Raw genomic sequence first — 55,740 nt, 5'->3', positions numbered from 1 at the left:
TGCCCGCGTAGTACACCTGCGCGGTCGTGCCGTGGGCGGAGGCGGCGCGGTCGAAAGCGTCGCGGAAGGCCCTGGCGCGGCGGCGCACCTCGTCTTCGTCGAGCACGAGGAGCGGCGTGCCGTAGGCCCGGACCAGCTCCGGCGCCGTCACACCCGCCAGCACGAGGGCTCCGTCCTCGTCGCGCTCCGTGGAGGACGGCCAGACCCCGACCGCGAGATCGTTCGGGTCGTCGGGGACGACGAGCCAATCCGGAGCGAGCGTGGCGGCAGAGTCGAGCACGGAACACCAATCGTGGGACGGATCTCGGGCGGAGGCGCACATCGAGTTGCCCCGATTCTAGGGCACCCCCTGTCCCCGCCTGGTCATGGTGACACGCCGCGTCAACCCCCTGGGGAGGGGTGCCGAGCGGCTCATAGGGTGGGGGCGTGGCAGACACCGACACGCGAGACTCCGAGAACCGTTCCGCAGCCCCGGCCCGACCGGGACTCGTCGCCCGCATCACGGGACCGGTGATCGCTTGGGCCCTGGCCCGGCGCCCGGTCAGGGCGGTGCTGCTGTACTCCGAGCGCCGCGGTCCGATGCTCGCCGACAGCGTGACCTACCGGGCCCTGTTCAGCGTCTTCGCCGGCGTGCTCCTCGGCTTCTCCCTCGCGGCCCTCTGGCTCTCCGGAAACCCGGAGGCCTGGCGCGCGATCATCGACGCCGTGCAGTCCGCGGTCCCCGGGCTCATCGGCGAGGGCGGTGTCATCAATACGAAGGACCTCCGGACTCCGGCGTCGTTCTCGATCGCCGGCATCATCTCCCTCGTCGCGCTGGTCGGTGCCGCGCTCGGCGCCATCGGCTCGCTCCGCACGGCCATCCGGACCATCGCCGGCACGATCCAGGCGGACATCCTGTGGATCTGGGTCATCGTCCGCAACCTGCTTCTCGGCATCGGCATCGGCCTCGCGTTCGTGCTCGCCGCCGGGATCACCTTCATCGGACAGCTCGGGGTGACCTGGATCGGCGACCTGCTCGGGGTGCCGTCGGATTCGCCTCTGCTCGCCTGGACGGTCCGGATCCTGTCGCTCCTCGTGGTGTTCATCCTCGACGCGGCTCTGATCGTGGGGGCCTTCCTCCTGCTGTCCGGCGTCCGACCCGCTGCGCGGTCGTTGTGGAGCGGCGCCTTCCTCGGCGCCTTCGGTCTGATCGTGCTGCAGCAGCTCTCCGGGCTCTTCGTCGGCGGTGCGACGAGCAACCCCCTGCTCGCCTCGTTCGCCTCGCTCCTGGCGCTGCTGATCTGGCTCCAGCTGTCCACCCAGGTCATCCTCGTCTCGTGCGCCTACATCGTCACGGCCGAGGAGGAGCGCGGCGACCGCCTGCACGAGCGGTTCGGCGCACGGACGTTCGTCCAACGGCGGATGCAGCGCGCCGAGGTGGACGTCAAGATCGCCACAGCCGAGCTGCGTGACGCCCAGCGTGCGGCGGCCGAGGAGAACGGCACCGCCGAGAAGGCGACCGAGAAAGACTGACCATCCTCGTTGTGACCGCCGTCGATATGGTGGTCACAACGAGAGGGGACGCATGTCCGCACCACGACGGCACACGGTCACCGTTCCCGGCGCGCGGGTGTCGGTCGCGGAATGGTGCCCCGCGGCGGAGACGCAGCCGCCCGCGCTCCTTCTGCACGGCGGCGGCGCCGACAGTGCAGAACTCTCCTGGGGCGAGGTCGGACCGGCGTTGGCGGCCGCCGGACACCGCGTCGTGGCACCGGACCACCCCGGGTTCGGGCGCAGTCCGCGCCTCGAAGCGCCGCTGACGCAGGAGCGCCTGGTGCAGTACGTCGGCGACCTCGTCGATGCCCTCGACCTGCAGGCCTACGTCGTCGGCGGACTCTCCCTGGGTGCCGGGTTGGCGTTGGGCCACCTCCTCGACCGCCCGGACGCTGCGCTCTCCGCCGCCCTCCTCGGCAGCTACGGGCTGATGCCACGGCTGACGGACGGACGCCTCGGTGCCCTCTCGCACCTGTCGACATTCCTGCTCCTGCGTTCGGGGCTGCTCGGCGCCATGACACGCGCCTACGCGCGCGACCGTAAGGCGATGATGCGCGGCCTCCAGGATCTCGTGCGCTCCCCGGACGCCCGCAACCCGGCTCTCGTCGATGCGGTGCTCGCCGAGGCAGCGACCGGATCGGGTCTCACGACGTTCGGCGACTGGCAGCGGGATCAGGTGCGACCGCTGCGACTCCGCACCGACTACCGCGACCGGCTCGCCGAGATCCGGGTCCCCGTCCTGCTCGTGCACGGCGACCGGGATTCCGGCGTGCCTCTTCGGAGGATCGAGGAGGCGGCGGACGCGCTGCCGGCCGGCCGGCTCCTGGTGGCACCGGGAGCCGGACACTGGGTGCAACGCGACCGCCCCGACCTCGTGATCCCCGCCCTCCGGGACTGGTTCGCCCGAGGCTCCGATGCCTAGGCCGCTCGTGCCCGACCGGCGCGCTCGCATCCTCGATGCCGCGGAGCGGATGGTGCTGACCGACGGGTTCGATGCCATGAGCGTCGCCGCGATCGCACGCGCGGCCGGCATCGGCAAGGGCGCGGTCTACCTGGAGTTCGCGGCGAAGCGCGACATCCTTGACGCGCTGCTCCAGCGCGGCACGTCTCGGATCGCCGATGCGGTCGCCCGTACCGCAGGACCGCAGCCCTCGCTCAGTGCCCTCTACCGCGCCACAGCTGCTGCCCTGCTCGGCGACGAGCTCATGACGGCCGCGTTCCTCGACGACGCGGGAATGCTCGGTGCGCACGTCGCCGCGCAGCCACCCGCCCGGTACCGGAGGCGTCACGAACAGGTCGTCGCCGGGATCCGTGAGCTGCAGGAGCAGGGCCGGATCGTGCCGGACGTGGAGCCCGAGGCCCTGGCTCTCGCGTTGTCCAGTGCCACGCTCGGCCTGCTCTCCGCGGCCCGCACCCTGGGGCCCCTCGATCGCGCGACGCTGGAGAGCGCCATCGACACGGTCGGCCGCATGGCCGCGAGCTTCGAGACGGAGTGACATGCATCACGAGACGACAGGCTCCGCAGGAACCCCTCCCCTCCTCCTGCTGCACGGGGGCGGGGTCGCCGGCTGGATGTGGGAGCCGCTGCGCAGTCACCTCGACCCCGCACGGCGGGTCATCCTCCCGGATCTTCCGGGACACGGTGGCAGCGCGACAGCGGACTACGTGTCGCACGAGGAGACGGTCGCGGCGCTCGTCCCGCTGCTGGAGCAGGAGACGCAACCGGCGACCGTCGTCGGGTTCTCCCTCGGCGCCCAGCTCGCCGTCCTGCTCGCGGCACGACGACCGGACCTCGTCGCCGACGCCGTGGTCATCAGCGCTCAGGCGGAACCGCTGCGCGCCGTCGGCCCGACCCTCGCGCTGCTCCGCCTCACGGCAGGGCTCGCCAGGAACGAGCGCTTCGCCCGCCTTCAGGCCCGCGAGCTGTTCATTCCCGACGCGCTGCTCCCCCGCTATCTGGAGACCTCCGCGGCCATCTCGCGCACGACCCTGCTGCGCGCGGTAGAGGAGAACCTCCGTTTCACGCCTCCGCCCGCGTGGCGCGCGCATCCCGGCACCGCCCTGATCCTGGTCGGTGCGGAGGAGAAGCCGATGATGCGCCGCTCCGCCGCGCTGCTGGACCGGGTGCATCCCCGCAGCACCCTCGAGGTCGCCGAGGGGTGCGGACACGGCATCCCCCTGCAACGGCCGGCGGAGCTCGCCGCGCGTCTGGAGGAGCGCCTGGCCACCTGACCGGTGCGTGACCGCTCAGCGGTCGCAGGTCCCCTTCTCCTGGAGCGTCTCGTCCGTGACGATCGCCCCGTCCACGTCGATGTCGATCACGGCCTGGTCCTCGACGATCTCGATTCCCGTCAGGGTGAGGCCGGCCGGCAGCTGGTCCGCGATGCAGACGCGCCGCGGTTCGGTGATCCCCTCGCCGAGGGATCCGAGGGACGAGCCCACACGATCGAGATCGATGTCGACGCCGCCGATGCTCGCCGCCACCGGAGTGAGTTCGAGGTCGCCCTCGACAGCCCCGGGGGTCAGGGTCACGGATACCGGCACCGCGGTGCCGAGCACGTCGAACGAGCCGCCGAGGGTCGCGTTCGGCGCCACGAACTCCACGGTGTCGACAGGGAGTTCCGAGTCGGCGAGCAGAGCGGTGAACTGCTCCTGGTCGATGCGGATGGTGCCGTCCGCGCCGTCGAGGTCGCCGCCCCGCAGCGGAACGCCCGTCGCCGTGACGTCGGCGGCACCGGTGATGCCCTGCAGCGTGACGGCCTCCGTCGACAGGCGCAGGGTGTCGAGACGACCGGCGAGGAGCTGTGGGAGGAGGATCCCCTCGGTCTCGACGTCCAGCTGCTGGTCGGCAGGGAGGTCGAGCTGCTCGATGACGATCGATCGGACGACACCGGGCAGCACCGCACGGGCGACGAACTCGGCCGCGACCACGAGGGCGGCGAGCACGACCACGACGATGAGCACGACCCACGGCCACCGCCGGCGACGACGTGCGGCGCCGCCCCGACCGTCCGCCGCGTCCGGGACCACGAGCGTCGGGTGCTCGTCCGAGGGCTTCGGATACGGGAGGGTGTGGTTGTCGTCGCTCATGGCGCTCCTACATGCGCTCGGGCGCGGACACGCCGAGCAGGTCGAGTCCGTTGCGGAAGACCTGGCCGGCGGCATCGTTCAGCCACAGGCGCGTGCGGTGCACGTCCTCCACCGGGGCCTCGCTCAGCGGGATCACCCGGCAGTTGTCGTACCAGCGGTGGTACAGGCCGGCGAGCTCCTCCAGATAGCGCGCGACGCGGTGCGGCTCCCGCACCTCGGCCGCGAACGCCACGATGCGGGGGAACTCCTGGAGCGCGCCCAGCAGCGCCGCCTCGGTCTCGTGCGTGAGCGTCTCCGGGGCGAAGACGGAGCGGTCGACGCCGGAGTCGGCGGCATTGCGCGCGACGTTGTGGGTACGGGCGTGTGCGTACTGCACGTAGAACACCGGGTTGTCGTTCGTGCGCTTCTGCAGCAGCTCCGGGTCGAGGTCGAGCGGCGAGTCGGCGGGCGAGCGCTCCAGCGAGTAGCGCAGCGCGTCCGTGCCGAGCCAGTCGAGCAGGTCGTCCATCTCGATGATGTTGCCGGCACGCTTGCTGAGGCGGGCGCCGTTGATCGAGACCATCTGGCCGATCAGCACCTGGATGTTCTTCGCGGGGTCGTCCCCCGCCGCCCCCGCGACCGCCTTGAGACGGTGCACGTAGCCGTGGTGGTCGGCGCCCAGAAGGTAGATCTTGTCGCGGAAGCCGCGGTCGCCCTTGTTCAGGTAGTAGGCGGCGTCGGCGGCGAAGTACGTGTACTCGCCGTTCGAGCGGCGGATCACACGGTCCTTGTCATCGCCGAAGTCCGTCGTGCGCACCCAGACGGCGCCGTCCTCGTCGAACACGTGCCCCTGCTCGCGCAGACGGTCGACGGCCTGGTCGATCAGGCTCGACCCCGAGGCGTCCTTCGCGTGGAGGGTGCGCTCGGAGAACCACACGTCGAACGGCACGTTGAAGCGCTCGAGCGAGTTCTTGATCTCCGCGAGCTGGTACTCGTAGCCGAGCTCGCGGGCGACCGTGAGCTGCTCCTCCTCCGGGAGATCGAGCAGGTCGGGACGCGCGTCGAGCACGCGACCGGCGAGCGTCGCGATGTACTGCCCCGGGTAGCCGCCCTCCGGCGTGGGCTCCCCCTTGGCCGCGGCCAGCACGGACGCGGCGAAGCGGTCCATCTGCACGCCCGCGTCGTTGATGTAGTACTCACGCACCGCGCGGGCACCGCTCGCGAGGAGCAGGCGCACGATCGCGTCGCCGAGGGCGGCCCAGCGCGTGTGCGCGATGTGGAGAGGACCGGTGGGGTTGGCCGAGACGAACTCGACGTTCACGCTGACGCCCTCCTGCGAGGAGTTCGTCCCGTAGGCGGGACCGGCGTCGACGATGACCTTCGCGAGCGCACCGGCGGCGGCGGCGTCGAGACGGATGTTGAGGAAGCCCGGACCGGCGACCTCCACGCTCGCGATGCCGTCCACATCGACCAGTCCGTCGGCGATCTGCTGGGCGAGCTCACGCGGGTTCGTGCCGAAGGGCTTGGCCAGGCGCATGGCGATGTTCGAGGCCCAGTCGCCGTGGTCGCGGTTGCGCGGGCGCTCCAGCACGATGTCGGCGGCGGAGAGGTCGAACGGCTCGCCCGGACGTCGTTCCTCGGCGATGGGGGCGAGGACGGCGAGGAGGGCGTGGGCGAGCGTTTCAGGATTCATAGACTCCCCAGTTTACGGGGGCGCGCCACCCCTCTCCGCCGCCCCTCGTCGCGAAGAGTTTGCGTTCCGCGTTCCGTGATCTACTCTCGTGCCATGAACGCCCCCGCCGCCTCTCGTCGACTGCGCATCGCGGGCGTCGCCACCGCTCTTCTCGTCGCCGTCGCCGCGGGGGTCCTCGGAGTCTGGCGCCCCTGGGTTCCGGCGCCGTCGTCCCTCCCCGTCGGCGCGGCAGCCGGAGACGAATCCATCGCGGTGATCGCTCCCGCGCCGCTCGCGCTCCCGGAGGAGCCGACCGTCCTCGTCTTCGGTGATTCCTGGACCTACGGCTCGGCCGCCTCCGACCCCACCCTGGGGTATGCGTACGTGCTCGCCGACCTCCTGCGCGGCACGACCATCGTGGACGGCGTCCGGGGCAGCGGCTACCTCAAGCCCGGCATCGACGGCCCCACCTTCGGCGAGCGCATCGCGGCACTGGACCCGGCCCTCGACCCGGATCTCGTCATCATCCAGGGCTCCATCAACGACCGGGCGCAGGGCGAGGCCGGCTATCGCGACGCCGTGACCGCCGCATGGGACGCGCTGACGGCGCGCTACCCGGAGGCGGCGATCGTCGTGCTCGGGCCCGCGCCGCACGAGCTCCCGGTCGGGGCGCAGACGGCACGGATCGATCGGGACCTCGCGGCTCTCGCCTCGGCCCGCGGCTGGTGGTACATCTCCCCGATCGAGCGGGACTGGATCACCGACGAGAACTATCTCGCCGTCATCGACGTGGAGGTCGGGCGCAAGCATCCGTCCACCGATGGCCACCGCTACCTCGCGGAGAAGCTGGCCGCAGCGCTCGACGAACTGCGCGCCGCGCCGGTCACGGAGGCCGGTGGGTCGGAGACCACCCCCGACGAGTGATATTGTCGATCGGTACGCCTCCGTAGCTCAGTGGATAGAGCGCCGGTTTCCGGTACCGTAGGTCGCAGGTTCGACTCCTGTCGGGGGCACTAGAAAACACTGGGAGAGCTGGGGAAACCCCGGCTCGCAGTAGCCAAAACTGTGGCCACCTCGATTTTCGAGGTGGCTACGTTTTTATCGGCTTTTCGCGCTCAGGCGGCACGTTTCAGCCGTCCGCGGAACCGTTTTGCCGATCCGCTCTTTCACCATCCGCGCCGTCACCGGGCCAGCTTCGATTCCTTGAATGGATCGCCCGGCGGTGGAGGAGCGTCCAGTAGCGGACTTCACTGATGTGGCGTTGGGCCGCGGATGGGATGGGTGTCGGTTGGGGCGCTTCGGGTCTCGGTTTCGACTGCGAGTACCGGGCGTCACGGTTCCGATGATCGCTGTGGCGTCAGGCATCCGCTTCTCTAGATGACACGCAATTGAGCGGCATCTACGATGCGAGCATGGGGATCAACTACGCCGCCGCGACCACTGAGCAGCTAAGGGCCGAGATCGCGGGAGCCGGGCGCAGTATCCGAAACATCGCTGCGGAACTTGGCGTCGACTACACCACTCTGTTCAGGGCGGTCACTGGCGGGAGGCCGATTCGAGTGCAGACTGTCTTTAATCTGCTCGAGGTTCTCGGGGTGACTCCAGGCGTATTCTTCGCGCGCGTTCAAGAGAGGGCTGAGCGGGTGGCCGAAGAAACCGCAGCCACCCATCGCCTGTCTAGGCTCCCTTGATGCCACTGTCTACCCTGGGTAGACTATACTCATGGTCAGCGAGCAACCCACCCGGAAGATGGTCAAGGCACTACGGGCCGCCGGGTTCACCGCGGTCCGAACGGTTGGGTCGCACACCGTCTGGGCAAAGGAAAACACCAGCATCAGCGTCCCGGACGGGCACAAGACGATCTCTCCCGGCGTTGTTCGCCAGATCAACAAGGCAATTGAGGAGGCCACCAAGTGAAGAGCTATGAGGTCATCGTCAGCCGTGAGGGAAAATGGTGGATGGTCGCCATCCCCGAGATCGATGGGCTCACGCAAGCCCGCACGATCAAGGAAGCGCATCAAATGGCAAAAGAGTACATCGCCGTCACCCTAGATATTCCACTCGATTCATTCGGAATTCACGTCAAAGCTGAGCGCATCGGGACTGTAGAGCACGTCACGCAGATCCTCGAAGACATCAAGATCGAACGCGCGGAGGCCGAGAGGAAAGAGCGCGAAGCGAATGAGCGAGCTCGAGCGTTGGCCAAACAGCTAGCCGCTCAAGAGATCACTCTTCGGGACATAGGCGACTTGTTCGAAGTTTCTCACCAACGCGCGCATCAGCTCGTCAAATCGTAATTTCACCTTGAATGCGGTTCGCTCGCGCAGCAGGTACCCGTCTGATGCGATGCCCGTGTTAGATGAGCTGAAGGCGACCGCGGGTAATCGAACCAACCGATCTGCTTGCTGAGGCCTGGGCAATTGGATCGGATACTTCACTTGAGACAAGAGGGATCGTCCAGACGGACGGTCCCTCTTCTCGTGCGCCCAGGGTCCCGTCAGCAGCCCCGACGCACGGACCGGTAGCCTGGATCCGTGCCCTCCCTCCTCATCGCCGGTTCGACGCGCGCTCCGCGCCGTCTGTCGTCCGCGACGCCGATGACGGAATGGATGCGCGTGGTGCTGCACCCCGGCACGAACGGGTGGACGAGCGTCTGGGGCACCCTCTCGCACGGCGAGATCGCCGGCTGCCCGCCGCCACAGGGATAAGCCGCACCCGGACGGGTGCGCTACATCGCGTCACCCATCCATCTGCCGTGAGGTATCCCTGTGTCTTCTTCGTCGTCCCCTGCCCGTTTCCGTCTCGCGCCGCATGAGCTCTGGCGCGGCATCCGCTCCACCGCCCGCAGCGACGTGCTCGGCGGCGGTCTGCTGCTGACCGCCACGCTCGCCGCCCTGATCCTCGCCAACTCCCCCGCCGCCCCGTGGTACGAGGCGATCAGGGACTTCCGCTTCGGTATCCCGGAGTGGCACCTCGAGCTCAGTGTCGGTGCCTGGGCCGCCGACGGCCTCCTCGCGGTGTTCTTCTTCGTCGTCGGTCTGGAACTGAAGGAGGAGTTCGTGGCCGGGCGCCTGCGCGATCCGCGCCGTGCCGCGCTTCCGATCGCCGCCGCGGTCGGCGGCGTGGTCGTCCCTGCCCTGCTGTTCGTCGCGATCAACGCGGCCTCGGGCGCCGACGTGCTGCGCGGGTGGGCGATCCCCACGGCCACGGACATCGCGTTCGCGATCGCCGTGCTCGCCGTGGTCGGCCGCTTCCTCCCGCCGGCCCTGCGGGTGTTCCTGCTGACCCTCGCGATCATCGACGACCTGATCGCCATCACGATCATCGCCACCTTCTACACCGAGACCATCAGCTTCCCCTGGCTGATCCTCGCGCTCCTCCCCCTCGCAGGCTTCGCGCTCGCCGTGCAGAACGGCATCCGATCCTGGTGGATCCTGCTCCCCCTCGCTCTCGCCGTGTGGGCATTCGTGCACGCCTCGGGGGTGCACGCGACGGTCGCCGGCGTGCTGCTCGGCTTCATGGTGCCGGTGCGCCCGACGGACCGCGCGCGGGTGCGCACCGGAACGGACGGCGACGGTGCCCCGGTGTACGACGGGCTCGCCGCGCACTTCGCCGACCGCTGGGGCATCGTCGCGACCCTCGTCGCCGTGCCGGTGTTCGCGTTCTTCGCGGCCGGGGTCGAGATCGGCGGCATGGACGGCCTCGTCTCGGCGCTGACCGATCCGATCACGATCGGGATCATCGTGGGGCTCGTGCTCGGGAAGCCCATCGGCATCCTGCTCACGACCTTCCTGTTGAGCCGCGTGCCGGCCCTGCGCCTCGATGAGTCGCTGCGCTGGCCGGATCTCGCGGGCATGTCCCTGCTCGCGGGCATCGGGTTCACGGTCTCGCTGCTGGTGGGAGAACTCGCGTACGGCAGCAGCAGCGTCGCGGACGATCACGTGAAGATCGGCGTCCTCGTCGGCTCGCTCCTCGCCGCGGTCCTCGGTGGCCTGGTGCTCGCGGCCCGCAGCCGTCGTGCGCGTGCGGAGACCGGGGCCCTCTCCGAGAGGTGAGCACCCGCTCTACGCTCTCCTGCGCCGTTCGTCAACGCCCTGAGTGATCCTCGAGGCGGTGCTTAGCGTCGGTCACCCCGACGCAGCGAAGGAGCACCCGATGAAGGCGATGACCTACCGCGGACCGTACAAGATCCGGGTCGAGGAGAAACCCGATCCGACGATCCAGCATCCGAACGACGCCATCGTGCGGGTCACGAGGGCTGCCGTCTGCGGATCGGATCTCCACCTCTTCCACGGCATGATGCCCGACACCCGCATCGGGCACACCTTCGGTCACGAGATCGTCGGGGTGGTGGAGGAGGTGGGCTCCTCGGTGGAGACGCTGCGCCCTGGCGACCGGGTGATGGTGCCCTTCAACATCTACTGCGGGTCGTGCTACTTCTGCCGTCGCGGCCTCTTCTCGAACTGCCACAACGTGAACCCGAACGCGACCGCCGTCGGCGGGATCTACGGCTACTCGCACACGACTGGCGGGTACGACGGCGGGCAGGCCGAGCGCGTCCGTGTGCCGTTCGCCGATGTCGGCCCGTCGGTGATCCCGGAATGGCTCGCCTCGGAGGATGCGCTGCTGCTCACAGACGCGTTCTCCACGGGCTACTTCGGTGCTCAGCAGGGTGACATCGCCGAAGGGGACACGGTGGTCGTGTTCGGCGCCGGTCCCGTCGGCCTCGCCGCCGCGCGCTCGGCCTGGTTCCTCGGCGCGGGGCGCGTCATCGTCGTCGACCACCTGGACTACCGGCTCGAGAAGGCCAGGCAGTTCGCCTTCGCCGAGACGATGCACCTCCATGAGGTCGGTGACATCGTCCTCGCCCTGAAGAAGGCGACCGGCTACCTCGGCGCCGACGTGGTGATCGACGCGGTCGGCGCGGAGGCGGACGGCAGCGTCGTCCAGCACGTGACCGGCGCGAAACTGAAGCTGCAGGGCGGCTCCCCCGTCGCCCTGAACTGGGCCATCGACAGCGCGCGCAAGGGAGGGACGGTCTCGATCCTCGGGGCTTACGGGCCGCTGGTCACCTCCGTCCGTCTCGGGGACATCATCAACAAAGGCCTCACGGTGCGTGGCAACCAGGCACCCGTGAAGAGGCAGTGGCCGCGACTGCTCGAACACATCCAGGCGGGGCACATCCGGCCGTCCGAGCTGCTCACCCATCGCTTCCCGCTGGAGCATATCGCCGAGGCCTACCATGTGTTCTCGTCCAAGCTCGACGACTGCATCAAGCCGCTCATCGTCGTCGGAGAGGAATGACCATGCCGTACGAAGGATCTCGCCCCCTCCCCGCGCCGACCCCCGACGAGCTGCGCGCCCGGATCCCGGGCTGGGGCGCCGACCTCGCCCCCGAGCACCGCCGCACCTGGCAGCAGCTGGACGATGTCGGCGACACGGGCGCCCATTGGGACCTCCCGGAGCGTCAGGGCCCCGACCGCGGCCGCGAGCGCTCGATCGAACACGGCATGCTGCCCCCGGTCTGGGGCACCGCGCAGCCGTTGCACGGCGTGTCCGGAGCCATCCGGCGCGTGGCCTACGATCGGTTCAGCGAGACGAAGAACACCCGCTGGCTGCTGCTCGTCCTGGGAGACCGTGTGGACGCCGTGACGGCGCACGCCCGCTCCCTGGTGACCCGGCGACCGGACGATCCGATCACCCAGACCGGCGTTCTCGCGGAACCCCGTCACCGTCCGCTCGCATCACGGTTCGGACGAGGCCGCATCGATCTCCGGCACACGTGGCTCGACCCGATCATCGTCGTCGGGCCCTGGGCGCTGACGGCGGTCCTGGGCGTCCGCGCTCTCCGCCGCCTCGGCCGCCGGCACTGAGCCGGGACCGAGCCGGCGGCGTGTGAGGCTCAGCGCTGCCGGATCTCTGCGGTGACGACCTCAGGACGGAGGTCGAGCCGCCGCAGCAGCTGCGCGTTGAGGGCCACCACGATCGTCGACAGCGACATCAGCACCGCACCCACGGACATCGGCAGCACGAAGCCGATCGGCGCGAGCACCCCCGCGGCGAGCGGCACGGAGAGCAGGTTGTACCCCGCCGCCCACCAGAGGTTCTGCTTCATCTTCCGGTAGGAGGCACGGGACAGCTCGATGACCGACAGCACGGCGCGGGGGTCGTCGCCCGCGAGGATGACCCCCGCGGAAGCGATCGCCACGTCGGTCCCTGCGCCGATCGCGAGACCCACGTCGGCCTGGGCGAGCGCGGGCGCATCGTTCACGCCGTCTCCCACCATCGCGACCTTGCGGCCCTCGCGCTGCAACTCCTGCACCTTCGCCGCCTTGTCCTCCGGCCGGACGCCGGCGAACACGCGGTCGATGCCGAGGTCCGTCGCGACGGTGTGCGCGACGGCCTCCGCGTCACCGGTGATCATCACGACCTGGACGCCGAGCGCATGCAACGCATCGACCGCGTCCCGCGACTCCGGACGCACCTCGTCCGCGAGCTTGAGCGCCCCGACGACCTGGCCGTCACGCAGCACGTGCAGGATGATCGCACCGTCTGCACGCCAGCCCTCCGCGACGGGGAGCTCCTGGGCGTCCTCCTCCGTGAGCAGATGCGGGCCGCCGACCCGGATCACGGCTCCGTCCACCGTCGCGGTCACACCGACCGCAGGAGAAGACGAGAAGTCGCGGCTGGCCGGCACCGGGAGCTCCTTGTCGCGCGCAGCGCGCACGATGGCCTTCGCCAGCGGATGCTCGCTGTCGGCCTCGGCGGCCGCGGCGAGCGCCAGCACCTCGTCCGCGGTCTCCGCGCCGGCCACCGACACCTCGGACACGACGGGCTCGCCCTTGGTCAGGGTGCCGGTCTTGTCGAACAGCACGGTGTCGACGGTGCGCATGCTCTCCAGGGCGAGCCGGTCCTTCACGAGGACGCCGCCGCGCGCCGCACGCTCGGTCGCGATCGACACGACGAGCGGGATGGCCAGTCCCAGTGCGTGCGGGCAGGCGATCACGAGGACGGTGATCGTGCGGATCACGGCGTCATCCGGCAGACCGACGGCGCTCCACACGACGGCGGTGATCACGGCGGCACCCAACGCGAACCAGAACAGCCAACCCGCGGCCGTGTCGGCGAGGCGCTGCGCGCGAGACGAGGAGTTCTGCGCTTCCGTGACGAGCCGCTGGATCCCCGCGAGCGTCGTGTCGTCGCCGGTCGCGGTGATCTCCACGCGCAGCCCGGAGTCGGTGGCGACGGTGCCCGCGGTCACGGGGTCGCCGGTCGCACGGGTGACCGTACGGGACTCCCCCGTCACCATGGACTCGTCCATCGAGGCGCGGCCGTCGACGATGCGACCGTCCGCGGGGATGCTGCCGCCGGGGCGCACCACCACGACGTCTCCCACGCGGAGGTCCGAGGGAGAGACGCGCACGACCTGATCGCCCTCGACGCGCTCCGCCTCGTCCGGCAGGAGGGCGGCCAGCGAGTCGAGGGCGGAGGTGGTCTGTGCGAGCGACCGCATCTCGATCCAGTGCCCCAGCAGCATGATGACGATCAGCAGGGCGAGCTCCCACCAGAAGTCGAGCTCGTGGTGCAGGAGGCCGAGGCTCGCTCCCCACGAGGCGACGAACGCCACGGTGATCGCGAGACCGATGAGCAGCATCATCCCGGGCTTGCGCGCACGGATCTCGCTGACGGCGCCGGTGAGGAACGGCTTCCCTCCCCACACGTACATGACGGTGCCGAGGACCGGCGACACCCATGCCAGGCCCGGGATGTCGGGGAGCGGGTAGCCGAGGACCATCGCGAACATGCCCGAGAGCAGCACGGTGGGGACCGCGAGGACGAGCATGATCCAGAACAGCCGCCGGAACTGGGCGACGTGGTCGCCATGACCGCCATGGCCCCCGTGACCTCCGTGTCCCTCGTGATCCCCGTGCCCGGTGTGCCCGGTGTGTCCTGCGTGGTCCGTGTGGTCTCCGTGCGCGGTGTGGTCCGCGTGTTCGGAGTGGCTCGTCTGCGTCCCGGTCCCGGCTGCCGCGGGGTGGCCGTGCGCGGAATGGTCGTGGTGCGAGGTGCTCATGTCTTCCCTCCAACGTCGATGATGCCGTGCGGGGCCGATTCTGTCGCGGCCCCGCACGGATGGGGGCTCAGGCCGCCCTGGTGTACTTCGCGGGATCGGCGTCGAACGCCGGCCCGCAGCCCGCGCAGCAGAAGTAGTAGCGCGTGCCCTCGTGGTCGCGGTACAGGCCCGCGGCCTCGGCGGTCGCGATCACCACGGGTGTTCCGGCCATCACCGGGCATTCGGCCATGCTCTCGGCCGGCACGGCGAGCAGGTCGGTGCGCCCGTCGGCGGAGACGCCGCTCTGGCGCGGGACGCTGCAGCAGGATCCTGCGGGGGAATCGGACATGTCGGTGCTCCTCTGTCGTTCGTTCACGGGGTGTCCACCGCCCTGCTGCGGAAGGACCGCAGGCGGAGGCTGTTGCCGACGACGAAGACGCTGGAGAACGCCATCGCCGCACCGGCGAGCATGGGGTTGAGCAGGCCGAGCGCCGCGAGCGGGATCGCCGCGACGTTGTAGGCGAAGGCCCAGAACAGGTTGCCCTTGATCGTGCCGAGCGTGCGGCGGGACAGGCGGATCGCGTCGGCGGCACTGCGGAGGTCGCCGCGGACGAGGGTGATGTCGCTCGCCTCGATCGCCGCGTCGGTTCCGGTCCCCATCGCCATCCCGAGGTCCGCCTGCGCGAGGGCCGCCGCGTCGTTCACGCCGTCCCCGACCATCGCGACGACCTTGCCCTCGTCCTGAAGCCGGCGCACGACGTCGACCTTGCCCTGGGGCAGCACCTCGGCGATCACCTCGGTGATCCCGACCTCGCGTGCGATCTGCTCCGCCACCGCGCGGTTGTCACCGGTGAGCAGGACGGGGGTCAGCCCCAGTGCGCGGAGCTGCGCCACCGCCTCCGCACTCGTGGCCTTGACCGTATCGGCGACGACGAGCACTCCGCGGGCCCGGCCATCCCAGCCCACCGCGATCGCGGTCGTGCCCTGAGCCTCCGCCTCGGTCGTGGCCGCTCTCAGCCCTGCGGACAGGTGCTGCGACCAGTCGGCGAGCAGCGAGGTGCGTCCCACGACGACGGCGTGACCGTCCACGATGCCCTGGACACCCTTGCCCTCGATGTTCCCGAACTCCTCGACGGCCGGCAGGGCGCCGAGTTCGCGGGTGGCCGCGGCCGCCACAGCCTGAGCGATCGGGTGCTCGGAGGCGTCTTCGAGGGCGCCGGCCAGCCGCAGCAGCTCCTCGCGCTCCACCCCGTCGTCGGTGTGCACCGCGGTCAGCGTCATGCGACCGGAGGTGACCGTCCCCGTCTTGTCGAGCACGATCGTGTCGACCTTCCTGGTCGACTCCAGCACCTCGGGGCCCTTGATGAGGATGCCCATCTGGGCGCCGCGACCGGTGCCGACGAGCAGGGCGGTCGGCGTGGCCAGACCCAGCGCGCAGGGGCAGGCGATGATGAGCACCGCGACCGCGGCGGTGAACGCGGCGGACGCAGGGAATCCGGCCGCCAACCAGGCCACCAGCGTGCCGAGGGCGATGACGATCACGATCGGCACGAAGATCCCGGAGACCTTGTCCGCGAGCCTCTGGACCTCGGCCTTCCCGGTCTGCGCGTCCTCCACCAGCCGCGCCATCTGCGCGAGCTGGGTGTCGGCGCCGACCCGGGTCGCACGGACCACCAGCCGTCCGCCGGCGTTCACGGTGGCTCCGGTGACGGCATCGCCCGCGCCGACCTCCACGGGCACCGACTCACCGGTGAGCATGGAGGCGTCGACCGCGGACGTGCCGCCGACCACGACACCGTCGGTGGCGATCTTCTCCCCTGGACGCACGACGAACTGGTCCCCGACCCGCAGCTCGCTCGTCGGGATCCGCGTCTCGACGCCGTCGCGGAGCACGGCGACCTCCTTCGCGCCGAGTTCCAGCAGCGCGCGGAGCGCCGCACCGGCCTGCCGCTTCGAGCGCTTCTCGAAGTAGCGCCCGGCGAGGATGAACGTGGTCACCCCGGCTCCGACCTCGAGGTAGATGTTGGCAGCACCGTCGCTGGGCGCCACGGTCAGCTCGAACGGGTGCGTCATACCTGGCATCCCGGCGGTGCCGAAGAAGAGCGCGTACAGCGACCACAGCAGCGCGGCGAGCGTGCCCATCGAGATGAGCGTGTCCATCGTGGCCGCTCCGTGCCGGAGGTTGATCCAGGCCGCCTTGTGGAACGGCCAGGCCGCCCACACGATCACAGGTCCCGCGAGCGCGAGCGACAGCCACTGCCAGTACGTGAACTGGAGCGCCGGGATCATCGCCATCGCGATGACCGGGACGGTGAGCACGACGGCGGCGATCAGCCGCTGCCGCAGCGCGGTGAGCTCCGGATCCGGCTGCTCTCCGTCGGGCTGCGCACCCTCCGGCGCGGGAGGCGCAGGGACGACGGCGGTGTAGCCGGTCTTCTCGACCTCGGCGATGAGCAGGGCGGTGTCGACGCCCGCCGGCACCGTGACGCTCGCCTTCTCGGTCGCGTAGTTCACGGTGGCGGTGACGCCGTCGAGACGATTGAGCTTCTTCTCGATCCGCATCGCGCACGACGCGCAGGTCATGCCGCCGATCTCCAGCTCCACACTGGTCGCGGATGGGGTGTCCATCAGGACCGTACCGCCTGGTAGCCCGCCTCGTCCACGGCGGCCAGCACGGCCGTGTCGTCGACGGGGGCGGAGCTGCGCACCACGAGTCTCCCGCTCTGCGCGCTGACATCGATACCCTCGACACCGGGGATGCGCGACACCTCGTCGCGGATCGCCATCTCGCAGTGGCCGCACGTCATTCCGGTGACCTGGTACTCGCTCGTGCTCACCATGCTTTCCTTTCCTCGGGATACCCCCCTGGGGTACTCCTTCGGCACAACCTTATACCCTCCGCGGGTATTCCCGCACGCCCGGGCGGCAACGGGACTCGTCCGCTCCGGGTGAGGGACGCTCGGCATCCGACGCCGCGCCTGGGAGGATCGCGGTCATGGACTCCACTCCCCTGTCATCCTGGCGGGACACCACCACGCGCCGCGCCATCGAGGCGTTCGTCGCCGCCGCGACCACCGGCCCGGAGGCCGTCCCCGTCGAAGAACGGATCGCCGTGTTCGACAACGACGGCACACTGTGGTCGGAGAAGCCCATGCCCACCCAGCTGCACTACGTGGTCGAGCGCTGGCGCGAGGCGGCCACCCGCGACCCGTCCCTCGCCGAGAACCAGCCGTACCGCGCGGCGGTGACCGGTGACCTCGCCTGGCTCGGCACCGCGATCGACAAGCACTACGCCGGCGACGACTCCGACCTCGGTGTCATCATCCAGGCGCTCCTGGGGCTGACCGACGGTGTCAGCGTGGAGGACTACGCCCGTTCGGTCACGGAGTTCTACCGCTCCGCGCAGCACCCGATCCTCGGTCGCCCGTACGCGGATTCCGTGTACACGCCGATGGTGGAGCTGCTGCGCTACCTCGAAGCCCATGGCTTCACCTGCTACATCGTCTCCGGCGGCGAGCGCGACTTCATGCGGCCGATGACCCAGGCGAACTACGGCGTCCCTCCTGAGCGCGTGATCGGCTCGGCGCTCGGGCTCACCTACGACGAGAAGGATGCCAGCGTCCGCTACTCGTCCGCCCTGGCGTTCTTCGACGACGGTCCGGAGAAACCGGTGCGGATCTGGAGCCGGATCGGTCGGCGTCCGCTGCTCGCCGCCGGCAACTCCAACGGGGACATGCCCATGCTCGACTTCGCGCACGGCGGCCCTCGCCGCGGACTCGCGCTGCTGATCCATCACGACGACGCGGGCCGCGACGACACCCCCTACGACACGGGAGCCGAGAAGGCCCTGCGCGCAGCCGACGACCGCGGCTACACCGTGGTCAGCGTCAAGGACGACTGGGCGTCCGTGTTCCCCGACCCGGCCTGAGTCCGGCAGTGCCGGGCGGTCAGAGGGCGCAGCGGAAGCCGATGTGGGTCATGGCGGTGTCCTCTGCCTGCGCCGATCGCGCCGCAGGGCGGTAGCGGAGGCAGTACTCCGGAGCGCAGAGGTGCGAGCCGCCCTTGAGCACGCGGCGCGGGATGGGCGACCCGGGCTCGGAGGACAGCAGGCTCGCGCGATGTCCCGCCTCGACGCCCACGGCTCTCGGCGGTACATGTCGGTGCGTCCAGTAGTCCGCCGTCCATTCCCACACGTTGCCGATCATGTCGTGCAGGCCGTAGCCGTTGGCGGGGAACGAGGCCACCGGAGCGGTGCCGATCCACCCGTCGGCGCCATCGTTCCGGTACGGGAAGGCACCCTGCCAGGTATCCGCCATGAGGGTGCCGTCCAGCTTCGTGTCCTCCCCCCAGGCGAAGCGGGCACCGACGAGGCCACCGCGCGCCGCCCATTCCCACTCCGCCTCGGTGGGCAGGCGCCTGCCGGCCCACGCGGCGTAGGCGACGGCATCGGGGTACGCGACCTGCACGACCGGATGATCGAGACGGTCATCGATCGACGAGGTCGGCCCGAAGGGGTGCCGCCAGGACGCCCCGGGCTCCCACCGCCACCACTGACGCCAGTCGCGAAGGTCGACGGGACCGCGTGTCGGCGTGAAGACCATGGCCCCGGGGACGAGGTCGTCCGGGTGCACGCCTGGGTAGTCGGCAGGGTCCATCGGCCGCTCGGCGATCGTGACGTAGCCGGTGTCCTCGATGAAGGCCGCGTACTGGCGATTGGTCACGGGATGCTCGTCCAGCGTGAACGGCTCCACGCGCCGCTCGTGGACGGGCCCCTCCTCCGGGTAGAACTCGTCCGACCCCATGAGGAGCGTGCCGCCGGGGACCTCGATCATCGCCGTCATGCCCTCATGCTAGGCCTCGGCCCGCTCCGGTCGATCACTCGCGCGACAGCATCGCCGCTGCCTCGAGTTCCATATCGAGATACTGCTCCGTACTCACGTCCACCGCCACGCCCAGGAGCTTGCCGCCGGTGAACGGGAACGGGTTGCGGTACTGCGCGCTCACCGGGTCGGCGCTGTCCCACCCGACGCAGAGTCCGTCGCCGCAGAGCGTGAACTTCCCGACCTGCGCCCGCATCGGACCTGACGCCACCGCACGATCGTCGACGTACAGCGTGGTCGTGCCGACGGACTCGCCGTGCTCCCCCGCCCCCTCGCGGACGAACTCCACGCCGAGGGTATGCGGGCCGGGGGTGAGCTCGTCCGAGGTGAACGACTGCTCCGGCGGGATGCCGAGGAAGTTGTACACGTAGACGAGCCTGTTGCCCTTGAGGAACAGGGAGTGCCCGCCGAAGCGCGAGCCGTGCGCGAAGAGCACGCCCTCGGCACCCTCGTCGAGCACGACGTCGGCGATGATCTTGTAGGAGCGCCCTCGGACGTTCACCGCGACGCTCTCCGGTACCGCCGCGGTGCCGGGGAAGTACACATAGCGATCCCGGGGCGACTCGGCCTGGGGCCGCGGGACCGTCAGGATCTCGCGGGCGGAGCGGTCATCGAGCGGAAGGGCGAAGTTCGCCTCCGCCTCGGCGAACCATGCGGTGATGAGCTCCTGCAGCTTCTCCGGGTGGGTCGCGGCGAGGTCGTTCGACTCGGAACGGTCCTCCGCCACGTGATACAGCTCCCACACGTCGTCGTCGAAGTGGCCCTTGCCGCTCAGCGGCGCGTGTACGGCGGCGGCCTTCCAGCCGTCCTTCCAGATGCCCCTCGTGCCGAGCATCGAGTAGTACTGCACCGTCTTCTGCGTCGGACCGTCCGGCGCCGCGTCGAAGGACGACTTCATCGAGACGCCGTCGAGCGGTCTCTGCGGCACCCCACGGTAGGACTCCGGCATCTCGATGCCGATGACGTCGAGCACTGTCGCCACGACGTCCACCGAGTGGTGGTACTGGTGGCGCAGCTCCCCCTTCGCCGCGATCCCCTTCGGCCAGTGCACGACCATCGGGTCGCAGGTGCCGCCGGAGTACTGGGAGTAGCGCTTGAACATCTGGAACGGCGTGGAGAACGCGGCCGCCCACCCGGTCGGATAGTGGTTGTAGGTGTCCGCGGAGCCGAGGGTGTCGATCATCGCGAGGTTCTCGGCGAGATCGTCGGGGTAGCCGTTGAAGAACTTGTTCTCGTTCACGGAGCCGTCCGGTGATCCCTCCCCCGAGGCGCCGTTGTCGGCGCAGTAGAAGATGATCGTGTTGTCCAGCTGCCCCGTCTCCTCCAGGTAGTCCACGATCCGACCGACCTGGGCATCCGTGTACTCGGAGAAGCCGGCGAAGACCTCGGCCATCCGCGCGAACAGCCTCCGTTCGTCGTCGTTCAGCTCCGCCCACGGGCGCACGTAGTCGGCCGGGTTCGCCGCCTCGTCCGGCAACGGGTTGAACGGCGTCATCTGCGTGCCCTCCGGCAGCACGCCCTTCTCGATCATGCGGGCGAGCACCCACTCGCGATAGGCGTCGTAGCCGTCGTCGAACGCCCCCTTGTACTTGTCGATGTACTCCTGCGGCGCGTGGTGCGGAGCGTGGTTCGCGCCGGGACAGAACCACATGTACCAGGGCTTTGAGGGGTTCGAGGCCTGCTGGTTCCGGATCATCGCGAGCGCCTGGTCGGCGAGATCCTTCGACAGGTGATACCCGTCCTCCGGGCGGTACGGCTGCTCGATGAAGTGGTTGTCCTCGACGAGATCGGGGTACCAGTTGTTCGTCTCGCCACCGAGGAAGCCGTAGAACCGGTCGAACCCGAGTTGCAGCGGCCACATCGAGCGGCTGCCTCCCGGCGCGATGTCCTCCTCCGGGGTGCGGGCACTCGTGGTCAGCGTGAGCGCAGACCGGCTGACCGCGCGGCTGCAGTTCTGGCACCACCCGCTGCACGGTGCCGTGGTGAGTGCCGCGGTCGTGATCGCGGTCTTCGATGCCCTCGGCAACCTCGGCACGACCGGCACGGTGACCAGCGTCCCGGCCCCACCACCGCTCGTCCCGTCCGACCCCGTGTGAGACCAGGGGTGCGCGATGTCGGTGCCCTCGGGCATGATCTGCGCATGGACATCACCTTCCTGCAACCGGACGGCCTCGTCCGCAGCCCTGCCTTCAGTCACGCCGCCGTCATCCCGCCCGGGGCGACCACCGTCTACATCGGAGGGCAGAACGGCGTCGATGCCTCCGGTGCCGTCGTCTCCCCCGACGTGGCCGCGCAGTCCCTTCGCGCTCTCGACAACGCCCGAGTCGCACTGGAGTCCGCGGGGGCGACGCTCGACGACGTCGTGAGCTGGACCGTCCTCATCGATCAGGAGGCAGATCTGCGCGCGGCGTATGGCGCCGTGGCCGCCACGCTCGCCAGAGAGGGCGCCCCGCCCCTGGTGACCGCCGCCCGGGTGGCGGGCCTCGGCGTGCCCGGAGCGCTCATCGAGGTGAGCGCGATCGCCGCGATGGTCCGCGACTGAGTCAGATGCGACCGCGCACGGGGGTGCGTTCCGCGCCGTCCGGCTCGTCGGGCATGGTCATCTCGGCACGGACACCGAGCAGCCGCACTTCCCGGTCGGCGTCGAGGGTCTCGCCGAGAGCGAGTGCCATCGCGACCACGTCCTCTCGTTCCGTCGTGGGGGCCGGGAGCTTCCGGCCGAATGTCTTCGTCTCGAACGGCGCATACCGCACCTTGAGGTGCACCCGCGTGACCGGGCGCCCCTCGGCGGCGCAGTCGTCGAACGCGTGTCCCGCGAGCTCCCGCAGCGCGTCCTGCACCGCCTCAGGCGTCGTCAAATTCTGCTGATATGTGGTCTCCCGACTGTGGCTCCGGGCCACCCACGGGGTGTCGTCGACGATCCGTGGCCCCAGCCCCGAGCCCAGACCCAGATACCACCGCCCCATCCTCGGACCGAACTCCGCGACCAGCGTCTCCTCGTCCGCGGCCGCCAGCTCGCGCACCGTCGCGATACCGTGGGTCGCCAGCCGCTTCTGCACCTTCGGCCCCACGCCCCACAGGTCACGCGTCGGCCGGTCGCCCATCACCGCGAACCAGTTGTCGGCGGTCAGCCGGAAGACCCCCCGCGGTTTGCCGAACTCGGTCGCGATCTTCGCCCGCACCTTGTTGTCGCCGATGCCCACCGAGCAGTGCAGGCCGGTGGCCTCCTCCACCGCCCGCTGGGCGGCCCGCGCGACGCCCTCCGGATCATCGGTCGCGACTCCGAGGAAGCACTCGTCCCACCCCACCACCTCGAGCACCACGTCCGGCAGTGCACGCAGCGCGGCCATCACCTCGTCCGACGCCCGCTCGTACTCCGCGTGATCGACGGGCAGGAACACCGCGTCCTCCGGCGCCTTCCGCGCCGCGATCTTCAGCGGCATGCCCGACCCGATGCCGAACGCGCGGGCCTCGTACGACGCTGTCGAGACGACGGCCCGCTCGGTCGGATCACCGCGTCCCCCGACGATGACAGGACGGCCGGCCAGCTCCGGACGGCGCCGCACCTCGACTGCCGCGATGAACTGATCCATGTCGACGTGCAGCACCCACTCGGTCATGCATCGAGTGTGACCGCTGACGACCGCGAAGTCACCCCGTCAGACGAGGAAGATCGGCAGGAGCCCGGGGTTGTGGGCGTGGACGAGGACGGCGAAGACCACCGCATCGAAGAGGAGGTGCACCGTGACGACGTAGGCCAGCGAATGGGTGCGGAGGAAGATGAACCCCTGCAGCAGCGCGAACGGGATGGTCAGCAGCGGCCCCCACTCCCGGTAGCCGAGCTCCCAGAGGAAGGAGACGAAGACGACGGCCTGCAGCACGTTCGCCAGCGCATCGGGGAAATGGCGACGCAGCAGCGCGAAGACGGTGCAGATGAAGAACAGCTCATCCCAGATGCCGACCGCGCCGACGCCGACGAAGAGCCGCGCGATGAGGTCGGGCGTGTCCACCACGGGCCAGTTCTGATAGACGCCGCTGGTGATGAAGTAGAAGGGCAGGATCAGCCAGCCGAGCACCAGCACCGCGACGAGCCAGCCCCAGTGGAGCAGTCCCCAGCGCTGCCCGGTCCGCCAGGGGAACCGGATCGCCCGGTCGCGGAAGGCGAACCGCGAGAGCAGATACGGCACGAGCACCGCACCGCCGAGCGCGAGGGTGAAGCGCAGCATGGCCAGGTTGTCGAGCTCCGCCGCGAGCGGGATGACGCTCACGATGAGCATGCCGAGCGCGATCAGCGAGAGGTCACGGGTGAGCGAGGGCCGCCGGGATCCGTCGGCCCCGGTCAGCGGCTCGCCGCGGCGCTCCACGAGCAGGGCGGCACCGACGCCCAGCGCCAGCAGCAGCCAGCCGAGCCAGGGCAGCGCCACGACGAAGAAGGCCGGGGCGGCCGCGCACACCAGCGCCGCGGGGACGAGGCGCACCCCCATGGGCGCACTCGGAGAGGCCTCCGTCATGCACGATCCCGTCGGCGGTACACGAGATCGCGGATGTCGCGGCCCTTCGCACGGCCCTTCCGCTCGAACGCGGTCATGACGCGGCCGTCGAACCGCTCGGCCCAGTCGCCCTCGAAGGCCCGCTCGAACAGAGGCTCGGCGTCGAGCACCTCCCGCATCTGCAGTGCGTAGTCCTCCCAGTCGGTTGCGAGCCGGAGGAGGCCGCCGTCGCGCAGCGCCCTGGCGGCTGTGTCCCCGAATCCCGGGCGCACCAGGCGACGCTTCGTGTGGCGCTTCTTGTGCCAGGGATCGGGGAAGAAGATCCACACCTCGGCCGCCGCTGCCTCCGGCAGGTACGAGGAGAGCACCTCCGGCGCATTGGCCTCCACGACGCGGAGGTTCTGTGCACCCGCGCGGTCGGCGTCGAGCATGGTCCGGGCGAGCCCCGCACGGAAGACCTCCACCGCGAGGAAGTCGTCGTGCGGACGGCTCGACGCGGCGGCGACGATGGCGTGCCCCTGTCCTGACCCGATCTCGACGAAGAGATCGGCCTCCCGGCCGTACTCGGCGGCGACGTCCAGCCGCGCCTCGGGGTGCACGGAGGTCCATGCCACCGCGCGCGGGACATCCAGCAGATAGTGCGGGGCGAGATCGGTGAAGGCGCGCTCCTGCGCCTCGGACATCCGGCCGCTCCGACGCACGAAGGACACCGGTTCGTCGCGGAAGGTACGCGGTTCGGGCATGGATCCAGGGTAGTCGCCGGCGGTCCCGCGGCCGGACGCGGTCACCCCGCGGGCGCGGTGACGAAGTCGATCAACTCCTCCACCCGCCCGAGGAGCGCGGGCTCGAGGTCGCGGTAGGTCGTCACCTTCGACAGGATGTGCTGCCAGGCCCTCGCCGTGTCGGCCTGGGTCTCGTGCGGCCAGCCGAACGCGCGGCAGATGCCGGTCTTCCAGTCGACGCCGCGCGGGATCTCGGGCCATGCCGCGATGCCGAGTGCCCGAGGGGTGACGCACTGCCAGACGTCCACGAACGGGTGGCCCGCGATGCGGACGTGCCGGCCGTGCGGGCCGCGGGCGACCGCCTCGGCGATGCGGGACTCCTTCGACCCCGGCACGAGGTGGTCGACGAGGACTCCGTACCGCCGTCGCGCACTCGGGGGCTCAGCGGCGAGGAGCTCGTCGAGCAGATCCACGCCCTGCAGGTACTCGACGACGACGCCCTCGACGCGCAGGTCGGCGCCCCACACCTTCTCGACGAGCTCGGCGTCGTGCCGCCCCTCGACGAGGATGCGGCTGGGCAGCGCCGTCCGCGCCCGCTGATCCGCCACCGCGAAAGATCCGGAGGCCGTGCGACGGGGTCCCTGTGCGGACGCCGCCGGGGCGGCGAGGCGGACCGGAGCTCCGTCGATGAGGAAGCCGCCGCCGAGGGGGAACAGGCGCCGCCGCCCGAGCCGGTCCTCGAGCTCCACGGTGCCGCCCTGCACCTTGGTCACGGCGCCGCAGAACCCGTCCGCCGCGACCTCGACCACGAGATCGACCTCCGCGGGCACCTGCGGCACCGGCTTCGCGCCGCGCTCGCGCCAGCCCGCCGCCAGCACGTCCGATCCGTACCTGTCGTCCATGCCTTCCAGCGTATGTGCCTCCGCTGAGGGCGAACGCCGAGACGCGCGCGAGTGCTGTCGCGTGTCGTACCCAGTGCATAGACTCGACACATGGGGCTCGGCTGCCGGTCGGAGGGAACACGATGACGAAACGGTGGCTGACGCTGGGTGCTCTGGCCCTCGCGGTCGCGACGGGTGCGCTGTCCGCCTCGGCGGCGTCCGCGACCGATCCGCTCACGCTCGACTCCGGGTACGTCACCGATCAGGCCGACGTCCTCTCCCCCGCCGAGGAGGAACAGGTCGAGTCGCGCCTGCAGGAGCTCACCGACAACTCCTCCGCCGACCTCTTCGTCGTCCTCGTCGACGACTTCACCGACCCGAGCGACAGCGTCGACTGGGCCGATCAGGTCGCGAACGACAACCGGCTCGGCCCCGAACAGTACCTGCTCGCGATCGCCGTCGAGGGCCGCAGCCTCTACATCTCCGCGGACTCCTCCGGACCGTTGAGCGACGGGCAGCTCGCCGCCATCGAGGACGCCATCGCCCCGCTCGCCGGCAGCGGCGACTGGGTCGGCGCCATCACACTGGCCGCGGACGAGATCCAGGGGGACGGCGGCGCCGGAGCGCTCCGCGTCACGCTGATCATCGTCGGGGTGGTCGCGGCCGCCCTGCTGATCTGGCTCGTCGTGGCCCTGGTCCGTCGCTCGCGCCGCAACGCAGCCATCCGCGAGCGGGGCGCCATGCCGGAGACCCCGGACCCCGCCGATCCGTTCTCCACGCTCACCGATGCGCAGGTGGAGCAGCAGGCCGGCGCCGCGCTCGTCCGCGCCGACGACGCCATCACCTCGAGCCGGGAGGAGCTGGGATTCGCCGTGGCGCAATACGGCGAGGGCGCGACCGCGGAGTTCTCCCGCGCCATCGACGAGGCGAAGTCGAAGATCGCCGAGGCGTTCGACCTCCGGCAGAAGCTCGACGACGAGATCGAGGACTCCATCCACGACCGGCGCGCGTGGCACATCCGCATCATCCGGCTGGCGGACGAGATCGACGACATCCTCGACGACAACACCGAGGCCTTCGATGAACTGCGCAAGCTGCAGGAGAACGCGCCGCAGGAGCTGGAGCGCGTGCGTCGGGAGCGGGACGAACTGATGTCGCTCCTCGCCTCCGCCGCACCCGCGCTCGCTGCTCTCTCCGGAACGTACGACCAGAGCGCGCTGGCCACCGTGGCGGACAACCCCGCGCAGGCTCAGGAACGTGCGGCACTGGCGGATCGCTCGATCGATGCGGCGGCTCAGGCGCTGGCCGCCGGCCGCAGCGGAGAGGCCGCCTTCGCGATCCGCACCGCCGAACAGGCGGTCGCGCAGGCCGCGCAGCTCGTCCAGGCGATCACCGCCCTCGGCGCCGAGCTGTCCGCCATCGAAGCGCAGGCGCAGGCCCTCGTGGCGGAGCTGGAGGCCGATGTCACCGCAGCATCGCAGCTCCCCGATCCGACCGGCGCTCTGGCCGCCGCGTCCGGCGCTGTCACCGCGCAGTTGCGGGCGGCGCACCAGGACCTCCTCGGCGCGCCGCGGAACCCGCAGCGCGCCCTGGACGCGCTCACCGCTGCGAACGCCCAGATCGACGGCGCGATCGCCCAGGGGCGGGAAGCCGTGGACCGCGCGCGTCGCGCACAGCAGCTCCTCGAGCAGACGCTCGCCCAGGCCGGGTCGGAGATCCGCGCTGCGCGCGACTTCATCGAAACGCGTCGGGGGACGGTGGGTTCCACCGCCCGCACCCGGCTCGCTGCGGCGGACGCCGCCCTCACCCAGGCGCTCACCCTGCGCACGACCGAGGTGGAGCGCGCCCTCGCCGAGGCGCAGCGCGCCCTCGGTCTCGCGCGCGAGGCCACATCCGCGGCGGAGGCCGACCTGCGCGCGTACTCCCCCGGCGCCTACGCGGACGACGGCTGGGGCGGAGTCTTCGGCGGCTCCGGGTCCCGCTCCACCGGCTCCGGCATCGGCGGGGACATCCTCGGCGGGATCATCGGCGGACTGCTCGCCGGCGGCGGGGGCGGCGGCTCCTCGCGGCGCAGCAGCGGCTGGCGCTCCTCGGGCGGCTTCCGCAGCTCCGGGTTCGGCGGCGGCGGATCCCGCGGTGGCGGACGAGGACGGTCCGGAGGTCGACGCTTCTGATCCCTCGCACAGACACATACGCCAAGCTCTCGAAGACGCCCCTCTGAAAGGAACCACGCATGACCAAGCAGTCCATCTTCGGACGGATCTCCACCCTCGTCCGCGCGAACATCAACGCCCTCCTGGACTCTGCGGAAGACCCGCAGAAGATGCTCGACCAGCTCGTCCGCGACTACACCAACAGCATCGCCGACGCCGAGTCCGCGATCGCGGAGACCATCGGCAACCTGCGGCTGCTGGAGCGCGACCACGAGGAAGACGTGCAGGCGGCCACCGAGTGGGGCAACAAGGCCCTCGCCGCCAGCCGCAAGGCCGACGAGATGCGCGGCTCGGGCAACAGCGCTGACGCCGACAAGTTCGACAACCTCGCGAAGATCGCCCTGCAGCGCCAGATCAGCGCCGAGCGGGAGGCGACGAGCGCCGAGCCGCAGATCGCGGCTCAGACCGAGATCGTCGACAAGCTCAAGAGCGGCCTGAACGGCATGAAGGACAAGCTCAACGAGCTCAAGAACAAGCGCAGCGAGCTCCTCGCCCGCGCCAAGGTCGCCGAGGCGCAGACCAAGGTGCAGGACGCGGTCAGCTCGATCAACGTGCTCGACCCCACCAGCGAGCTGGGACGGTTCGAGGACAAGGTCCGCCGCCAGGAGGCTCTCGCCCAGGGCAAGGCGGAGCTGGCCGCCTCGAGCCTCGACGCCCAGTTCGAGAGCCTCGAGGACCTCGGGGAGCTCACCGAGGTCGAGGCGCGCCTCGCCGAGCTGAAGGCCGGCGGCAGCGCGCCGCGGCAGGCGCTCGAAGGCAACTGACACCGTCGCGGATGCCCGGGCGCACGCCCGGGCACCCGCCGTTCCGTCTCCGGGAGGTCTCCATGGTGCGCTTCCTCGTCGTGCCGCAGTGGCAGGGTTCACCCGCCGCCCGCGCGATGCTCCTCGTCGACGGCGCGTCGGCCATCGCGGGCGATCTGCCGCGTGCGGCGACGACCGTCCTCGACGTCCCCGTCGAGGCCGGGGAATCGCTGGGTACAGGCGTCCGACGACTCAGCGCGCTCGCGCGGACCCGGGAGCTCGTGGCCGGGCATCTCGAAGCCGGAACCGTGCTGATCGGCGGTGACTGCAGCATCACCGTCGCCGCACTCGACACGCTCCCCGGAGGCACCGACGACCTCGCGGTGGTCTGGTGCGATGCGCACGCCGACCTGCACACTCCGGACACATCACCCTCCGGCGCGTTCTCCGGCATGGCGCTGCGCGCCGTCATCGGTGAGGGAGAACCGCAGCTCGCCCTCTCCCCCGGCATCCCCCGAGACCGTGTCGTCACCGTGGGCGTCCGGAACGTGGACGATGCCGAGACCGACGACTGGGGCCGCCTCCGGAACCTCGCGGTGACCGATCTGGACGATCCGGGCGCGCTCGCCGACGCCGTGCAGGACACGGGCGCCCAACGCGTCTGGGTGCACATCGACGTCGACGTCCTCGATCCCGCGACCTTCACCGGGGTCTCCGCTGCCGTTCCCTTCGGCGTCACCCCGACGTCTCTGAGCACAGCGATCAGAGAACTGCGAGCCCGCGTCCCCTTGGCGGGGGCGACCATCGCGGGCTTCGCACCCCGCACGCCCGCCGACGCGGTCGACGATCTCGGCGCGATCCTGCGCCTCGTCGGAGCCGTCGCATGAGTCCCAGGGCGGGCTGGGAGACGATCGCGGCGGAACGCCTCGCCCGCGGGCGCCGGACGGATCGCCGCATCCCCTCGTTCCTGCTGCGCTCGCCGATCAGCCGACTGGGCTACCTCTGGGGAACGGCCGTCGGCTGGATCTGGGGCACGCTGTGGAGCACCGGTCCGATCGAACGGCGCGGCGGACTCTGGGTCTTCCGCGGCATGCCGCGGTGGACCTTCCACCGCGGCGGCGTCTGCGTCGGCGGGTGCTTCCTCACCGGCGGCGCGCGGCCGACGGACGCGGTGCTGCGCCACGAGGCCGTCCACAAGCAGCAGTGGTTGCGCTACGGCTTCCTGATGCCGGTGCTCTACCTGTTCGCGGGACGGGACCCGCTGCGCAACCGCTTCGAGATCGAAGCAGGACTGGAAGACGGCAACTACGTGCGCCGCACCCGCTGACTCAGTTCTCGACGGGAAGCAGACCGAAGCGCTCCGGCACGCGGATGCGGTGCGCGGCGACGCCGAGGCGGTCGGTGAGGTGCTCGACGATGTCGGCCGTGCCGAGGTAGCCGCCGAGCAGTGTGACGTGCGTCTCGACCTCGTCATCCAGCAGCATCTCGTCAGCCCATGCGCACGTGGCTCGGGCCAGCGCCTGACCCGGGGTGCAGCCGCGCCCACTGCCCGGGGCTCCGGAGCGCGCGGAACGCGCGAGCCAGGTGACCGTCATGCGGCCCGGCGCATGGATCACGCCGATGTCGGAGGCATCGGGAACCTCGATGAAGATGCGACCGGACGCACAGAGCGGGAGAGTCGCGAGGAACGCCTCGAGGTCGAGCAGCGAATGCTCGTCGGCGGTGACCAGGTGGTGTGCGCGACGGCGCGCCGCGCGGCGTGCCGCACGCGTGCCCCGGGTGTCGAGCGTGGTGTCCATGGTGATCCCATCGTACACCAAGCGAAGGCTTGCCTAACCTTCGGCGGCGGCATCCTCCGACACGGGCTCGACGAGCGCATCGCGCAGAGCGGCGAGCTCGTCATCCGTCATGCCGTTCGCGTGCAGATAGCCGGCGGCCGACCCCCACCGTTCGTCCACTTCCGCGAGCAGCCGACGCATCACCTCGGCCGGTGAGCGGGTGGCGAGATCCACGGCGTGCACCGCCTCGGGATGCTGCGACCGCAGGTACGCGGCGATGCGCCGTGACCGTTCGGCCGGCAGCTGCGACTCGGTGAGAGCGTAATCGGCGATGACGGCTTCCCTGTCGGCGCCGACCGCCGAGAGCGCCAGCGCGACCGTCACCCCCGTGCGGTCCTTGCCCACGGTGCAGTGGACCAGCGTCGGCTCCCCCGCGGCGATCACCCGGACGGCGGCGACCAGCCGCTCGGCGCTCTCCTCCAGAAGATGCAGGTACAGGTCGTCGAGACTCGTGTCGGACTCGAAGAAGGAGCGCACCGACCCGAGGAACAGCGGAAGGTGGGTCGTCTCCGGGCCCTCGATCTCGCTCGGTTCCGCGGCGACCTCCTCGCCGTCGCGGAGGTCGACGATGTGGCGCACCGCCGACCGCAGGCGCGCGGCGCCCTTCGTCGTCGCCGTGGAGAGCTGACCTGACCGCAGCAGAACGCCGTGGCGGATGCGTCCACCCGCCACGGGGATCCCGCCGACGTCTCGGACGTTGGTCACGCCCTCGACGTCGAGGACCGTCACGCGCCCGCCTGAGAGCCGCGCGGGGGCACCGGGTAGCGCCCGGCGATGACGATGCGGTTGAAGGCGTTGATCGACACGCACGCCCAGCTCAGCGCGGCGTACTCCTTCTCGGTGAAGACGCTCCCCACCAGGTCGTAGACCTCGTCCGAGATGCCATCCTCCGCGATGAAGGTGAAGGCCTCGGCCAGCTCGAGCGCGGCACGCTCGCGATCGCTGAACACACCGCTCTCACGCCACACGGCGATCTGGCTGATCGTGTCGACATCCAGCCCGGCGGCGACCGCGCGGTCCACGTGGATCCGCGTGCAGTAGCTGCACCCGTTCAGCTGCGAGCAGTGGATCATGACGATCTCCTTCAGCCGATCATCGATCCCGTTCGCCGCGCAGATGCTGCCGACCGTCTTCGAGAAGGCGTCGAGGGCCTGATAGGCCGCAGGCTCCGTCTTGGACAGGTGCACGCGCTGTTCGCTCATACCCCCCATGATATTCCGGCGAGTGCGCGGGAGAGCGGCACCCCGAGGGGAGGTCGAAATGCAGATCGACAAGCATGCTGCGCAAAATCCGAGCTGAACGCACACCGAATACCGGTGCTGAATTGTCGATGTGCTCTCGCATTTCCCGTGGCGGCGATTTCGGGCGCAGAATAGCCGCGTGGCGATCGACAGCAGCGAGTTCTCCTATCTTCCCGCACAGGCCGATGCTCTCGGCGTCCCGCTCCCGACGGTGGAGCGACTGACCCTCCCCCTTCCCGACGGCCGGTCCGTCAGCGCGCTGCGCTTCGGCACCGACGCCCCGCGCATCACGCTCCTGCACGGCGCGGGGCTGAACGCCCACACGTGGGACACGACGGCGCTGGCGCTCGGACAGCCGCTCCTCGCGATCGACCTCGCCGGCCACGGCGACTCCGCCTGGCGTGACGATGCGGACTACTCCCCCCGCACCCTCGCCGCGGACGTGGTCGCCGCGCTGGACGCATGGACGTCCGGGCCGCAGGTGCTCGTCGGACAGTCTCTCGGCGGTCTCACCGGCGCCGCTGTCGCCGCGGCCCGACCCGACCTGGTGGCCGCGCTCGTCGTCGTGGACATCACCCCCGGCATCGATGTCTCCGCCGGCCCCGCCGCCCTGCGCGAGTTCTACGCCGGCCCGACGGACTTCGCCAGCCGTGCGGAGCTCGTCGACAAGGCGATGGCCCTCGGATTCGGCGGCACCCGCCCCGAGACGGAGCGCGGCGTCTTCCTCAACACGCGCGTGCGTGCAGACGGGCGCGTGGAGTGGAAGCACCATTTCGCGCACCTCGCGGCGGCCGCGCTGGCCGCTCACGACCCCGGCACCGCGGCGGCCCCCTCGGTGCTGCACGAGACCGGCTGGGATGATCTGGCGGCCGTGGCAGCGCCCGTCACGCTCGTCCGCGCCGAGCGCGGCTTCGTCAGCGCTGCCGATGCGGAGCAGTTCCAGCAGCGGCTCCCCGACGCCCGCGTCGTGGTGCTGGACGCCACGCACAACGTGCAGGAGACGGCACCTCGTGACCTCGCGGCACTCGTCGCCTCCGCGGTCACGGCCGGAATATGACGTTCCGTTCCGCACCCGCCCCGCATACCTCTGCCCGACCCTAGGCTCGTCCCACCGGCACACAGCACCTGCCGCACCGAGAGGAAACACCCATGTTCCGACGTCATCGACGCCTCGCGCTGATCTCCGCGCTCGCGGCCACCGCCGTGATCCTCAGCGCCTGCTCCGGCTCCGCCGAGCCCGCCCCGTCCGCGGGCGGCGAGCCCGACCCCGACGCCACCCTGCACGTCGGTCTCGTGCTCGAACCCACGAACCTCGACATCCGGCACACCAGCGGCGCCGCTCTCGAGCAGGTCCTCATCGACAACATCTACGAAGGACTGGTCAGCCGCACGCAGGAGAACGAGATCGTCGAGCGGCTCGCCTCGGACTACGAGGTGTCCGACGACGGCCTCACCTACACGTTCACCCTCAACGACGGCATCACCTTCCACGACGGCTCGCCCCTCACCTCCGCCGACGTCGTGGCGTCGTACGAGACCGTCCGCACCGACACGACGGTGCAGGGCAACGCGGAGTTCGCGTCCGTCGCCTCGATCTCGGCCCCGGACGCCACGACCGTCCAGATCGTGCTGTCGGAGCCGAACCAGAATTTCCTCTTCTCGCTCACCGGCCCGGCCGGCCTCGTCTTCAAGAAGGGCGACACCACCGACCTCAAGACCGCGGAGAACGGCACCGGGCCCTTCACGCTCACGCGCTGGAACAAGGGCAGCACGATCACCTTCGCCCGCAACGACGAGTACTGGGGCGAGCCGGCCGGCGTCGCCGAGGTCGAGTTCCAGTACATCCCCGACTTCACGGCCGGAGTGAACGCCGCTCTCGCCGGCGACGTCGACGTGCTCACCGCGGTGGACCCCAACCTTGCTCCCCAGCTCGAGGACTCGGGCGACTTCACACTCACGACGGGCCGCACGACCGACAAGGCCACGCTCGCCTTCAACAACAAGAAAGCCCCGCTGGACGACGTCCGGGTGCGAGAGGCTCTGCGCCTGGCGATCGACCACGACGCGCTCATCGAGGCCGTCGGCGCCGGCACCCCGCTGTACGGTCCGATCCCCGAGCTCGACCCCGGCTACGAGGACCTCTCCGACGTCATCTCCTACGACCCCGACCGGGCGAAGGAGCTGCTCGCCGAGGCCGGCCAGGAGGATCTCGACCTCACCCTGACGATCCCGTCGTTCTACGGCACCACCGTGCCGAAGGTCCTCATCTCGGACTTCGACAAGGTCGGTGTGAACCTCGAGGTCGACTCCGTGGAGTTCCCGACCTGGCTCGAGGACGTCTACACCAACAAGGACTACGACCTCAGCTTCGTCCTGCACGTCGAGCCGCGGGACTTCGGCAACTTCGCCAATCCGGACTACTACTTCGGCTACGACAACGCCGAGGTGCAGGACCTCTACGCGCAGGCGATGGCGGAGGTCGACGCGGACGCCTCCGCGAAGCTCCTCGCCGAGGCGGCCCGCATCGTCTCCGAGGACCACGCGGCCGACTGGCTCTACAACGGCCAGACGATCACCGCCGTGAGCCCGCTCGTCAGCGGCTTCCCTGAGGACTCGATCAACTCGCGCATCGACCTCGCGGGTGTGACCGTCTCCGCGGCGAGCTGACGACGGCCGACTCCCCGTGCTGCGTTACGCGCTCGTCCGAGGGGCCCTGCTGATCGCGGGGCTCCTCGTGTCGAGCGCGCTCATCTTCCTCACGCTGCGGGTCTTCCCCGGCGACGTCGCGCAGCTGATCGCCGGCACGCAGGCCTCGCCCGCCGAGGTCGAGGCCCTGCGGGAGTCACTGGGCCTGAACCAGCCCCTGCTCGTGCAGTACACCGACTGGATCGCCGGCATCCTCCGCGGCGACCTCGGCACGTCGTTGCTGTCCGGCGCGTCCGTCGGCGAGGAGCTCCTGCTGAAGGCGCAGGTGACCGTCCCGCTCGGGATCATGTCGCTGGCGATCGCCGTGCTGATCGCCGTCCCCTTCGGGATCCTCGCCGCCCTGCGGCGCGGCCATCGCGACGGTACCGCGCTCAGCGTCGGCGCGCAGGCGCTCGCGGCGGTGCCCGTCGTCTGGGCGGGCATGATGCTGATCGTGGTGTTCTCCGTGTGGCTCGGCTGGCTGCCGCCCCAGGGCTTCCCCCGCACCGGATGGTCCACGCCGGGCAGGGCGATCGAGGCGCTGCTGCTGCCCGCCCTCACCATCGGCATCGTCGAGGGGGCCATGCTCATGCGCTTCGTGCGCAGCGCGACCCTGCAGGCGGCCGGGCAGGACTTCGTCCGCACCGCGGCCGCCAAGGGACTGACCAAGACCCGCGCCCTCATCCAGCACGGCATCCCCGCGGTCGGGCTCTCCATCATCACGGTCCTCGGCCTCCAGGTCGCCGGGATCATCGTCGGCTCGGTCGTTATCGAGCAGCTGTTCACGCTTCCGGGCATCGGCCGCATGCTCGTGACCGACGTCGGCACCCGGGATCTCGTCAAGGTGCAGAGCGAGCTGCTCGTGCTGACCGGCTTCGTGCTGGTGGTCGGCTTCCTCGTGGATCTGCTGCACCGGGCGATCGATCCTCGACAGCGGGAGGCCGCATGAGCGCGCGCTGGTTCCCCCGGCTGTGGCGGACCTCGACCGGTCGCTTCGGGCTGATCGTCATCGCCATCGTCGCGCTGGCGGCCGTCGTGTCGCTCTTCTGGACGCCGTTCGACCCGCGGGCCTCGAACATCGGCGACCGCTGGCTGCCGCCGAGCTGGCCGCACCTCCTCGGCACGGACGACACCGGTCGCGACATCCTGAGCCTGCTCATGGCCGGGGCGCGGACGACCGTGTTCGTCAGCGTGGGTGCCGGACTCGTCGCGACGCTCGTGGGCATCGCCCTCGCCGCCCTCGGCGCCCTGACCACCCGCCTCGTCCGGGAGACGGTGGCCGTGCTCGTCGACATCCTCATCGCCTTCCCCGTGCTGCTGATCGCGATGATGATCTCGTCGGTGTGGGGCGGTTCGCTCTGGGTCGTGATCTGGGCGGTGGGGATCGGGTTCGGCGTGAACATCGCGCGGGTCACGCGTCCGGAGCTGCGCCGCGTACAGCAGAGCGACTTCGTGCTCGCGGCGCGCGCGTCCGGCCTCACCCCCGCGCAGAACCTCGTCCGTCACCTCCTCCCGAATGTGGCGCCGGTGTTCATCGTGCAGCTGTCGTGGTCGATGGCCGTGGCCGTCCTCGCGGAGGCCGGCCTGTCCTACCTCGGGTTCGGCGCTTCGGTCGTGGAGCCCAGCTGGGGGCTGCTGCTCGCCGATCTGCAGCGTTACATCGGTGTGCATCCCCTCACGGTGATCTGGCCCGGACTCACCATCACCCTCACCGTGCTCGCCCTCAACCTGCTCGGAGACGGGCTCCGCGAGGCCACGGATCCCACGCTGCGGCACCGCGCCGCCGAGACGCACACACCGGCGGTGGTCGCATGAGTCTGACGGTCGAGGATCTCGTCATCGAGATCGACGGACGGCGCGTCGTCGACGGCGTGTCGTTCCAGGTGCCCGACGGCGCGCGCCTCGGCGTGATCGGCGAGTCGGGCTCCGGCAAGTCCCTCACCGCGCTCGCCGTCCTCGGGCTCCTGCCGGACGGGGCGACAGCGCACGGGAGCATCCGGTGGGACGACACCGAGCTGATCGGGATGCCGGACCGCGATCTCGCCCGGCTGCGCGGCGACGACATCGGCATCGTCTTCCAGGAGCCGCGGACCGCGCTCAACCCGATCCGCACCGTCGGCCGCCAGATCGCGGAATCCATCCGCATCCACGAGGGCCTCGGGCGGCGCGAGGCGCGCGACCGGGCGATCGCCGAAGCCGCCCGCGTGCGGCTTCCCGACCCGGAGACCATCGTCGACCGGTACCCGCACCAGCTCTCCGGGGGTCAGCGGCAGCGCGTGGCGATCGCGATGGCCCTCGCCTGCCGTCCGCGGCTGCTGATCGCGGACGAACCCACGACCGCCCTGGACGTGACGATCCAGGCGGAGATCCTGTCGCTGCTGCTCCGGCTCGTGGCCGACGAGGGCATGTCGCTGCTGTTCATCACGCACGACCTCGCGGTGCTGTCCCAGGTGGCGACCGCGGGCGTGGTGCTGGAGCACGGTCGCGTCGTCGAGAGCGCCCCGGTGTCGCGGCTGCTGACCGCGCCCTCCTCACCGGTCACGCAGGGCCTGCTGCGGGACGCGACCGCGACTCTCTGGCGTCCCGACGGAGGCACGGCATGAGCCTGATCGAAGCACGAGGGCTGCGGCGGGACTTCGTCCTGCCGAAGCGGACGGCGTTCGAGCGCACACGGCGGCAGACGGCGCTGGAGCCGACCGACCTCGACGTCCCCGAGGGCGCCTCCGTCGGGATCATCGGCGAGTCCGGATCCGGGAAGTCGACCCTCGTGCGGCTCCTGCTCGGGCTCGACCGTCCGACCGCGGGGAGCGTGTCGATAGACGGCCGGACCGTCGATGCCACTGCCTCCGCACGATCGCTGCACTGGTTGCGCCGGCAGACCGGACTCGTCTTCCAGGACCCCTACGCCTCGCTCGACCCCCGGATGACGGCCGGGCAGATCGTGCGGGAGCCGCTGTGGGCGCTCGGCATCGACGGAGATCATCGCGCCAGGGTACGAGAGGTCATCGCCCAGGTCGGCCTCGACCCCGAGATGGGCGACCGCTACCCGCACGAGTTCTCCGGCGGGCAGCGGCAGCGGATCGCCCTCGCCCGCGCGCTCGTCCATCGTCCGCGGATCCTCGTCGGCGACGAACCGCTGTCGGCGCTGGACGTCACGGTGCGCGCGCAGATCCTCGAGCTCCTCGCGGAGCTGCGGGTCGCGGACGAGTTCACGCTGCTGCTCGTGTCCCATGACATCGGTGTGGTGCAGAACCTCTGCGACACGGTCGTCGTCATGAAGGACGGCCGCATCGTCGAGCGCGGTCCGACCCGTGACGTCCTTCTCCACCCGTCGGCGGACTACACCCGCACGCTGCTCTCCGCGATCCCCGTCATCCCCGACGCCTGATCGTCGACCCACCCCCTTGCGTGCCTCCCACCCCGTTGCGCGCGTCCGCAAGGGGCCGGGGCGCACACAAAGGGGTGGGTCAGCGCGGGAAGAGCGAGAGGCGACGGCGGGGGCGGGACGGGCGCAGGGCTCGGCGCAGGTAGACGGTGCCCAGGTCACGACCGAACTTCCGGCCGACCCGCCCCATGCGCCCGGCCTCCACGAAGCCGAGCTTCTCGTGCAGCCGGATCGAGGCGTCCGCCCCTTGATCGCTGACGACGGCGACCATCTCGCGCAGCCCGCGCTGTTCGCAAGCGTCGATCAGGGCCTGCAGGAGAGCGGAGCCGAGTCCCTTCCCCGCCGCGCCCGGCCCGAGGTAGATGGAGTCCTCCACCGTGTACCGGTAGGCGTTCTTCCCGGCCCACGGCTGCGCGAGGGCATAGCCGAGGATCGCGCCGGAGGGCGACACCGCCACGAGGAAAGGCAGCCCGAGCCGCTCCAGGAGCGCGAACTTGTCTCTCCAGTACGGGATGCTGCTGCGGCGCTCATCCAGAGTGACGGCCGAGTTGCTGACGAAGTGGTTGTAGATCTCGCGCACGTGCGGGAGGTCTGCGGCCCTGGCGGGGCGGATCGCGTACGAGAACGTGTCCGGTGCGGCGGCCGGTCGCAGATGACGCGGGAGAACGCGACGACGGTCCCCGGGCTCGAACTGCATGGGCTCAGCTTAGGGAGCCGGGCCCCTCACCCTCCACCCTCCAGTCCACCGGAGCGCTGCCGAGCTCTTCCAGGAGCGCGTTCGCGCGGGAGAAGGGGCGGGACCCGAAGAAGCCGCGGCTGGCGGAGAGCGGGGACGGATGCGCCGAAGCGATCACCGGGGTGTCGCCGAGCAGAGGCTGGAGATTCGCCGCGTCACGCCCCCAGAGGATCGCGACGAGCGGCTGGTCGCGCGCGACGAGGGTGCGGATCGCGAGCTCCGTCACCTGCTCCCACCCCCAGCCGCGGTGGGAGGCCGCGGCTCCGGGGCGGACCGTCAGGACGCGGTTCAGCAGCAGCACGCCCTGATCGCTCCACGCCGTGAGGTCGCCGTGAGGCGCGGGCGACAGCCCGAGGTCCGCTTCGCGCTCCTTGTAGATGTTCATCAGGCTCCGCGGCAAGGGGCGCACGTCGCGGTCGACGGCGAACGACAGCCCGATCGGGTGGCCGGGGGTCGGGTAGGGGTCCTGACCCGTGATGAGCACCCGGACATCGGCGAGCGGTCGCTGGAAGGCCCGCAGCACGTTCGGTCCCGCGGGAAGGTACCCGTGACCCGCGGCCTGCTCGGCGCGCAGCCGCTCCCCGAGCGCCGTGATGGTGTCCTGCACCGGGGCCAGCGCCTCCGCCCACCCCGCGTCGATCAGTCCCTCTTCCGCGAGCTCGGCGAGGGCACGTCCTCCGGTCACTCGACGGGCCGGACCCGCAGCGGTCCCCGCGCGAGCAGGTGCTGCGCCGACTGGGCGACCGGCCGCATCGTGATGAGGTCGAGGTTCACGTGAGCGGGGGCCTCCAGGGCATAGGCGATGACGTCCGCCACATCCTCGGCGAGGAGGGGCGCCTCGACGCCCGAGTACACGGCCTCCGCCGCGACGGCGTCGCCCCCGAGCCGGTTCAGCGTGAACTCCTCGGTGTGCACCATGCCCGGAGCGACCTCGGCCACGCGGAGGGGCTCGCCGTTCAGCTCCTGGCGCAGCGCCCGGACGAGCATCGCCTCGGCAGCCTTCGCCGCGTTGTACCCCGCACCACCCGGGTAGGCGGTCTGCGCAGCCGTCGAGGTCACGAAGAGGAGGTCGGCGTGACCGTCCGCATCCGCGGTGCGGCGCAGCAGCGGCAGCAGCCCCGCCACGAGGCGCTGCGTGGCGAGCACGTTCGCGTCGTACATCCACTGCCAGTCGGCGAGCGCGGCGTCCTCGACGCGGTCGGTCCCCCGCGCGCCACCGGCGACCTGGACGAGGGCGTGCACCGGGCCCGTGCGCTCCAGCTCTCCGACGAGCGCCGCCACCGCCGCATCGTCGGTCAGGTCGCAGGCGATGGTCGATGCCCCCGTCTCGGCGGAGAGCGCGGCGAGGCGGTCCGCACGGCGGGCGACGCCGACGACGTCCCACCCCCGCGCCCGCAGCACCCGTACCGTCGCCTGACCGATCCCGGAACTCGCACCTGTCACCACTGCACGTCTGTTGGCCATGTCCTCCACCGTACGATGTCCGCGCGGGTTCCGCCCGTTCCGGGCCGCACGCCGTGTTACGTCACATTTCCCGGTCGCTGTTGACACGGCGCGATATTCCGTACTCTCGCTGCAAGGGCACCAGCCCATCCGACCTTCCGACCGTTCCAGGGGGAACACATGTCCGCACCCGAGACCTGGCGTTTCGAGACCAAGCAGATCCACTCGGGCGCCGCCCCCGACCCCGTCACCAAGGCCAGGGCGACACCGATCTACCAGACCACGTCCTACGTGTTCGACAGCGCCGACCACGCCGCGAACCTCTTCGCGCTCGCCGAGTTCGGCAACATCTACACCCGCATCCAGAACCCGACCCAGGACGTCCTGGAGCAGCGCCTCGCCGCGCTCGAAGGGGGCACCGGCGCCCTCGTCCTCTCCAGCGGCCAGGCCGCCTCGACCTTCGCGATCCTCAACATCGCGCAGGCCGGCGACCACTTCGTCGCGTCGAGCTCGATCTACGGCGGCACCTACAACCTGTTCAAGTACACCCTGGCCAAGCTCGGCATCGAGGTCACCTTCGTCGAGAACCAGGACGACCCGGAGGAGTGGCGCCGCGCCGTCCGTCCGAACACGAAGCTCTTCTTCGCGGAGACGATCGGCAACCCGCAGATCAACGTGCTCGACATCCGCACGGTCGCCGACATCGCCCACGAGAACGGCGTCCCGCTGATCGTCGACAACACCATCGCGACGCCGTACCTGATCCGTCCGTTCGAGCACGGCGCCGACATCGTCGTCCACTCGATCACGAAGTTCCTCGGCGGCCACGGCACCACGATCGGCGGCGTCGTGATCGACGGCGGCTCGTTCGCGTGGTCGGAGAACGTCGAGAAGTTCCCCGGGCTCACCGAGCCGGACCCGTCGTACCACGGCGCCAGCTACACGGCCGCGGTCGGCGACCCGCTCGCCTACATCATCAAGGCCCGCGTGCAGCTGCTCCGCGACCTCGGCTCGGCCATCGCCCCGCAGAGCGCGTGGAACCTCATCCAGGGTGTCGAGACGCTGTCGCTGCGCATCGAGCGCCACGTGCAGAACGCCCAGGAGATCGCCGAGTGGCTGGACAGCCGCGACGACGTGGCCGGGGTCAACTACTCCGGCCTTCCGTCCTCGCCCTGGTACGCCACGGCGAACGAGTACGCCCCGAAGGGTGTCGGCGCCGTGCTGTCGTTCGAGCTCAAGGGCGGTGTCGAAGCCGGACGGGAGTTCGTCAACAGCCTCTCCCTGTTCAGCCACCTCGCCAACATCGGCGACGTGCGCTCGCTCGTCATCCACCCGGCCTCCACGACGCACGCCCAGCTCACGCCTGAGCAGCAGCTCACCGCGGGTGTGACCCCCGGCCTCGTGCGCCTGTCCGTGGGCCTCGAGAACATCGAGGACCTCAAGGCGGATCTGGACCAGGCGCTCGCCGCCGCGCGTGCCGTCTCGGAGGCCGCGCGCGCCTGACCCGCACGCCCTCCACGAAGGCCCCGGACCGCACGGCTCGGGGCCTTCGTCGTGCCCGTGTCGTAACCTGCGGGCCGAGACCCACCGGCCAGGCGAGAATGGAGACATGGACTGGCAGACGACCTCCGAGGACACGGTGCCGTCGGCACCGGTGACGGAGGTCGACGTCCGGCTGCTCCGTGCCCGCCCGCCGGCCACCGGCGCCTGGCGGGACGGCGATCCCGTCGGCGGCCGCCGCTTCGCCGCGTTCGGCGCCTTCACCGCGGAGAGCGGAGCACAGCTTCCCGGCATCCGCCTCGCCTACGAGAGCTGGGGCGAGTTGAACGCCGCCCGCGACAACGCGGTGCTCGTCCTGCACGCCCTCACCGGCGACAGCCATGTGCGCGGCGAGGCCGGCGCCGGCCACCCGACCGCCGGCTGGTGGGAGGACGTCGTCGGCCCCGGTGCGCCGCTCGACACCGACGAGTGGTTCGTGATCGCGCCGAACATGCTCGGCGGCTGCCAGGGATCGACGGGGCCGGCGAGCATCGCCCCGGACGGCTACGAGTGGGCATCGCGCTTCCCCTACCTCACCATCCGCGACCAGGTCGCCGCGCAGGTGCGTCTGGCCGAGGCGCTCGGCATCGACAGCTGGGCGGCGGTGATCGGCGGCTCGATGGGCGGCATGCATGCGCTCGAGTGGGCCGTGTCGCAGCCCGACCGGGTGCAGCGGCTCGCGGTGCTCTCCTCTCCCCCGGTCACCACCGCCGACCAGATCGCGCTCAACACCGTGCAGCTGGAGACCATCCGCATGGACCCGCGCTACCAGGGCGGCGAGTACTACGACCTCGCGGACGGCGACGGTCCGCATCGCGGCCTCGCCCTCGCCCGCCGCATGGCTCTGCTGAACTACCGCAGCCCGATCGAGCTCAACCAGCGGTTCCAGCGCTCCTGGCAGTCCGACGTGTCGCCGCTCGGCCACGGCGGGCGCTTCGCGGTGGAGTCGTACCTCGACTTCCACGGCAACAAGTTCACGCGGCGCTTCGACGCGAACAGCTACGTCACCCTCGTCGAGGCGATGAACTCGCATGACGTCGGTCGTGGCCGCGGCGGCGTCGAGGAGGCCCTGAAGGCGGTGACCGCGACGACCCTCGTCCTCGGCATCGACAGCGACCGCCTCTTCCCCGTCGACGGGCAGCAGCGGATCGCGCGGAGCATCGCGAACGTGCTCGACGGCGAAGCGGTGGTGCTCACGAGCGACTTCGGCCACGACGGCTTCCTCATCGAGACCGAGGCCGTCGGCGCGCACCTACGGCGTCTGCTCGACGCCTGAGCCGCGTCACACCGGATCGAACCGCCACGGCAGGGTGTGGGCGTGGAGGGTCCCCTGTGCCCAGCCGAACGCCCGGCCCTCATCGCGCACCTGTGTCTGGAACAGCTCGACAGCCCCGCCGGAGGCCAGCGCCGCATCGACATCGGCGAAGGCGGAGAGTCGGTGCAATGTGAGCCAAGTCGGCGGGAAGAGTCGCCACTCTCCTGACGCGTGACGGGCGAGAGCCTCGGCGGGTGACACCCAGGCGAGCTCGACGACCTCGTCGGCGGACGGCGACGGTTCGGCGTCCGGCGCGAGGGCGAGGAAGAACCAGGTGCGGATCCGGACCGGCGCCTCCGCCGGCGGCCGCCACTCCGACAGCGGCACCAGATCGCGCGCCGTCAGTCCGACCTCCTCCGCGGTCTCCCTGGCGGCGGCGCGACGCGCGTCGTCGACCTCTGCAGCGCCCGGCTGACGGTCCCCCTGCTCGACCTTCCCGCCGGGGAAGACCCAGGCGTCTGCGAACGAGCCTCGCGACGGACGGCGCAGCAGCAGCACCTGGAAGCCGTCGGCGACGGGCCGCAGCAGCACGACGGTGCCGGCGAGCGGGAGGTCCTCGTCGGGGGTGGTCACCCCGTCACTCTACGATGCGAGGACCGGCGTCTGCGCGACCCGCCGCGCCTCCACGCGGTAGGACACCAGTGCGATGAGGAGACCGGCCACTGCGAGCACGGCGCCGGTCCACGCCGGCGCCGTGAAGCCCCAGCCGACCGCGATCACGATGCCGCCGAGGAAGGCGCCGAGGCTGTTGCCGATGTTCAGGGCGGAGTGGTTCATGGCCGCCGCGATGGACTGGTTGTCGCCGGCCACGTCCATCAGCCGGGTCTGGATCGTCGGGCTCAGCACGGACGAGACGAACCCGACGAGCACGACGACGAGGCTCAGGCTCACGATCCAGAACGAGAGCACGGCGAGCAGAGCGAACACGACCGCCATCGCGGCGAGACCGAGCAGCAGCGTGCGGCGGAGGTCGATGTCGGCGAGGTGACCGCCGACGAGGTTCCCGCCGGTCATGCCGAGCCCCATGAGCACGAGCACGATCGGCACGACCCAGTCCGGCGATCCGGCGACCTCCGTCACGAGCGGGGCGATGTAGCTGTAGACGGCGAAGAACCCGCCGAACCCGATCGCCCCGACGCCGAGCGTGAACCACACCTGACCGATGCGGAACACCCCGAGCTCGGCCCGCATCGTGCGCCCGGGGTTCCCCGGGTGCGCGGGCACGAACAGCGCGATGAAGACGGTGGCAAGCGCGAAGACGAGCGCGATGACGGCGAAGGCCGCGCGCCAGCCCCATTCCTGGCCGAGGAAGGTGCCCAGCGGCACCCCGATGACGTTGGCGACCGTGAGTCCGGTGAGGATGAACGCGACGCCCTTGGCACGGTTGCCCGGTCCCATCACGTCGGCGGCGACGAGCGCGCCGATGCCGAAATACGCACCGTGCGGGAGCCCGGCGAGGAAGCGCGATACCCCGACGAGCTCGAACGTCGGCAGCACCACGGTGAGCGCATTGAACACCGTCAACGCCAGGGCGAGCACGATCATCACCCGGTGCCGCGGATAGCGGGCGACGAAGCCGGCGATGGTCGGGGCGCCGATGACCACGCCGAGCGCGTACAGCGAGATCAGCCAGCCGGCCTGGCTCAGCGCCTCCTCCTGGCTCGACGCCCAGACGGACGGGAGGAGGTCGGCGGCGATGTTCGGCAACAGGCCCATGACGACGAACTCGGTCATGCCGATGCCGAAACTGCCGATGGCGAGGGAGAGGAGCGCCCACTTCGCCGCACCCCTCGAAGGTGTCGAGGGATTCACCGGTTCAGCTTACCGGTCGTCGGACTCCTCGATCGCCGCCTCCAGGCGCTCGACCTTGGCGTCGAGCTCCCCCGTGTAGCCGGGACGGATATCCGCCTTGAGGACGAGGGACACCCTCGATCCGTACGGCATGACCGCCTCGGTCGCCCGCTTGACCACGTCCATCACGGTGTCCCAGTCGGGCCCCTCGATCTCGGTGAACATGCTCGTCGTGCGATGCGGGAGCCCAGAAGCACGGACGACGCGCACCGCGGCGGCCACGGCATCGTGCACGGAGGCATCGCTGCGGTCGGCGCCATCGGCGGGCGTGCCGCTGGGGGCGACGGAGAAGGCGATCAACATGGGTTCACTCCTGGGTTCGGGGACGGCGGACGACGGAGACCCGTGCGAGCGCGACGGCGCTCACGACGGCGAGGATGACGAGCAGGACGTTCCGCATGGTGAGCAGCAGGACGGGGGCGGCTTCGGCCCGTAGCAGCCCGTCGTAGCTCAGCGGATACACGAGACAGGTGAGCAGGCACAGTGCGAGCACGAGCGCCGCGGCGGTCGGCGCGCGGCGGCGGTCGAGGACGAGCCACAGGATCACGGGCGCCAGCAGCCAGGTCTGGAACTGCGGCGAGCCGACCTTGTTCAGAGCGATGAGCACCGTCACCAGGAGCAGGGCCAGCGGCGGGAAGAGTCGCGCGAATGACGCGCCACGGGCGGCCTTGACCCCGCCGACGACGGCGACGACGACCACGGCGAGCGCGAGGAGCGGGGTGAGGACCGTGGAGACGACCTCCGCGCCCGGAGCGACGAACTGGAAGGTGAGGATGTCGTAGCTGTACTCGATGCGGGCGGCCCCCGTCACGGCCATCCAGAGGAACGGCGTCGCGGCGACCGCCTCGATCTGGAGCCCCCGGCCAGTCTGTGCGGTGAGGAAGCCGAGGATCTCGGTGTCGGCGCCGAGCAGCAGGAGCACCACCACCACACCGGCCGTGACCCCCGCGGCGGCCAGGAGCATCCGCAGCCGCGACCTCCCGGCCACGACCGCCGCCAGGAGGAACGCACCGGGCCAGATCTTGATCCAGGCGCCGATGGTCAGCAGCGCCGCGGCGATGGTGGGGCGGGTGACCAACCACAGACCGGCGACGACGGCGAGGGGCACGGTCACGGCATCGATCCGGTACAGCGCGATGGGTCCGAGGAGCAGCAGCGCCGCACACCAGAACCACGCGGCTGTCCGACGCGCCCGGACGCGTCCGCGCCCGACGAGGACGGCGAAGGCGACGGCGTCGAGCACCGTGACCAGCAGCGCCCACCCGATGAGGTAGGCGCCGGAGACGCCGAGCAGCGGGAGGAACGGTGCGGCGAGCCCGGCGGCGAGCATCATCGGCAGGAGCGCGAGCTGCGGATACACCCAGGACTCCGTGACGCCCACGACCTCCCCGCCGCTCCACGCCGCGGTGGCCCAGGGCTCGTACACGAGCACGACGTCCCCCATGGGCTGGCTCGGGTAGACCCAGCCCAGCCACGCGGTCACGAGGTGGACGAGGAGGAAGGCGATCCACAGGGCGAGCGCGCTCCTCCGGGTCGAGGTCCTCACGACAGGAGGTCCGCGACCGCGCGGGGCAGCGTCTCCGCGACGTCGAGCGCGACGATCGGATGGCCGCTCGCACCCCCGGTCGCCGCGGCGGCGATGCGGGCGGCGTGCCCGTGCAGCCAGACGGCCGCCGCAGCGGACTCGACGAGCGGGCTGTCCGGATTCGCGGCGATCACGGCGGCGACGATCCCGCCGAGCACGTCGCCCGTGCCCGCCGTCGCGAGCCAGCCCGTTCCCGCCTCGACGGCGATCAGCGTGCCGTCGGGTGCGGCGAGCACGGTGCGCGCGCCCTTGCGCAGCACCACGCCGTCGATCGCGGCGGACACGGCGCGGACATCTGCGAGATCGTCCGAGGCCCCGTCGATGCCGATGCGCTCCCGCAGCCGCGCGAACTCCCGGCCGTGCGGCGTGGCGACGAACGGGGCGCGTGCGGTCGGCGCCAGATCGAGCGCTCCGGCGTCGATGACCACGGGGACGTCGCCGCCGACGATCTCCCGCAGTGCCTGCGCCTCCGTCGCGCTCCGGTCGTCCGGGTTGGTCCCGGAGCCGATCACCCAGGCACCGATCCGCGTGCGTCCGGCATCCGGCCCGCCGACGGTCTCCGGGCGCCGCGAGAGCACCGCCGCGACCGCCGACGGCGCGCCCACGTAGCGGACGAACCCGGCACCGGTGCGCCAGGCGGCTTCGACGCCGAGCACCGCGGCGCCGGGGTAGGCGGCCGATCCCGTGCGCACCCCCACGACGCCCCGCGAGTACTTGTCGTCCTCGACGGTCGGAGCGCGGAAGAACCGCGCCGCGTCGTTGCGGGACCACTCGCGCACGTCGCTCATGACTCCACGTTAGCCCGACGGCCCTGTCCCGTCCGCGTCGGCGGTACCGTCGAACGGTGAGTCTTCTCTTCTCCCCGCTGACCATCCGGTCCACCACGTTCCGCAACCGCCTCTGGGTGTCCCCCATGTGCATGTACAGCGCCATCGACGGCGTCGCGCAGGAGTGGCACCACACCCACCTCGCGCAGTTCGCTTCGGGGGGCGCCGGACTCATCGTGGCCGAAGCCACGGCCGTCGTGCCGGAGGGGCGCATCTCTCCCCGCGACCTCGGGCTGTGGGACGACGCGCAGCGCGACGCCCTGGCCCCGATCGTCCGGGCGATCCACGACCGAGGGGCGGCAGCGGGCATCCAGCTCGCGCACGCCGGGCGGAAGGCCTCGACCTGGTGGCCGTGGGCGGACGAGCGCGGCACGGTCCCCGCCGCCGAGGGCGGATGGACGACCACCGCACCGTCGGCCGTGGCCTACGAGGGGTTCGCCGCGCCGGTCGCGCTGGACGCGGCGGGCATCGACCGCGTGGTCGACGGGTTCGCCGCCGCGACCCGGCGGGCGCGGGAGGCCGGATTCGACGTCATCGAGATCCACGGCGCCCACGGCTACCTCCTGCACCAGTTCCTGTCGCCGCTGTCCAACCTCCGTGAGGACGAGTACGGCGGCTCGCTGGAGAACCGGGCCCGGCTGCTGCTGCGCGTCGTGGACGCGGTGCGCGAGACGGCCGGCGACGACGTGCCGCTGTTCGTCCGCATCTCGGCGACCGATCACGCCGAGGGCGGGTTCACGCCCGAGGAGGCCGCGACGGTCGGCACCTGGGCGACCGCGCACGGCGCCGACCTCATCGACGTCTCCAGCGGCGGCCTCGTCGCGCACCAGCGCATCAGCGTCTCCCCCGGCTACCAGGTCCCGCTGGCCGAGACCGTCCGCCAGGGCGGGCGGATCCCGGTGTCGGCCGTCGGCCTCATCACCGCGGCCGCGCAGGCCGAACAGGTGCTCGCCGACGGCGCGGCCGACGCGATCTTCGCCGAACGGGAGTGGCTGCGCGACCCGCACTTCGCGCTCCGCGCCGCGCACGAGCTGGGGGCCGAGGTCGCCTGGCCGCCGCAGTACGAGCGGGCGCACTGGCGCTGACGCCCACGACGAAGGCCGCCGGTTCCCGTGGGAGCCGGCGGCCTTCGCGTGTCGCGACGTCAGTGACCGCGGACGCGACGGGTCGCGTCCTGCACCTCGCCGACGAGCTCCTCGAGGATGTCCTCCAGGAACAGCACGGCGGTTGTCTCCCCCCGCGCGTCGCGGACCTTGGCCAGGTGACGGCCCGCACGTCGCATGACGGCGAGGGCGTCCTCCAGGTCGGTGTCCTCCTGCACGGGCACCATGTGATGGATGCGCTTGCCGGGGATCGGCTCGAGCACCTTGGCTTCGGCGTCCGGCCCCTCGGAGGCCCGCAGGATGTCCTTGAGGTGGACGTAGCCGATCGGGACGTCCTCGTCGTCGACGATCACGTAGCGCGAGAACCCGTAGCGGGCCACCGCCTTCTCGATGTCGTCCGGCGTGGTCGTCTGCGGCAGTGTGACCAGGTCGCTCAGCGGCACGGCCACGTCGCGGGCCTTCTTGTCGGTGAACTCCACCGCGGCCGTCACCGTGCCCGCGGTGTCCATGAGCACGCCCTCCCGGCGCGACTGACTGACGATCGTCGCCACCTCATCGAGCGTGAAGGTCGACGCCGCCTCGTTCTTCGGCTCCACCCGGAACAGGCGCAGCACACCGTTCGCCGCCGCGTTCAGCAGCCAGATCACCGGCATGAACACCTTCGACACCCACACCAGCGGCGTCGCCAGGAGCAGCACGGCCCGGTCCGGAATCGAGAACGCGAGGTTCTTCGGCACCATCTCGCCGAACACGACGTGCAGGAACGACACGATGAGCAGCGCGATCGTGAACGACACGACGTCCACCGCACCATCCGACCAGCCCACGGCGTGCAGCGGCACGGCGAGCAGGTGGTGGATGGCCGGCTCGGAGACGTTCAGGATGAGCAGCGAGCAGATCGTGATGCCGAGCTGCGAGGTCGCGAGCATGAGCGTCGCGTGCTCCATGGCGTACAGCGCCGTCTTGGCGGGACGCGAGCCGCGCTCCGCCTTCGGCTCGATCTGCGAGCGCCGCGCGGAGATCACCGCGAACTCGGCGCCGACGAAGAACGCGTTCGCCGCCAGCAGGACGACGAGCCAGGCGAGGCCTCCCCAATCGCTCACAGGGACACCCCCTCGATGATGACGGCATCCGGTCTCGGGACGTAGCGCACCCGATCCACCCGGCGTCCGTCCATGCGGACCACCTGCAGCGTGCCGCTCTCCAGGGGCACCTCGTCGCCGACGACAGGCACCCGCTCCAGAACGCTCATGACGTAGCCGCCGACCGTGTCGTACACATCGCCCTCCGGCACCTCGACGCCCGCGCGGCTGCGCAGCTCGTCCGGGCGCAGCTCGCCGGGGAAGGTCACCCCGTCGCGGTTCCGGATGATCCCGGCCCTCGTCCGGTCGTGCTCGTCGGAGACCTCGCCGACGAGCTCCTCCACGAGGTCCTCCAGGGTCACGATGCCGGCGGTCCCGCCGTACTCGTCGACGACGACCGCGAGCTGGTAACCCCGGCCGCGGAGGTCCGAGATGAGCGCGTCGACATGGGCGGTCTCCGGCACGCGGAGCGGATCGGTCGCGAGAGCGCCGACGGGCACCTCGGCGCGACGCTCCCGCGGCACCGAGATGGCGGCCTTGAGGTGCACGACGCCGGTGATGTCGTCGAGGTCCTCGTCGAACACCGGGAAGCGGCTGTGGCCCGTGCGCCGGGCGAGCTGGATCACGTCGTCCACGGAGTCGCCGGCGGCGATCGCGTGCATGCTCGGGCGCGCCGTCATGACGTCCGCCGCCGTGAGCCGGGAGAAGGTGAGCGTGCGGTCCAGCAGCGTGGCGGTGTCGGCCTCCAGAACTCCGGCGCTCGCCGACCGTCGCACGAGCGACGACAGCTCCTCCGCGCTGCGGGCGCCGGAGAGCTCCTCCTTGGGCTCGATGCCCATGCTGCGCAGCACGCCGTTGGCGCTGCCGTTCAGCACGACCACCGCCGGCTTGAACACCGTCGTGAAGGCGATCTGGAAGGGCACGACGAGCTTGGCCGTGGCCAGGGGCAGCGCCAGCGCGAAGTTCTTCGGGACGAGCTCGCCGAGGATCATCGAGAGCACCGTCGCGACGAACATCGCCACCACGGTCGCGATGGGGGCGACGGCGGCTTCCGGGATGTTCCAGGCGACCAGCGTGGGACGCAGGAGGTTCGACAGCGCCGGCTCCATCGTGTATCCGGTCAGCAGCGTGGTCAGCGTGATGCCGAGCTGTGCAGACGAGAGATGCGTCGACGTGTGCCGGAGAGCGCTGATCGTCAGGGAGAGGCGGGACTCCCCGCGCGCCTGCCGCGCCTCCAGATCCGCGCGGTCGAGGTTCACGAGGGCGAACTCGCTCGCTACGAAGAGGCCGGTGCCGACCGTGAGCAGAAGCCCCACGCCCAACATGATGTAGTCCATCAGATCTTCCTCTCCGGGGAGAGAACGGGACGGTGGGGCGATGTTCGGCAACTGGGAGGGTCGTCCATAGTGCGCTCGATTCTACAGAAGCGGACTGTGGACGCGGCAGGCGATCACCAACTGACCGGCAGCGCCTTGCCCTCCTCATATCCCGCCGCGGACTGCAGTCCGACGAGGGCGCGCTCGTGGAACTCCGGCACGGTCGCAGCACCGGCGTACGTGAAGGACGACCGCACGCCCGAGGTGATCATGTCGAGCAGGTCCTCCACTCCCGGCCGCAGCGGGTCGAGATAGATCTTCGAGGAGGAGATGCCTTCGGCGAACAGCTCCTTGCGCGCCCGCTCGTACGCGTCGAGCCGACCGAACCGCGCCTGCACGGCCTTCGTGGACGCCATCCCCCACGACTCCTTGAACAGCCGCCCGTCCGCGTCGCGCTGGAGCTCCCCCGGGGCCTCGATCGTCCCGGCGAACCAGGAGCCGACCATGACGGAGGCGGCACCGGCCGCGAGCGCGAGGGCGACGTCGCGGGGGTAGCGCACCCCGCCGTCGGCCCAGACGTGCGCTCCGGCCTCGGCGGCGGCCTCGGCGGTCTCCAGCACCGCGGAGAACTGCGGACGACCGACCGCCGTCATCATCCGGGTCGTGCACATCGCCCCTGGGCCGACGCCGACCTTGAGGATCGAGGCGCCCGCGTCGACGAGATCCCGCACGCCGTCCGCGGTGACGATGTTCCCCGCGACGATCGGGAGCCCGAGGCCGAGGGACGCGACCTCCTGCAGCGCCCGGAGCATGCCCTCCTGGTGACCGTGCGCGGTGTCGACGACGAGCACGTCCACGCCGGCGGCGGCGAGCGCCTTCGCCTTGGCCGCCACATCGCCGTTGATGCCGACGGCCGCGGCCACCGCGAGGCGGCCGTCGGCGTCCACGGCCGGGCGGTACAGGGTGGCGCGCAAGGCGCTGCGCGCGCTCAGCGTCCCGACGAGGTGGCCGTGGTGCACGACGGTGACGATCTCGACGTCCGCCTCGGTGATGACGTCGAAGGCGTGACGCTCGGAGCCGATGTCGTCCGCGTCGATGGACGGCGTCCCCCGGTGCACGAGGTCGCCGAGCTGTGCATCGGGCAACGCGGTCGCCAGACGCGTCGCCGGAAGGACGCCGACGATGCGGTCCACAGCGATCGGCGCCGCCCCGTGTGCCACGACGATCCCGTGTCCCACGGCGGCCGGAAGCAGGCGGAGCGCGTCGGCGACGGTCGCCTCCGGGGGCAGCACGAGCGGCGTGTCCCAGAGCACCGGCTGCCCCTTCACGTCGCGGATCGCAGCGTCGAGCTCCTGGAGCGGTAGGTCCTGCGGGAGCACGCCCAGCGCCCCGCGGCGTGCGAGCACGGCGGCGATGCGCGGCCCTGTCACCGAGTTCATGTTCGCGGCGACGAGCGGCAGCGTCGCGGGCGTGCCGTCGTGCGGGGCGAGATCGACCTGCAACCGACTGGTGACGGCCGAACGGCGCGGCACCAGGAAGACATCCGAGTAGGTCAGATCGACGGTCGGCTGCGCACCTGAGAACTCCATGCCTCCACGGTACCCAGATCGGCGCGGCGCGGGTCGCTCTCTTCGACGTCTCCCCGGTCGAAACAGGTTAGGCTTGGTGGTCGAGAGTGTGCGGGCCCGAGCGCATCCTGCGTCGTGCGTCCGCATCGGAGATCTTCAGCGATGAAAGAGGGCGATAGAGCGTGTCGAACCAGGTGACCGGCGTCGGTGGCGACGGGGGGTTCGGAGCCAATTCCTGGCTCGTCGAAGAGCTCTACGAGCAGTTCAAGGAGAACCGCGACTCGGTCGACAAGGAGTGGTGGCCCATCCTGGAGAAGTACCACTCCGAGACCACCGCAGGCGGAGGCGCTGCTGCTCCCACCGCGACGACGGCCCCGGCACATCCCGTGACCGCGCCCATCCCGGTGATCGGCTCGCAGCCCGTCGCCCGCACCACGGCGAAGCCCGCGGCGTCCGCCCCGATCCCCGCCCAGGCGCCGAAGCCGAAGCAGGAATCCAAGGAGGCGCAGCCGCCCTCCGAGGAGGACAAGGTCACCCCGCTGCGCGGTCTGCCGAAGACCCTCGCCGCGAACATGGACGAGTCCCTCACCGTCCCCACCGCGACGAGCGTGCGCACGGTCCCCGCCAAGCTGATGATCGACAACCGCATCGTCATCAACAACCACATGGCCCGCACCCGCGGCGGCAAGGTCAGCTTCACCCACCTCATCGGCTGGGCGCTCATCCGCACCCTCGACGAGTTCCGCAGCCAGAACGTCTTCTACGCCGAGATCGACGGCAAGCCCTCCGTCGTCGCCCCCGCGCACGTCAACCTCGGCATCGCGATCGACCTGCCCAAGCCCGATGGCACCCGCGCCCTCATGGTCCCGAGCATCAAGCGCGCCGACACCATGACCTTCACCGAGTACCTCGCCGCCTACGAGGACCTCGTCACCCGCGCACGCTCCAACAAGCTCACCGCCGCCGACTTCCAGGGCACCACGGTCTCGCTGACCAACCCGGGCGGCATCGGCACGGTCCACTCGGTCCCGCGTCTCATGAAGGGCCAGGGCTGCATCATCGGCGCCGGTGCCCTCGAGTACCCGGCCGAGTTCCAGGGCGCCAGCGACAAGACGCTCAACGAGCTCGCGATCGGCAAGACGATCACGCTCACCAGCACCTACGACCACCGCGTCATCCAGGGCGCCGGCTCCGGCGAGTTCCTCAAGAAGGTGCACGAGCTGCTGATCGGCCAGCGCGGCTTCTACGACGACATCTTCGCCGCGCTGCGCATCCCGTACGCGCCCATCCGCTGGAACCCCGACATCGCGGTCGACCTCGCCGAGCGCGTCGACAAGCAGTCGCGCGTGCAGGAGCTCATCAACTCCTTCCGCGTGCGCGGTCATCTCATGGCCGACATCGATCCGCTCGAGTACCGGCAGCGCTCGCACCCGGACCTCGAGATCGAGAGTCACGGGCTGACGTTCTGGGATCTCGACCGCGAATTCGTCACCGGCGGCTTCGGCGGGCGCCGCGTCGCGAAGCTCCGCGACATCCTCGGCGTGCTGCGCGACTCGTACTGCCGCACGCTCGGCATCGAGTACATGCACATCCAGGACCCGGAGCAGCGCCGGTGGTTCCAGGACAAGGTCGAGGTCAAGTACCAGAAGCCCGGCCATGACGAGCAGCTGCGCGTGCTGCGCAAGCTCAACGAGGCCGAGGCCTTCGAGACCTTCCTGCAGACGAAGTTCGTCGGTCAGAAGCGCTTCTCCCTCGAGGGCGGCGAGTCGCTGATCCCGCTCCTCGACGAGATCCTCCAAGGCGCGGCCACCGCCGGTCTCGAGGGTGCCGCGATCGGCATGGCCCACCGCGGTCGCCTGAACGTGCTCACCAACATCGCCGGGAAGACCTACGGCCAGGTCTTCCGCGAGTTCGAGGGCACGCAGACCCCCGGCAACCAGCGCGGCTCCGGCGACGTGAAGTACCACCTCGGCACCGAGGGCACCTTCGTCGCCGACGACGGCTCCTCGCTCCCCGTGTACCTGGCCGCCAACCCCTCGCACCTGGAGACGGTCGACGGCGTGCTCGAGGGCATCGTCCGCGCCAAGCAGGACCGCAAGCCCATCGGCACCTTCGCCTGGCTGCCGATCCTCGTCCACGGCGACGCGGCCTTCGCCGGCCAGGGCGTCGTCGTCGAGACGCTGCAGATGTCGCAGCTGCGCGGCTACCGCACCGGCGGCACGATCCACGTGGTCGTCAACAACCAGGTCGGCTTCACCACGACGCCGAGCGACGCCCGCACCTCGGTCTACGCCACCGACGTCGCCAAGACGATCCAGGCACCCGTCTTCCACGTGAACGGCGACGACCCCGAGGCGGTCATCCACGTGGCCCAGCTCGCGTTCGAGTACCGTGAGCGCTTCCACCGCGACGTCGTGATCGACCTCGTCTGCTACCGCCGACGCGGTCACAACGAGGGCGACGACCCCTCGATGACGCAGCCGCTGATGACCGACCTCATCCAGGCGAAGCGCTCCGTCCGCCGCCTCTACACGGAGTCGCTCGTCGGTCGCGGTGACATCACCGAGGAGGAGTACGACGAGGCCAAGGCCGACTTCCAGAACCGCCTGGAGATCGCCTTCGCCGAGACGCACGCCGCCGAGACCGGAGCCACCCCGATCGCCCCGGAGGAGGCCCCGCAGGTCGAGGACCAGGTCGGAGCCCCCGAGGTCACCGGTGTCCCCGCGGAGGTCATCCGCCTCATCGGCGATGCATTCGTGAACAAGCCCGAGGGCTTCACCGTGCACCCGAAGATCCAGCAGCTGCTGGAGAAGCGTCTCGACATGAGCCGCAACGGGAACATCGACTGGGGCTTCGGCGAGCTGCTCGCCTTCGGGTCGCTTCTCGTCGAGGGCACTCCGGTGCGCCTCGCCGGCCAGGACTCGCGCCGCGGGACGTTCGTACAGCGTCACGCCGCGCTCCATGACCGGGCGAACGGCCAGGAGTGGCTGCCGCTGTCGAATCTGTCCGACGCCCAGGGCCGCTTCTTCGTCTACGACTCCCTCCTCAGCGAGTACGCCGCACTCGGCTTCGAGTACGGCTACTCCGTGGAGGCTCCCGAGGCCCTGGTGCTCTGGGAGGCGCAGTTCGGCGACTTCGTCAACGGCGCGCAGTCGGTCATCGACGAGTACATCTCCGCCGCGGAGCAGAAGTGGGGTCAGCAGTCCAGCGTCACCCTCCTGCTCCCCCACGGCTACGAGGGTCAGGGGCCGGACCACTCCTCCGCACGCATCGAGCGGTTCCTGCAGCTGTGCGCACAGGACAACATGATCGTGGCGCGTCCGTCGACGCCGGCGTCGCACTTCCACCTGCTGCGCCGTCAGGCCTATGCGCGCCCGCGCAAGCCGCTGATCGTGTTCACCCCGAAGGCGATGCTGCGCCTGCGGGGAGCGACGAGCCCGGTCGAGGCGTTCACCGGCGGTCGGTTCGAGCCGGTCATCGACGACGACCGCGGTCTCGATCGTTCCGCCGTGAAGCGCGTCCTCGTGCACAGCGGCAAGGTGCACTGGGACCTCCGCGCCGAGCTGGAGAAGAACCCGAACCCGGAGATCGCCCTGGTGCGTCTGGAGCAGCTCTACCCGACACCCATCGACGAGCTGAAGAAGATCACAGACTCGTACCCGAACGCTGAGCTCGTATGGGTGCAGGAGGAGCCGGAGAACCAGGGCGCCTGGCCGTTCCTGGCCCTCGCGTTCGCGGATGTCCCCGGCGACCGCTCCTTCCGCCCCGTGTCGCGTCCGGCTTCGGCGTCTCCGGCGACGGGCTCGTCCAAGGTGCACGCCACCGAGCAGGCCGCTCTGATCCGCGCGGCGGTGACCCTCGGCTGATCCGCTCTCGGACGACGAGAAGGGCGCCCCGGCTTCGGCCGGGGGGGGCCACTCGGGGGCCGGGGGGGACTTGCCGCTGGGGGGGGGCCGGGGCCGGGAGGGGC

The 55,740-nt window shown here is 70.7% G+C and carries 56 protein-coding genes and 1 tRNA gene (1 of these 57 only partly in view); 30 read left to right on the top strand and 27 right to left on the bottom strand.

From position 1 onward, the window contains the following. A protein-coding gene (lysA, locus tag AB0310_RS02925) for a diaminopimelate decarboxylase (protein ID WP_366236555.1) crosses the window boundary here: on the bottom strand, positions 1-280 show its beginning. It extends 1,139 nt beyond the left edge of the window; the window shows 280 of its 1,419 coding nt (coding positions 1-280); the start codon lies at positions 278-280; its stop codon lies beyond the left edge, outside the window. 146 nt (positions 281-426) lie between these two features. Between lysA and AB0310_RS02920 the strand changes: the two genes are divergently transcribed. From AB0310_RS02920 to AB0310_RS02905, 4 genes are read left to right on the top strand one after another with little or no spacing between them, the layout of a single operon-like run. After that, entirely contained in the window at positions 427-1,512 is a 1,086-nt protein-coding gene (locus AB0310_RS02920; protein ID WP_366236554.1) for a YihY/virulence factor BrkB family protein, read from the top strand. 52 nt (positions 1,513-1,564) lie between these two features. Further along, complete coding sequence (locus AB0310_RS02915) at positions 1,565-2,455, top strand: alpha/beta fold hydrolase (protein WP_366236553.1); 891 nt, start codon at positions 1,565-1,567, stop codon at positions 2,453-2,455. Further along, positions 2,448-3,029, top strand: a complete 582-nt coding sequence (locus tag AB0310_RS02910; protein ID WP_366236552.1) for a TetR/AcrR family transcriptional regulator — start codon at positions 2,448-2,450, stop codon at positions 3,027-3,029. Before AB0310_RS02915 ends, AB0310_RS02910 begins: the two co-directional genes overlap by 8 nt. A gap of 1 nt (position 3,030) precedes the next feature. Continuing rightward, positions 3,031-3,765: an alpha/beta fold hydrolase gene (locus tag AB0310_RS02905; RefSeq protein WP_187663803.1), complete on the top strand. Its 735-nt coding sequence runs from the start codon at positions 3,031-3,033 to the stop codon at positions 3,763-3,765. 15 nt (positions 3,766-3,780) lie between these two features. Here the strand turns inward: AB0310_RS02905 and AB0310_RS02900 are convergent, their stop codons facing one another. Together AB0310_RS02900 and argS are read right to left on the bottom strand one after the other, a co-directional pair. Further along, on the bottom strand, positions 3,781-4,623 hold the full coding sequence (locus AB0310_RS02900; protein WP_366236551.1) for an LmeA family phospholipid-binding protein: 843 nt from the start codon (positions 4,621-4,623) through the stop codon (positions 3,781-3,783). Positions 4,624-4,630: 7 nt separating this feature from the next. After that, complete coding sequence (gene argS / locus AB0310_RS02895) at positions 4,631-6,295, bottom strand: arginine--tRNA ligase (RefSeq protein WP_366236550.1); 1,665 nt, start codon at positions 6,293-6,295, stop codon at positions 4,631-4,633. 93 nt (positions 6,296-6,388) lie between these two features. Here argS and AB0310_RS02890 point away from each other — a divergent pair, with 93 nt between their 5' ends. The 9 genes from AB0310_RS02890 to AB0310_RS02850 all read left to right on the top strand — a co-directional run bounded on the left by AB0310_RS02890 (position 6,389) and on the right by AB0310_RS02850 (position 12,147). After that, positions 6,389-7,198, top strand: a complete 810-nt coding sequence (locus AB0310_RS02890) for an SGNH/GDSL hydrolase family protein (RefSeq protein ID WP_187663800.1) — start codon at positions 6,389-6,391, stop codon at positions 7,196-7,198. Positions 7,199-7,214: 16 nt separating this feature from the next. After that, positions 7,215-7,287: transfer RNA gene (locus tag AB0310_RS02885), tRNA-Arg, on the top strand. Positions 7,288-7,686: 399 nt separating this feature from the next. Next, positions 7,687-7,965 carry a helix-turn-helix domain-containing protein gene (locus AB0310_RS02880; protein ID WP_366236549.1) on the top strand — a complete coding sequence of 93 codons (279 nt, stop codon included), beginning with the start codon at positions 7,687-7,689 and terminating at the stop codon, positions 7,963-7,965. Between the two features lie 31 nt (positions 7,966-7,996). Next, positions 7,997-8,191, top strand: a complete 195-nt coding sequence (locus tag AB0310_RS02875) for a type II toxin-antitoxin system HicA family toxin (RefSeq protein WP_187663798.1) — start codon at positions 7,997-7,999, stop codon at positions 8,189-8,191. After that, the gene (locus tag AB0310_RS02870) at positions 8,188-8,571 is read left to right on the top strand and encodes a HicB family toxin-antitoxin system (RefSeq protein WP_187663797.1); all 384 of its coding nucleotides are present in this window, start codon (positions 8,188-8,190) and stop codon (positions 8,569-8,571) included. Before AB0310_RS02875 ends, AB0310_RS02870 begins: the two co-directional genes overlap by 4 nt. Positions 8,572-8,808: 237 nt before the next feature. Further along, on the top strand, positions 8,809-8,982 hold the full coding sequence (locus tag AB0310_RS02865) for a hypothetical protein (RefSeq protein ID WP_164498170.1): 174 nt from the start codon (positions 8,809-8,811) through the stop codon (positions 8,980-8,982). Positions 8,983-9,042: 60 nt separating this feature from the next. Further along, the gene (gene nhaA, locus AB0310_RS02860; RefSeq protein WP_366236548.1) at positions 9,043-10,329 is read left to right on the top strand and encodes a Na+/H+ antiporter NhaA; all 1,287 of its coding nucleotides are present in this window, start codon (positions 9,043-9,045) and stop codon (positions 10,327-10,329) included. 100 nt (positions 10,330-10,429) lie between these two features. Next, a complete protein-coding gene (locus AB0310_RS02855) occupies positions 10,430-11,578 on the top strand; it encodes a zinc-dependent alcohol dehydrogenase (protein ID WP_366236547.1) in 1,149 nt (382 codons plus the stop codon). Positions 11,579-11,580: 2 nt separating this feature from the next. Further along, entirely contained in the window at positions 11,581-12,147 is a 567-nt protein-coding gene (locus AB0310_RS02850; protein ID WP_292796662.1) for a hypothetical protein, read from the top strand. A gap of 29 nt (positions 12,148-12,176) precedes the next feature. On the opposite strand, the gene AB0310_RS02845 is transcribed toward AB0310_RS02850, so the two are convergent. The 4 genes from AB0310_RS02845 to AB0310_RS02830 all read right to left on the bottom strand — a co-directional run bounded on the left by AB0310_RS02845 (position 12,177) and on the right by AB0310_RS02830 (position 17,167). Continuing rightward, positions 12,177-14,348, bottom strand: a complete 2,172-nt coding sequence (locus AB0310_RS02845; RefSeq protein WP_366236546.1) for a heavy metal translocating P-type ATPase — start codon at positions 14,346-14,348, stop codon at positions 12,177-12,179. Between the two features lie 67 nt (positions 14,349-14,415). Continuing rightward, positions 14,416-14,676: a YHS domain-containing protein gene (locus AB0310_RS02840; RefSeq protein WP_280565920.1), complete on the bottom strand. Its 261-nt coding sequence runs from the start codon at positions 14,674-14,676 to the stop codon at positions 14,416-14,418. Positions 14,677-14,699: 23 nt separating this feature from the next. Beyond that, entirely contained in the window at positions 14,700-16,955 is a 2,256-nt protein-coding gene (locus AB0310_RS02835) for a heavy metal translocating P-type ATPase (RefSeq protein ID WP_280565921.1), read from the bottom strand. Next, positions 16,955-17,167, bottom strand: coding sequence for a heavy-metal-associated domain-containing protein (locus AB0310_RS02830; RefSeq protein WP_366236545.1), 213 nt, complete (start codon positions 17,165-17,167; stop codon positions 16,955-16,957). Before AB0310_RS02830 ends, AB0310_RS02835 begins: the two co-directional genes overlap by 1 nt. Positions 17,168-17,322: 155 nt before the next feature. On the opposite strand from AB0310_RS02830, the gene AB0310_RS02825 reads away from it, so the two are divergent. Then, on the top strand, positions 17,323-18,255 hold the full coding sequence (locus AB0310_RS02825) for an HAD family hydrolase (protein ID WP_313366691.1): 933 nt from the start codon (positions 17,323-17,325) through the stop codon (positions 18,253-18,255). A 19-nt stretch (positions 18,256-18,274) separates the two neighbouring features. On the opposite strand, the gene AB0310_RS02820 is transcribed toward AB0310_RS02825, so the two are convergent. Together AB0310_RS02820 and AB0310_RS02815 are read right to left on the bottom strand one after the other, a co-directional pair. Then, positions 18,275-19,168 (bottom strand): formylglycine-generating enzyme family protein, encoded by an 894-nt coding sequence (locus AB0310_RS02820; protein WP_313366690.1) that lies wholly within the window; start codon positions 19,166-19,168, stop codon positions 18,275-18,277. A 34-nt stretch (positions 19,169-19,202) separates the two neighbouring features. Beyond that, entirely contained in the window at positions 19,203-21,068 is a 1,866-nt protein-coding gene (locus AB0310_RS02815; RefSeq protein ID WP_366236544.1) for a sulfatase-like hydrolase/transferase, read from the bottom strand. Positions 21,069-21,090: 22 nt separating this feature from the next. Here AB0310_RS02815 and AB0310_RS02810 point away from each other — a divergent pair, with 22 nt between their 5' ends. Both AB0310_RS02810 and AB0310_RS02805 read left to right on the top strand, forming a co-directional pair. Continuing rightward, positions 21,091-21,303 (top strand): hypothetical protein, encoded by a 213-nt coding sequence (locus tag AB0310_RS02810; protein WP_366236543.1) that lies wholly within the window; start codon positions 21,091-21,093, stop codon positions 21,301-21,303. A 44-nt stretch (positions 21,304-21,347) separates the two neighbouring features. Further along, positions 21,348-21,749: a RidA family protein gene (locus AB0310_RS02805; RefSeq protein ID WP_366236542.1), complete on the top strand. Its 402-nt coding sequence runs from the start codon at positions 21,348-21,350 to the stop codon at positions 21,747-21,749. Position 21,750: 1 nt separating this feature from the next. On the opposite strand, the gene AB0310_RS02800 is transcribed toward AB0310_RS02805, so the two are convergent. The 4 genes from AB0310_RS02800 to AB0310_RS02785 are packed head-to-tail and all read right to left on the bottom strand — an operon-like array spanning position 21,751 to position 25,321. Further along, positions 21,751-22,827, bottom strand: coding sequence for a DNA polymerase IV (locus tag AB0310_RS02800; RefSeq protein ID WP_366236541.1), 1,077 nt, complete (start codon positions 22,825-22,827; stop codon positions 21,751-21,753). Between the two features lie 39 nt (positions 22,828-22,866). Further along, entirely contained in the window at positions 22,867-23,718 is an 852-nt protein-coding gene (locus AB0310_RS02795; RefSeq protein WP_366236540.1) for a CPBP family intramembrane glutamic endopeptidase, read from the bottom strand. Continuing rightward, on the bottom strand, positions 23,715-24,440 hold the full coding sequence (gene trmB / locus AB0310_RS02790) for a tRNA (guanosine(46)-N7)-methyltransferase TrmB (RefSeq protein ID WP_187663771.1): 726 nt from the start codon (positions 24,438-24,440) through the stop codon (positions 23,715-23,717). The genes AB0310_RS02795 and trmB overlap by 4 nt, the downstream gene beginning before the upstream one ends. Before the next feature lie 41 nt (positions 24,441-24,481). Beyond that, positions 24,482-25,321 (bottom strand): DUF3097 domain-containing protein, encoded by an 840-nt coding sequence (locus AB0310_RS02785; protein WP_366236539.1) that lies wholly within the window; start codon positions 25,319-25,321, stop codon positions 24,482-24,484. A 122-nt stretch (positions 25,322-25,443) separates the two neighbouring features. On the opposite strand from AB0310_RS02785, the gene AB0310_RS02780 reads away from it, so the two are divergent. The 4 genes from AB0310_RS02780 to AB0310_RS02765 all read left to right on the top strand — a co-directional run bounded on the left by AB0310_RS02780 (position 25,444) and on the right by AB0310_RS02765 (position 29,583). Next, a complete protein-coding gene (locus AB0310_RS02780; protein ID WP_366236538.1) occupies positions 25,444-27,474 on the top strand; it encodes a TPM domain-containing protein in 2,031 nt (676 codons plus the stop codon). Positions 27,475-27,533: 59 nt separating this feature from the next. Beyond that, the gene (locus tag AB0310_RS02775; RefSeq protein ID WP_187663768.1) at positions 27,534-28,277 is read left to right on the top strand and encodes a PspA/IM30 family protein; all 744 of its coding nucleotides are present in this window, start codon (positions 27,534-27,536) and stop codon (positions 28,275-28,277) included. 62 nt (positions 28,278-28,339) lie between these two features. Beyond that, a complete protein-coding gene (locus AB0310_RS02770) occupies positions 28,340-29,143 on the top strand; it encodes an arginase family protein (RefSeq protein WP_366236917.1) in 804 nt (267 codons plus the stop codon). Beyond that, on the top strand, positions 29,140-29,583 hold the full coding sequence (locus AB0310_RS02765; RefSeq protein WP_366236537.1) for a Fe-S oxidoreductase: 444 nt from the start codon (positions 29,140-29,142) through the stop codon (positions 29,581-29,583). The genes AB0310_RS02770 and AB0310_RS02765 overlap by 4 nt, the downstream gene beginning before the upstream one ends. Before the next feature lies 1 nt (position 29,584). Here AB0310_RS02765 and AB0310_RS02760 read toward each other — a convergent pair whose 3' ends face one another. Genes AB0310_RS02760 through AB0310_RS02750 form a run of 3 tightly spaced genes read right to left on the bottom strand, consistent with a single transcriptional unit; the run spans position 29,585 to position 31,296 of the window. Beyond that, on the bottom strand, positions 29,585-30,055 hold the full coding sequence (locus tag AB0310_RS02760; RefSeq protein ID WP_259955111.1) for an SIP domain-containing protein: 471 nt from the start codon (positions 30,053-30,055) through the stop codon (positions 29,585-29,587). A 33-nt stretch (positions 30,056-30,088) separates the two neighbouring features. Next, a complete protein-coding gene (locus tag AB0310_RS02755) occupies positions 30,089-30,823 on the bottom strand; it encodes a tyrosine-protein phosphatase (protein ID WP_259955112.1) in 735 nt (244 codons plus the stop codon). Continuing rightward, complete coding sequence (locus tag AB0310_RS02750; protein WP_259955113.1) at positions 30,820-31,296, bottom strand: carboxymuconolactone decarboxylase family protein; 477 nt, start codon at positions 31,294-31,296, stop codon at positions 30,820-30,822. Before AB0310_RS02750 ends, AB0310_RS02755 begins: the two co-directional genes overlap by 4 nt. Before the next feature lie 178 nt (positions 31,297-31,474). Between AB0310_RS02750 and AB0310_RS02745 the strand changes: the two genes are divergently transcribed. The 6 genes from AB0310_RS02745 to AB0310_RS02720 all read left to right on the top strand — a co-directional run bounded on the left by AB0310_RS02745 (position 31,475) and on the right by AB0310_RS02720 (position 37,408). Then, complete coding sequence (locus AB0310_RS02745; RefSeq protein WP_268776510.1) at positions 31,475-32,392, top strand: alpha/beta fold hydrolase; 918 nt, start codon at positions 31,475-31,477, stop codon at positions 32,390-32,392. A 92-nt stretch (positions 32,393-32,484) separates the two neighbouring features. Further along, positions 32,485-34,002: an ABC transporter substrate-binding protein gene (locus AB0310_RS02740; protein ID WP_187663762.1), complete on the top strand. Its 1,518-nt coding sequence runs from the start codon at positions 32,485-32,487 to the stop codon at positions 34,000-34,002. A 16-nt stretch (positions 34,003-34,018) separates the two neighbouring features. Next, the gene (locus tag AB0310_RS02735; protein WP_259955117.1) at positions 34,019-34,969 is read left to right on the top strand and encodes an ABC transporter permease; all 951 of its coding nucleotides are present in this window, start codon (positions 34,019-34,021) and stop codon (positions 34,967-34,969) included. Then, entirely contained in the window at positions 34,966-35,835 is an 870-nt protein-coding gene (locus tag AB0310_RS02730) for an ABC transporter permease (protein WP_187663760.1), read from the top strand. The genes AB0310_RS02735 and AB0310_RS02730 overlap by 4 nt, the downstream gene beginning before the upstream one ends. Then, positions 35,832-36,623, top strand: coding sequence for an ATP-binding cassette domain-containing protein (locus tag AB0310_RS02725; protein WP_187663759.1), 792 nt, complete (start codon positions 35,832-35,834; stop codon positions 36,621-36,623). The genes AB0310_RS02730 and AB0310_RS02725 overlap by 4 nt, the downstream gene beginning before the upstream one ends. After that, the gene (locus AB0310_RS02720) at positions 36,620-37,408 is read left to right on the top strand and encodes an ABC transporter ATP-binding protein (protein WP_268776512.1); all 789 of its coding nucleotides are present in this window, start codon (positions 36,620-36,622) and stop codon (positions 37,406-37,408) included. The genes AB0310_RS02725 and AB0310_RS02720 overlap by 4 nt, the downstream gene beginning before the upstream one ends. Positions 37,409-37,487: 79 nt before the next feature. On the opposite strand, the gene AB0310_RS02715 is transcribed toward AB0310_RS02720, so the two are convergent. The 3 genes from AB0310_RS02715 to AB0310_RS02705 are packed head-to-tail and all read right to left on the bottom strand — an operon-like array spanning position 37,488 to position 39,605. Continuing rightward, the gene (locus AB0310_RS02715) at positions 37,488-38,102 is read right to left on the bottom strand and encodes a GNAT family N-acetyltransferase (protein ID WP_268776513.1); all 615 of its coding nucleotides are present in this window, start codon (positions 38,100-38,102) and stop codon (positions 37,488-37,490) included. A gap of 4 nt (positions 38,103-38,106) precedes the next feature. Then, complete coding sequence (locus AB0310_RS02710; RefSeq protein WP_268776514.1) at positions 38,107-38,826, bottom strand: uracil-DNA glycosylase; 720 nt, start codon at positions 38,824-38,826, stop codon at positions 38,107-38,109. After that, positions 38,823-39,605: an SDR family oxidoreductase gene (locus AB0310_RS02705; protein ID WP_259955126.1), complete on the bottom strand. Its 783-nt coding sequence runs from the start codon at positions 39,603-39,605 to the stop codon at positions 38,823-38,825. The genes AB0310_RS02710 and AB0310_RS02705 overlap by 4 nt, the downstream gene beginning before the upstream one ends. Positions 39,606-39,764: 159 nt before the next feature. Here AB0310_RS02705 and AB0310_RS02700 point away from each other — a divergent pair, with 159 nt between their 5' ends. Further along, a complete protein-coding gene (locus tag AB0310_RS02700) occupies positions 39,765-41,087 on the top strand; it encodes a bifunctional o-acetylhomoserine/o-acetylserine sulfhydrylase (protein ID WP_259955127.1) in 1,323 nt (440 codons plus the stop codon). A 106-nt stretch (positions 41,088-41,193) separates the two neighbouring features. Next, a complete protein-coding gene (gene metX, locus AB0310_RS02695; RefSeq protein ID WP_366236536.1) occupies positions 41,194-42,399 on the top strand; it encodes a homoserine O-acetyltransferase MetX in 1,206 nt (401 codons plus the stop codon). Positions 42,400-42,405: 6 nt separating this feature from the next. On the opposite strand, the gene AB0310_RS02690 is transcribed toward metX, so the two are convergent. The 5 genes from AB0310_RS02690 to AB0310_RS02670 are packed head-to-tail and all read right to left on the bottom strand — an operon-like array spanning position 42,406 to position 46,662. Next, entirely contained in the window at positions 42,406-43,011 is a 606-nt protein-coding gene (locus AB0310_RS02690; RefSeq protein ID WP_366236535.1) for an NUDIX domain-containing protein, read from the bottom strand. Positions 43,012-43,020: 9 nt separating this feature from the next. Then, complete coding sequence (locus tag AB0310_RS02685) at positions 43,021-44,250, bottom strand: MFS transporter (RefSeq protein ID WP_366236534.1); 1,230 nt, start codon at positions 44,248-44,250, stop codon at positions 43,021-43,023. A gap of 9 nt (positions 44,251-44,259) precedes the next feature. Then, positions 44,260-44,592 (bottom strand): thiamine-binding protein, encoded by a 333-nt coding sequence (locus tag AB0310_RS02680; RefSeq protein WP_187663750.1) that lies wholly within the window; start codon positions 44,590-44,592, stop codon positions 44,260-44,262. Positions 44,593-44,596: 4 nt separating this feature from the next. After that, on the bottom strand, positions 44,597-45,835 hold the full coding sequence (locus AB0310_RS02675) for a hypothetical protein (protein ID WP_366236533.1): 1,239 nt from the start codon (positions 45,833-45,835) through the stop codon (positions 44,597-44,599). Then, a complete protein-coding gene (locus AB0310_RS02670) occupies positions 45,832-46,662 on the bottom strand; it encodes an ADP-dependent NAD(P)H-hydrate dehydratase (protein ID WP_366236532.1) in 831 nt (276 codons plus the stop codon). The genes AB0310_RS02675 and AB0310_RS02670 overlap by 4 nt, the downstream gene beginning before the upstream one ends. Before the next feature lie 56 nt (positions 46,663-46,718). On the opposite strand from AB0310_RS02670, the gene AB0310_RS02665 reads away from it, so the two are divergent. Beyond that, complete coding sequence (locus tag AB0310_RS02665) at positions 46,719-47,786, top strand: NADH:flavin oxidoreductase/NADH oxidase (protein WP_366236531.1); 1,068 nt, start codon at positions 46,719-46,721, stop codon at positions 47,784-47,786. 59 nt (positions 47,787-47,845) lie between these two features. Here AB0310_RS02665 and AB0310_RS02660 read toward each other — a convergent pair whose 3' ends face one another. The 3 genes from AB0310_RS02660 to guaB1 all read right to left on the bottom strand — a co-directional run bounded on the left by AB0310_RS02660 (position 47,846) and on the right by guaB1 (position 51,791). Beyond that, positions 47,846-48,907: a hemolysin family protein gene (locus tag AB0310_RS02660; protein WP_187663746.1), complete on the bottom strand. Its 1,062-nt coding sequence runs from the start codon at positions 48,905-48,907 to the stop codon at positions 47,846-47,848. Next, the gene (locus tag AB0310_RS02655; RefSeq protein ID WP_060923227.1) at positions 48,904-50,223 is read right to left on the bottom strand and encodes a hemolysin family protein; all 1,320 of its coding nucleotides are present in this window, start codon (positions 50,221-50,223) and stop codon (positions 48,904-48,906) included. The genes AB0310_RS02660 and AB0310_RS02655 overlap by 4 nt, the downstream gene beginning before the upstream one ends. A gap of 113 nt (positions 50,224-50,336) precedes the next feature. Next, positions 50,337-51,791, bottom strand: coding sequence for a GMP reductase (guaB1, locus tag AB0310_RS02650; RefSeq protein ID WP_268776522.1), 1,455 nt, complete (start codon positions 51,789-51,791; stop codon positions 50,337-50,339). Between the two features lie 161 nt (positions 51,792-51,952). On the opposite strand from guaB1, the gene AB0310_RS02645 reads away from it, so the two are divergent. Then, positions 51,953-55,636, top strand: coding sequence for a multifunctional oxoglutarate decarboxylase/oxoglutarate dehydrogenase thiamine pyrophosphate-binding subunit/dihydrolipoyllysine-residue succinyltransferase subunit (locus AB0310_RS02645; RefSeq protein WP_187663744.1), 3,684 nt, complete (start codon positions 51,953-51,955; stop codon positions 55,634-55,636). The last annotated feature ends 104 nt before the right edge of the window (positions 55,637-55,740 follow it).

It is taken from the genome of Microbacterium meiriae, from assembly GCF_040702565.1.
Lineage (GTDB): Bacteria > Actinomycetota > Actinomycetes > Actinomycetales > Microbacteriaceae > Microbacterium > Microbacterium meiriae.
The sequence above is the reverse complement of the archived record's forward strand: the minus strand, read 5'-3'. Positions and strand labels throughout refer to the sequence as shown.

Excerpts from the sequence above, each read along its gene's own strand:
- AB0310_RS02740 (WP_187663762.1), top strand. The coding sequence starts at position 32,485 with ATGTTCCGACGTCATCGACGCCTCGCGCTGATCTCCGCGCTCGCGGCC.
- argS (WP_366236550.1), bottom strand. The coding sequence starts at position 6,295 with ATGAATCCTGAAACGCTCGCCCACGCCCTCCTCGCCGTCCTCGCCCCC.
- AB0310_RS02780 (WP_366236538.1), top strand. The coding sequence starts at position 25,444 with ATGACGAAACGGTGGCTGACGCTGGGTGCTCTGGCCCTCGCGGTCGCG.
- AB0310_RS02725 (WP_187663759.1), top strand. The coding sequence starts at position 35,832 with ATGAGTCTGACGGTCGAGGATCTCGTCATCGAGATCGACGGACGGCGC.
- AB0310_RS02770 (WP_366236917.1), top strand. The coding sequence starts at position 28,340 with ATGGTGCGCTTCCTCGTCGTGCCGCAGTGGCAGGGTTCACCCGCCGCC.
- AB0310_RS02890 (WP_187663800.1), top strand. The coding sequence starts at position 6,389 with ATGAACGCCCCCGCCGCCTCTCGTCGACTGCGCATCGCGGGCGTCGCC.
- AB0310_RS02850 (WP_292796662.1), top strand. The coding sequence starts at position 11,581 with ATGCCGTACGAAGGATCTCGCCCCCTCCCCGCGCCGACCCCCGACGAG.
- AB0310_RS02680 (WP_187663750.1), bottom strand. The coding sequence starts at position 44,592 with ATGTTGATCGCCTTCTCCGTCGCCCCCAGCGGCACGCCCGCCGATGGC.
- AB0310_RS02835 (WP_280565921.1), bottom strand. The coding sequence starts at position 16,955 with ATGGACACCCCATCCGCGACCAGTGTGGAGCTGGAGATCGGCGGCATG.
- AB0310_RS02910 (WP_366236552.1), top strand. The coding sequence starts at position 2,448 with ATGCCTAGGCCGCTCGTGCCCGACCGGCGCGCTCGCATCCTCGATGCC.
- AB0310_RS02670 (WP_366236532.1), bottom strand. The coding sequence starts at position 46,662 with ATGAGCGACGTGCGCGAGTGGTCCCGCAACGACGCGGCGCGGTTCTTC.
- AB0310_RS02830 (WP_366236545.1), bottom strand. The coding sequence starts at position 17,167 with ATGGTGAGCACGAGCGAGTACCAGGTCACCGGAATGACGTGCGGCCAC.
- AB0310_RS02845 (WP_366236546.1), bottom strand. The coding sequence starts at position 14,348 with ATGAGCACCTCGCACCACGACCATTCCGCGCACGGCCACCCCGCGGCA.
- AB0310_RS02915 (WP_366236553.1), top strand. The coding sequence starts at position 1,565 with ATGTCCGCACCACGACGGCACACGGTCACCGTTCCCGGCGCGCGGGTG.
- AB0310_RS02880 (WP_366236549.1), top strand. The coding sequence starts at position 7,687 with ATGGGGATCAACTACGCCGCCGCGACCACTGAGCAGCTAAGGGCCGAG.
- AB0310_RS02810 (WP_366236543.1), top strand. The coding sequence starts at position 21,091 with ATGTCCTCCTCCGGGGTGCGGGCACTCGTGGTCAGCGTGAGCGCAGAC.
- AB0310_RS02820 (WP_313366690.1), bottom strand. The coding sequence starts at position 19,168 with ATGACGGCGATGATCGAGGTCCCCGGCGGCACGCTCCTCATGGGGTCG.
- AB0310_RS02775 (WP_187663768.1), top strand. The coding sequence starts at position 27,534 with ATGACCAAGCAGTCCATCTTCGGACGGATCTCCACCCTCGTCCGCGCG.
- AB0310_RS02750 (WP_259955113.1), bottom strand. The coding sequence starts at position 31,296 with ATGAGCGAACAGCGCGTGCACCTGTCCAAGACGGAGCCTGCGGCCTAT.
- AB0310_RS02785 (WP_366236539.1), bottom strand. The coding sequence starts at position 25,321 with ATGGACGACAGGTACGGATCGGACGTGCTGGCGGCGGGCTGGCGCGAG.
- AB0310_RS02855 (WP_366236547.1), top strand. The coding sequence starts at position 10,430 with ATGAAGGCGATGACCTACCGCGGACCGTACAAGATCCGGGTCGAGGAG.
- AB0310_RS02800 (WP_366236541.1), bottom strand. The coding sequence starts at position 22,827 with ATGACCGAGTGGGTGCTGCACGTCGACATGGATCAGTTCATCGCGGCA.
- AB0310_RS02805 (WP_366236542.1), top strand. The coding sequence starts at position 21,348 with ATGGACATCACCTTCCTGCAACCGGACGGCCTCGTCCGCAGCCCTGCC.
- AB0310_RS02720 (WP_268776512.1), top strand. The coding sequence starts at position 36,620 with ATGAGCCTGATCGAAGCACGAGGGCTGCGGCGGGACTTCGTCCTGCCG.
- AB0310_RS02875 (WP_187663798.1), top strand. The coding sequence starts at position 7,997 with ATGGTCAGCGAGCAACCCACCCGGAAGATGGTCAAGGCACTACGGGCC.
- AB0310_RS02705 (WP_259955126.1), bottom strand. The coding sequence starts at position 39,605 with ATGGCCAACAGACGTGCAGTGGTGACAGGTGCGAGTTCCGGGATCGGT.
- AB0310_RS02815 (WP_366236544.1), bottom strand. The coding sequence starts at position 21,068 with ATGTGGCCGCTGCAACTCGGGTTCGACCGGTTCTACGGCTTCCTCGGT.
- metX (WP_366236536.1), top strand. The coding sequence starts at position 41,194 with ATGGACTGGCAGACGACCTCCGAGGACACGGTGCCGTCGGCACCGGTG.
- AB0310_RS02730 (WP_187663760.1), top strand. The coding sequence starts at position 34,966 with ATGAGCGCGCGCTGGTTCCCCCGGCTGTGGCGGACCTCGACCGGTCGC.
- trmB (WP_187663771.1), bottom strand. The coding sequence starts at position 24,440 with ATGCCCGAACCGCGTACCTTCCGCGACGAACCGGTGTCCTTCGTGCGT.
- AB0310_RS02655 (WP_060923227.1), bottom strand. The coding sequence starts at position 50,223 with ATGGACTACATCATGTTGGGCGTGGGGCTTCTGCTCACGGTCGGCACC.
- AB0310_RS02900 (WP_366236551.1), bottom strand. The coding sequence starts at position 4,623 with ATGAGCGACGACAACCACACCCTCCCGTATCCGAAGCCCTCGGACGAG.
- AB0310_RS02795 (WP_366236540.1), bottom strand. The coding sequence starts at position 23,718 with ATGACGGAGGCCTCTCCGAGTGCGCCCATGGGGGTGCGCCTCGTCCCC.
- AB0310_RS02700 (WP_259955127.1), top strand. The coding sequence starts at position 39,765 with ATGTCCGCACCCGAGACCTGGCGTTTCGAGACCAAGCAGATCCACTCG.
- AB0310_RS02905 (WP_187663803.1), top strand. The coding sequence starts at position 3,031 with ATGCATCACGAGACGACAGGCTCCGCAGGAACCCCTCCCCTCCTCCTG.
- guaB1 (WP_268776522.1), bottom strand. The coding sequence starts at position 51,791 with ATGGAGTTCTCAGGTGCGCAGCCGACCGTCGATCTGACCTACTCGGAT.
- AB0310_RS02765 (WP_366236537.1), top strand. The coding sequence starts at position 29,140 with ATGAGTCCCAGGGCGGGCTGGGAGACGATCGCGGCGGAACGCCTCGCC.
- AB0310_RS02715 (WP_268776513.1), bottom strand. The coding sequence starts at position 38,102 with ATGCAGTTCGAGCCCGGGGACCGTCGTCGCGTTCTCCCGCGTCATCTG.
- AB0310_RS02825 (WP_313366691.1), top strand. The coding sequence starts at position 17,323 with ATGGACTCCACTCCCCTGTCATCCTGGCGGGACACCACCACGCGCCGC.
- AB0310_RS02840 (WP_280565920.1), bottom strand. The coding sequence starts at position 14,676 with ATGTCCGATTCCCCCGCAGGATCCTGCTGCAGCGTCCCGCGCCAGAGC.
- AB0310_RS02760 (WP_259955111.1), bottom strand. The coding sequence starts at position 30,055 with ATGGACACCACGCTCGACACCCGGGGCACGCGTGCGGCACGCCGCGCG.